This window comes from Nitrospirota bacterium (genome assembly GCA_040757595.1).
Lineage (GTDB): Bacteria > Nitrospirota > Nitrospiria > Nitrospirales > Nitrospiraceae > JBFLWP01.
The window spans coordinates 57,300-114,970 of record JBFLWP010000010.1 but is presented as its reverse complement, the minus strand read 5'-3'; the positions used below and the strand labels follow the sequence as shown (position 1 = coordinate 114,970).

At 63.2% G+C, this 57,671-nt stretch carries 55 protein-coding genes (2 of these 55 cut by a window edge); 14 read left to right on the top strand and 41 right to left on the bottom strand.

What is annotated here, in order from left to right; genetic code table 11:
• Nucleotides 1-297: the beginning of a DUF502 domain-containing protein gene (locus tag AB1411_10850; protein ID MEW6544096.1), read on the bottom strand. The gene continues 375 nt to the left of window position 1, outside the view; 297 of the gene's 672 nt are visible here — the first part of the coding sequence; the start codon lies at nucleotides 295-297; its stop codon lies beyond the left edge, outside the window.
• 128 nt (nucleotides 298-425) lie between these two features.
• Here AB1411_10850 and tmk point away from each other — a divergent pair, with 128 nt between their 5' ends.
• The 6 genes from tmk (at nucleotide 426) to AB1411_10820 (ending at nucleotide 7,921) form a co-directional block, all read left to right on the top strand.
• Nucleotides 426-1,109 carry a dTMP kinase gene (gene tmk, locus AB1411_10845; GenBank protein MEW6544095.1) on the top strand — a complete coding sequence of 228 codons (684 nt, stop codon included), beginning with the start codon at nucleotides 426-428 and terminating at the stop codon, nucleotides 1,107-1,109.
• A gap of 209 nt (nucleotides 1,110-1,318) precedes the next feature.
• Nucleotides 1,319-2,359, top strand: coding sequence for a DNA polymerase III subunit delta' (gene holB / locus AB1411_10840; protein ID MEW6544094.1), 1,041 nt, complete (start codon nucleotides 1,319-1,321; stop codon nucleotides 2,357-2,359).
• Nucleotides 2,360-2,410: 51 nt separating this feature from the next.
• Entirely contained in the window at nucleotides 2,411-4,369 is a 1,959-nt protein-coding gene (gene metG, locus AB1411_10835) for a methionine--tRNA ligase (protein MEW6544093.1), read from the top strand.
• A complete protein-coding gene (locus tag AB1411_10830; GenBank protein ID MEW6544092.1) occupies nucleotides 4,366-5,277 on the top strand; it encodes a hypothetical protein in 912 nt (303 codons plus the stop codon). Before metG ends, AB1411_10830 begins: the two co-directional genes overlap by 4 nt.
• A gap of 89 nt (nucleotides 5,278-5,366) precedes the next feature.
• Nucleotides 5,367-7,196, top strand: coding sequence for an ATP-dependent zinc metalloprotease FtsH (ftsH, locus tag AB1411_10825; protein MEW6544091.1), 1,830 nt, complete (start codon nucleotides 5,367-5,369; stop codon nucleotides 7,194-7,196).
• Nucleotides 7,193-7,921 carry a class I SAM-dependent methyltransferase gene (locus AB1411_10820; GenBank protein ID MEW6544090.1) on the top strand — a complete coding sequence of 243 codons (729 nt, stop codon included), beginning with the start codon at nucleotides 7,193-7,195 and terminating at the stop codon, nucleotides 7,919-7,921. Before ftsH ends, AB1411_10820 begins: the two co-directional genes overlap by 4 nt.
• Here the strand turns inward: AB1411_10820 and AB1411_10815 are convergent.
• From AB1411_10815 to AB1411_10795, 5 genes are all read right to left on the bottom strand, one after another.
• Nucleotides 7,913-8,482: a phosphatase PAP2 family protein gene (locus tag AB1411_10815; GenBank protein ID MEW6544089.1), complete on the bottom strand. Its 570-nt coding sequence runs from the start codon at nucleotides 8,480-8,482 to the stop codon at nucleotides 7,913-7,915. The two genes, AB1411_10820 and AB1411_10815, sit on opposite strands and share 9 nt — an antisense overlap.
• A 29-nt stretch (nucleotides 8,483-8,511) precedes the next feature.
• Nucleotides 8,512-8,955, bottom strand: coding sequence for an energy transducer TonB (locus tag AB1411_10810; GenBank protein MEW6544088.1), 444 nt, complete (start codon nucleotides 8,953-8,955; stop codon nucleotides 8,512-8,514).
• A gap of 13 nt (nucleotides 8,956-8,968) precedes the next feature.
• Nucleotides 8,969-11,332 carry a TonB-dependent receptor gene (locus AB1411_10805; GenBank protein MEW6544087.1) on the bottom strand — a complete coding sequence of 788 codons (2,364 nt, stop codon included), beginning with the start codon at nucleotides 11,330-11,332 and terminating at the stop codon, nucleotides 8,969-8,971.
• Nucleotides 11,333-11,484: 152 nt separating this feature from the next.
• On the bottom strand, nucleotides 11,485-11,814 hold the full coding sequence (locus AB1411_10800; protein ID MEW6544086.1) for a hypothetical protein: 330 nt from the start codon (nucleotides 11,812-11,814) through the stop codon (nucleotides 11,485-11,487).
• A gap of 11 nt (nucleotides 11,815-11,825) precedes the next feature.
• A complete protein-coding gene (locus tag AB1411_10795; GenBank protein MEW6544085.1) occupies nucleotides 11,826-12,239 on the bottom strand; it encodes a transcriptional repressor in 414 nt (137 codons plus the stop codon).
• A gap of 147 nt (nucleotides 12,240-12,386) precedes the next feature.
• Here AB1411_10795 and AB1411_10790 point away from each other — a divergent pair, with 147 nt between their 5' ends.
• Nucleotides 12,387-13,157: a TatD family hydrolase gene (locus AB1411_10790; protein MEW6544084.1), complete on the top strand. Its 771-nt coding sequence runs from the start codon at nucleotides 12,387-12,389 to the stop codon at nucleotides 13,155-13,157.
• On the opposite strand, the gene AB1411_10785 is transcribed toward AB1411_10790, so the two are convergent.
• Nucleotides 13,144-13,674, bottom strand: a complete 531-nt coding sequence (locus tag AB1411_10785; GenBank protein ID MEW6544083.1) for an NYN domain-containing protein — start codon at nucleotides 13,672-13,674, stop codon at nucleotides 13,144-13,146. The two genes, AB1411_10790 and AB1411_10785, sit on opposite strands and share 14 nt — an antisense overlap.
• Before the next feature lie 121 nt (nucleotides 13,675-13,795).
• Between AB1411_10785 and AB1411_10780 the strand changes: the two genes are divergently transcribed.
• The 6 genes from AB1411_10780 to AB1411_10755 all read left to right on the top strand — a co-directional run bounded on the left by AB1411_10780 (nucleotide 13,796) and on the right by AB1411_10755 (nucleotide 21,111).
• Nucleotides 13,796-15,100: an N-acetylmuramoyl-L-alanine amidase gene (locus AB1411_10780; GenBank protein MEW6544082.1), complete on the top strand. Its 1,305-nt coding sequence runs from the start codon at nucleotides 13,796-13,798 to the stop codon at nucleotides 15,098-15,100.
• 17 nt (nucleotides 15,101-15,117) lie between these two features.
• Complete coding sequence (gene truA / locus AB1411_10775) at nucleotides 15,118-15,852, top strand: tRNA pseudouridine(38-40) synthase TruA (GenBank protein ID MEW6544081.1); 735 nt, start codon at nucleotides 15,118-15,120, stop codon at nucleotides 15,850-15,852.
• A gap of 77 nt (nucleotides 15,853-15,929) precedes the next feature.
• The gene (locus AB1411_10770) at nucleotides 15,930-16,265 is read left to right on the top strand and encodes a DUF6883 domain-containing protein (protein MEW6544080.1); all 336 of its coding nucleotides are present in this window, start codon (nucleotides 15,930-15,932) and stop codon (nucleotides 16,263-16,265) included.
• A 16-nt stretch (nucleotides 16,266-16,281) separates the two neighbouring features.
• Nucleotides 16,282-16,518 carry a DUF4926 domain-containing protein gene (locus AB1411_10765; protein ID MEW6544079.1) on the top strand — a complete coding sequence of 79 codons (237 nt, stop codon included), beginning with the start codon at nucleotides 16,282-16,284 and terminating at the stop codon, nucleotides 16,516-16,518.
• 411 nt (nucleotides 16,519-16,929) lie between these two features.
• Nucleotides 16,930-17,820 (top strand): hypothetical protein, encoded by an 891-nt coding sequence (locus AB1411_10760; GenBank protein ID MEW6544078.1) that lies wholly within the window; start codon nucleotides 16,930-16,932, stop codon nucleotides 17,818-17,820.
• Between the two features lie 192 nt (nucleotides 17,821-18,012).
• Nucleotides 18,013-21,111 carry a CHAT domain-containing tetratricopeptide repeat protein gene (locus tag AB1411_10755; GenBank protein MEW6544077.1) on the top strand — a complete coding sequence of 1,033 codons (3,099 nt, stop codon included), beginning with the start codon at nucleotides 18,013-18,015 and terminating at the stop codon, nucleotides 21,109-21,111.
• Nucleotides 21,112-21,638: 527 nt separating this feature from the next.
• Here AB1411_10755 and cysE read toward each other — a convergent pair.
• From cysE to AB1411_10665, 18 genes are all read right to left on the bottom strand, one after another.
• Nucleotides 21,639-22,289 (bottom strand): serine O-acetyltransferase, encoded by a 651-nt coding sequence (gene cysE / locus AB1411_10750; GenBank protein MEW6544076.1) that lies wholly within the window; start codon nucleotides 22,287-22,289, stop codon nucleotides 21,639-21,641.
• Between the two features lie 78 nt (nucleotides 22,290-22,367).
• Nucleotides 22,368-22,847 carry a 2-C-methyl-D-erythritol 2,4-cyclodiphosphate synthase gene (gene ispF, locus AB1411_10745; GenBank protein MEW6544075.1) on the bottom strand — a complete coding sequence of 160 codons (480 nt, stop codon included), beginning with the start codon at nucleotides 22,845-22,847 and terminating at the stop codon, nucleotides 22,368-22,370.
• A 16-nt stretch (nucleotides 22,848-22,863) separates the two neighbouring features.
• Nucleotides 22,864-23,577: a 2-C-methyl-D-erythritol 4-phosphate cytidylyltransferase gene (ispD, locus tag AB1411_10740; protein ID MEW6544074.1), complete on the bottom strand. Its 714-nt coding sequence runs from the start codon at nucleotides 23,575-23,577 to the stop codon at nucleotides 22,864-22,866.
• Nucleotides 23,570-24,601 (bottom strand): PIN domain-containing protein, encoded by a 1,032-nt coding sequence (locus AB1411_10735; GenBank protein ID MEW6544073.1) that lies wholly within the window; start codon nucleotides 24,599-24,601, stop codon nucleotides 23,570-23,572. The genes ispD and AB1411_10735 overlap by 8 nt, the downstream gene beginning before the upstream one ends.
• Nucleotides 24,602-24,662: 61 nt before the next feature.
• Nucleotides 24,663-26,201, bottom strand: coding sequence for a DegQ family serine endoprotease (locus AB1411_10730; GenBank protein ID MEW6544072.1), 1,539 nt, complete (start codon nucleotides 26,199-26,201; stop codon nucleotides 24,663-24,665).
• A 53-nt stretch (nucleotides 26,202-26,254) separates the two neighbouring features.
• Nucleotides 26,255-27,178 (bottom strand): class I fructose-bisphosphate aldolase, encoded by a 924-nt coding sequence (locus AB1411_10725; protein ID MEW6544071.1) that lies wholly within the window; start codon nucleotides 27,176-27,178, stop codon nucleotides 26,255-26,257.
• 27 nt (nucleotides 27,179-27,205) lie between these two features.
• Entirely contained in the window at nucleotides 27,206-28,216 is a 1,011-nt protein-coding gene (gene fbp, locus AB1411_10720) for a class 1 fructose-bisphosphatase (GenBank protein ID MEW6544070.1), read from the bottom strand.
• A 92-nt stretch (nucleotides 28,217-28,308) separates the two neighbouring features.
• Nucleotides 28,309-29,103, bottom strand: coding sequence for a DUF3108 domain-containing protein (locus tag AB1411_10715; protein MEW6544069.1), 795 nt, complete (start codon nucleotides 29,101-29,103; stop codon nucleotides 28,309-28,311).
• Nucleotides 29,104-29,105: 2 nt separating this feature from the next.
• Nucleotides 29,106-30,506 (bottom strand): phosphomannomutase/phosphoglucomutase, encoded by a 1,401-nt coding sequence (locus AB1411_10710; protein ID MEW6544068.1) that lies wholly within the window; start codon nucleotides 30,504-30,506, stop codon nucleotides 29,106-29,108.
• An 82-nt stretch (nucleotides 30,507-30,588) separates the two neighbouring features.
• Entirely contained in the window at nucleotides 30,589-32,118 is a 1,530-nt protein-coding gene (locus AB1411_10705) for a mannose-1-phosphate guanylyltransferase/mannose-6-phosphate isomerase (protein MEW6544067.1), read from the bottom strand.
• Between the two features lie 19 nt (nucleotides 32,119-32,137).
• Complete coding sequence (locus AB1411_10700; protein MEW6544066.1) at nucleotides 32,138-32,617, bottom strand: HAD-IIIA family hydrolase; 480 nt, start codon at nucleotides 32,615-32,617, stop codon at nucleotides 32,138-32,140.
• A 160-nt stretch (nucleotides 32,618-32,777) separates the two neighbouring features.
• Nucleotides 32,778-33,764, bottom strand: a complete 987-nt coding sequence (locus tag AB1411_10695) for a GDP-mannose 4,6-dehydratase (GenBank protein ID MEW6544065.1) — start codon at nucleotides 33,762-33,764, stop codon at nucleotides 32,778-32,780.
• Entirely contained in the window at nucleotides 33,761-34,618 is an 858-nt protein-coding gene (gene rfbD, locus AB1411_10690) for a dTDP-4-dehydrorhamnose reductase (protein ID MEW6544064.1), read from the bottom strand. Before rfbD ends, AB1411_10695 begins: the two co-directional genes overlap by 4 nt.
• Nucleotides 34,606-35,631, bottom strand: a complete 1,026-nt coding sequence (gene rfbB / locus AB1411_10685; protein ID MEW6544063.1) for a dTDP-glucose 4,6-dehydratase — start codon at nucleotides 35,629-35,631, stop codon at nucleotides 34,606-34,608. The genes rfbD and rfbB overlap by 13 nt, the downstream gene beginning before the upstream one ends.
• Nucleotides 35,632-35,633: 2 nt before the next feature.
• Nucleotides 35,634-36,368: a sugar phosphate nucleotidyltransferase gene (locus AB1411_10680; GenBank protein ID MEW6544062.1), complete on the bottom strand. Its 735-nt coding sequence runs from the start codon at nucleotides 36,366-36,368 to the stop codon at nucleotides 35,634-35,636.
• Between the two features lie 44 nt (nucleotides 36,369-36,412).
• Entirely contained in the window at nucleotides 36,413-37,417 is a 1,005-nt protein-coding gene (locus tag AB1411_10675; protein ID MEW6544061.1) for a UDP-glucuronic acid decarboxylase family protein, read from the bottom strand.
• A 116-nt stretch (nucleotides 37,418-37,533) separates the two neighbouring features.
• The gene (locus AB1411_10670) at nucleotides 37,534-38,625 is read right to left on the bottom strand and encodes a glycosyltransferase family 1 protein (GenBank protein ID MEW6544060.1); all 1,092 of its coding nucleotides are present in this window, start codon (nucleotides 38,623-38,625) and stop codon (nucleotides 37,534-37,536) included.
• Nucleotides 38,626-38,684: 59 nt separating this feature from the next.
• On the bottom strand, nucleotides 38,685-39,437 hold the full coding sequence (locus AB1411_10665) for a class I SAM-dependent methyltransferase (protein ID MEW6544059.1): 753 nt from the start codon (nucleotides 39,435-39,437) through the stop codon (nucleotides 38,685-38,687).
• A gap of 218 nt (nucleotides 39,438-39,655) precedes the next feature.
• On the opposite strand from AB1411_10665, the gene AB1411_10660 reads away from it, so the two are divergent.
• Entirely contained in the window at nucleotides 39,656-40,537 is an 882-nt protein-coding gene (locus AB1411_10660) for a glycosyltransferase (protein MEW6544058.1), read from the top strand.
• On the opposite strand, the gene AB1411_10655 is transcribed toward AB1411_10660, so the two are convergent.
• The 16 genes from AB1411_10655 to AB1411_10580 all read right to left on the bottom strand — a co-directional run.
• Nucleotides 40,519-41,517, bottom strand: coding sequence for a class I SAM-dependent methyltransferase (locus AB1411_10655; protein ID MEW6544057.1), 999 nt, complete (start codon nucleotides 41,515-41,517; stop codon nucleotides 40,519-40,521). The genes AB1411_10660 and AB1411_10655 overlap by 19 nt on opposite strands.
• Nucleotides 41,518-41,570: 53 nt before the next feature.
• A complete protein-coding gene (locus AB1411_10650) occupies nucleotides 41,571-42,458 on the bottom strand; it encodes a glycosyltransferase family A protein (GenBank protein MEW6544056.1) in 888 nt (295 codons plus the stop codon).
• A gap of 3 nt (nucleotides 42,459-42,461) precedes the next feature.
• Nucleotides 42,462-43,361, bottom strand: a complete 900-nt coding sequence (locus AB1411_10645; GenBank protein ID MEW6544055.1) for a glycosyltransferase — start codon at nucleotides 43,359-43,361, stop codon at nucleotides 42,462-42,464.
• A gap of 20 nt (nucleotides 43,362-43,381) precedes the next feature.
• Nucleotides 43,382-45,151 carry a methyltransferase domain-containing protein gene (locus tag AB1411_10640; protein MEW6544054.1) on the bottom strand — a complete coding sequence of 590 codons (1,770 nt, stop codon included), beginning with the start codon at nucleotides 45,149-45,151 and terminating at the stop codon, nucleotides 43,382-43,384.
• Nucleotides 45,152-45,392: 241 nt separating this feature from the next.
• Nucleotides 45,393-47,255 (bottom strand): hypothetical protein, encoded by a 1,863-nt coding sequence (locus AB1411_10635; protein MEW6544053.1) that lies wholly within the window; start codon nucleotides 47,253-47,255, stop codon nucleotides 45,393-45,395.
• Nucleotides 47,256-47,283: 28 nt separating this feature from the next.
• Nucleotides 47,284-47,775, bottom strand: a complete 492-nt coding sequence (locus tag AB1411_10630; GenBank protein MEW6544052.1) for a class I SAM-dependent methyltransferase — start codon at nucleotides 47,773-47,775, stop codon at nucleotides 47,284-47,286.
• Nucleotides 47,775-48,677: a glycosyltransferase gene (locus AB1411_10625; GenBank protein MEW6544051.1), complete on the bottom strand. Its 903-nt coding sequence runs from the start codon at nucleotides 48,675-48,677 to the stop codon at nucleotides 47,775-47,777. The genes AB1411_10630 and AB1411_10625 overlap by 1 nt, the downstream gene beginning before the upstream one ends.
• Complete coding sequence (locus AB1411_10620) at nucleotides 48,674-49,213, bottom strand: nucleotidyltransferase (protein ID MEW6544050.1); 540 nt, start codon at nucleotides 49,211-49,213, stop codon at nucleotides 48,674-48,676. Before AB1411_10620 ends, AB1411_10625 begins: the two co-directional genes overlap by 4 nt.
• Entirely contained in the window at nucleotides 49,192-50,520 is a 1,329-nt protein-coding gene (rfaQ, locus tag AB1411_10615) for a putative lipopolysaccharide heptosyltransferase III (protein ID MEW6544049.1), read from the bottom strand. The genes AB1411_10620 and rfaQ overlap by 22 nt, the downstream gene beginning before the upstream one ends.
• A gap of 28 nt (nucleotides 50,521-50,548) precedes the next feature.
• Complete coding sequence (locus tag AB1411_10610) at nucleotides 50,549-51,664, bottom strand: glycosyltransferase family 1 protein (protein ID MEW6544048.1); 1,116 nt, start codon at nucleotides 51,662-51,664, stop codon at nucleotides 50,549-50,551.
• A 5-nt stretch (nucleotides 51,665-51,669) separates the two neighbouring features.
• Nucleotides 51,670-52,446, bottom strand: a complete 777-nt coding sequence (locus tag AB1411_10605) for a glycosyltransferase family 2 protein (GenBank protein MEW6544047.1) — start codon at nucleotides 52,444-52,446, stop codon at nucleotides 51,670-51,672.
• 101 nt (nucleotides 52,447-52,547) lie between these two features.
• Complete coding sequence (locus AB1411_10600; protein ID MEW6544046.1) at nucleotides 52,548-53,393, bottom strand: hypothetical protein; 846 nt, start codon at nucleotides 53,391-53,393, stop codon at nucleotides 52,548-52,550.
• A gap of 12 nt (nucleotides 53,394-53,405) precedes the next feature.
• Nucleotides 53,406-54,176, bottom strand: coding sequence for a glycosyltransferase family 2 protein (locus AB1411_10595; GenBank protein ID MEW6544045.1), 771 nt, complete (start codon nucleotides 54,174-54,176; stop codon nucleotides 53,406-53,408).
• A complete protein-coding gene (locus AB1411_10590) occupies nucleotides 54,169-55,188 on the bottom strand; it encodes a glycosyltransferase family 9 protein (protein ID MEW6544044.1) in 1,020 nt (339 codons plus the stop codon). Before AB1411_10590 ends, AB1411_10595 begins: the two co-directional genes overlap by 8 nt.
• Nucleotides 55,189-55,195: 7 nt before the next feature.
• Complete coding sequence (locus tag AB1411_10585) at nucleotides 55,196-56,236, bottom strand: glycosyltransferase family 9 protein (protein MEW6544043.1); 1,041 nt, start codon at nucleotides 56,234-56,236, stop codon at nucleotides 55,196-55,198.
• Nucleotides 56,220-57,671 carry the 3' portion of a Gfo/Idh/MocA family oxidoreductase gene (locus AB1411_10580; protein ID MEW6544042.1) on the bottom strand. The gene runs 186 nt beyond the window's last position, so 1,452 of the gene's 1,638 nt are visible here — the last part of the coding sequence; its start codon lies off the right edge, out of view; it ends in the stop codon at nucleotides 56,220-56,222. The genes AB1411_10585 and AB1411_10580 overlap by 17 nt, the downstream gene beginning before the upstream one ends.

Below are 57,671 nucleotides of genomic sequence, written 5' to 3'. Positions count from 1 at the left end.
ATAGATCCCCCGCACGACCGGCACCCGGTGGAGGAGCTCCTCCCAGCGCTTCACGATCTGCCCGCCGATGAAGTTGGTGGTCAGGAGCCCCGTGGCGAAGATCAGCAGGAGGAGGGTCAGGATACCCAGCCCGGGCACGTAGTAGTCCGGGATGACCAGCCGAGCCAGCGCGTCCCCCAGGATGTTGTCCACGCTGACGAACAGCGTCTTGAGGATCAGTACCGTCCCCCAAATGGGGGTGATGACGAGCAAGCCCGTCAGGAAATAGCGTTTCAGTGAGGCACGGAGTGTTTTCACCGGGCGGGCGCTCCTCGCGGGCTCATCATACAGGCTTCAACCGGGTGCCCGCAAGCCTTTTATTGAGAATTTCAATGACTTGGATTACTATGCCTCTCCTACTGCCGACCCGATTTTGAGAGAGGATGATGGGCATCAAGAGGAGACGGAAGCGAGGCATTCTGATCACCGTGGAGGGGATCGAGGGAAGCGGAAAGACCACCCAGCTCCATCGGCTGGCGAAGCTTCTCCGGGAACGGGGCTACCGGGTCGTCGAGACCCGTGAGCCGGGCGGCACGCCCCTCGCCGAGCGCATCAGAGAGATCCTGCTGAATCCGTCAGGCGAGGCACCGGCTGCAGAAACGATGACGCCGGAATGCGAAGCGCTCTTGATTCTCGCCTGCCGCCGGCAGCACGTGACCCACGTGATCGAGCCGGCTCTCAGACAGGGTGCCGTGGTCCTCTGCGACCGGTTCTCCGATTCCACCCTGGCCTATCAGGGGTACGGCCGCGGGCTGGATTTGCGGACTCTGCGCCGCATGAATCGGGTGGCGACCAAGGGACTGACGCCCGACCTGACCCTGCTCTTCGACATCGCCGTGCCCGCCGGGCTGGCCCGGCGCCGCCGGGAGGGCGAACTGAACCGGATGGATCGGGAGGCCAGGCGGTTCCATGAGCGGGTCCGCCGCGGCTTCCTGTCATTGGCGGCGAAGGAACCCCGCCGGATTACCGTGCTGGACGGCCGCCCGGCTCCCGACAAGATCGCGGACAAGGTCGGCGTGATCGTACGCTCGCTCCTGTCCAGGCGGCGCACAGCCGTCAAGTTCTCCTAGCAGGATGTTGAAAAAGTCCGCCAGCTTTGTTCTCGCAGCGCTCAGAGGCTCAACGTACCGGAAAGAGTACGCCTCGCCTCCTCGCTGGCTGCGGCCGCGCTGGACGGCCTTTTTGAACATCCTGTGGCGTCCCCTGACCGCATTCGCGGTCTCATAACGTGCCGTGTGCTGAGGTAGAAAAACGGTTTTTCAACAGCCTGCTAGGAATCATGCCGTTCCGCGACCTCATCGGCCACGAGCGACCCAAGGCCATCCTGCGCGCCGCCCTCCGGCACGACCGGGTGGCCCACGCCTACCTCTTCCACGGGGAGGACCGGATCGGCAAGCGGCTGGCCGCCGTCCGGTTCGCCCAGGCCGTCAACTGCGAGACCGAGTACGGCCCCGAGGGTCTGGACGCTTGCGGGACCTGCCGGTCCTGCCGACAGACCGAGAGCTTCACTCACCCGGACCTGTTGCTGATCGAGCCGGACCGGGAGCAGGCCAATCCCCAGATCAAGATCGAACGGATTCGCGAGCTGGAGCCGCAGATCGTCTACCGGCCTCTGGTCGGCCGGCTCAAGGTCTGCGTGATCGACGAGGCGGACCGGATGACGCAGGGCGCAGCCAACGCCCTGCTCAAGACGTTGGAGGAGCCGACCGCCCACAGCCTGTTCATCCTGGTCAGCAGCAGGCCCGCGGCGCTGCCGGCGACGGTCCGGTCCCGGTGCCAGCGCATCCGCTTCGTCCCTCCGGCCCACACCCAGGTCGAAGCCGCGCTGATCACCCATCGGGCCCTCCCGCCCGACGACGCCCGCTTTCTGGCTTTGGCCACGCAGGGCCGGATCGGACAGGCTCTGACAGCCGACCTGGCCGCGATCCGGGCTCAACGAGACGAGTTCTGCCGTCTCGCGGCTCCCGAATCCTTGCGATCGGCCGGTTCGCTGCTCACCGCGGCCGAGACCCTCTCCAAGGCCGATCGGGCCAAAGAGGCGCTGGAGTGGGTCGGCCGGTGGGCCCGCGACCTCCTGTTGGTCCACGTGGACGCCGATCCAGACCTGGTGCTGAACCTGGACCGGCTCCCCGAGCTGCGACAGACGGCCCGCTCCCTCCGGCTTGAGCCGCTCGTCAGCCTGTTGGAGGAACTGCAGGCGATCGAGCGCGACGCGAACCGCAACCTGAACCAGCAGATGGCGCTGGAGAACGTGCTCCTGCGCCTGCGGGAATCGGTCGTAACAACGGGCGCGGGGCACGAGGCCCGAGACTCGATGTAGATCCCGTTCCCCTGGTATTGTCAGCCTGTGACCTGCTATCTTTAGCGTGCTATGGGAACATACATCACGACGCCCATCTACTACGTCAACGACGTGCCGCACATCGGCCACGCCTACACGACCATCGCGGCCGACGTGCTCGCGCGCTACTATAGCCAGTTCTCGACCTCCGAGGTCTTTTTTCTGACAGGCGTGGACGAGCATGGGCAGAAGGTGCAACAGGCAGCGGCCAAGGCCGGCATTGACCCGCAATTGTACTGCGACGGCATGGTGCTGCGCTTCAAGGAACTCTGGAAACGGCTAGACATATCTTACGACGCGTTCATCCGCACGACCGACCGACAGCACAAGACCGTTGTTCAGAGTAAACTTCAAGAACTATTCGATAAGCGATTGATCTACAAGGCTGACTATACCGGGTGGTATTGCACGTTCGACGAGCGGTTCTGGACCGAAAAAGACGTGATCGAGGGGCTCTGCCCGGACTGCAAGCGGCCGGTTGAGCGACTCAGCGAGCGCAACTACTTTTTCCGGATGAGCGAGTTCCAGAATGACCTTCTCCGCCATATGAAGGATCACCCTGGATTGGCTGAGACTCCGACAGCCTTCATCCGGCCACCGTCGCGCTTCAACGAAGTATTTAGCTTTCTTGAGAAGCGGCGCTTGGAAGATCTGTCCATTTCGCGCCCTAAGTCTCGTCTGTCCTGGGGCATCGAACTGCCCTTTGATCCAAACTACGTGACCTACGTCTGGTTCGATGCCCTGGTGAATTACATTTCGGCGCTGGAGTACCTGGTCAAGGAGGGGAACGGCTCGCGTTTCTGGCCCGCCACGATCCATCTGGTCGGGAAGGACATCCTCACCACCCACGCGGTCTACTGGTCCACGATGCTGATGGCGCTCGGACTCCCGCTGCCCCAGACCATCTTCGCCCACGGCTGGTGGACCGTGAACGGCGAGAAGATGTCCAAGAGCCGTGGAAATGTCGTCGATCCGAACGTCATCATCGATGAGTTCGGCGCCGATGCCTTCCGATATTTTCTCATGCGCGAGATCCCGTTCGGACAGGACGGAGATTTTTCGCGTCGGGCCATGATCGGACGCATCAACAGCGAACTGGCCGACGGTCTCGGCAACCTCTTGAGCCGTACCCTCACCATGATTGAGCGGTTTGCCAACGGCAAGGTCCCGCCTTCGACGAACGCAATCCAAGGAGACTTGGACACCCAATTGGCTAAGAAAACTGGGGAATTAACCGCTTTGGCGATGAGCGACATACGAGACCTTCGCTTCAATCGGGCGCTTGAGGCGATCTGGGAGTTAATCCAGCGGTGCGACCAGTACATTGACAAGACGGCCCCCTGGGTGCTGGCCAAAAAGGCGGAGGACAGGGGCCGACTGCACAACGTGTTATATCGTGTGGCACAGGCGATCGAGTCTCTTGTTCCAGTCCTCTACCCATTCATGCCGCAAACAGCCGTAGAGGTGGCTCGACAACTGGGCCTGAACCCTCGTCTTAAAGGCAGGAAACTTGAGAAGGATGCGCTTGTCCCTGGCGTGGAGATACTCAAGGGTGCCCCGCTCTTCCCAAGGATTGACACGACCAAGTCACAAGGAGATGTACGCGTGAGTGAGAATCTAACCATCCAGCAACCGGGCACGGCCGCTCCGAGCAGTCAAGCTCCCGCCCAGATCACGATCGAGGAATTCCAGAAAATTCAGCTCAAGGCGGCCAAGGTGCTCAGCGCCGAGCGGGTGCCCAAATCCGAGAAGCTGCTCAAGCTCCAGGTGGACCTGGGAGGGGAGCAGCGTCAGATCGTGGCCGGCATCGGCAAGAGGTACGAGCCGGACACGCTCATCGGCAAGACGATCGTCATCGTGGCCAACCTCAAGCCCGCCAAATTGATGGGCGTGGAATCGCAGGGCATGGTCCTGGCGGCGGGCGACAAGGAGGTCGCCGGCCTGGTCACGATCCTGGAAGACGTGGATCCGGGCACGAAGGTGAAATGACCCGCGCTCGAGCGGCGAACATGATCGCTTGGGATGCTGCAGCGTTGCCGGTCTGGTCCGTTGCGTGGCTGCTCCTGCTGTGCTCCGCCATCCCCGCCTGGGCCGCCGAGCCGGTCCGCCCCCACCACCCGAACGTCCCGCCGGTTCCCGAGCCGACTGCCGGTCCCGTTGCCACGGACGTGATGGTGCGCGTGGTGGCGCACGGGGCGATGGTCCTGGGCGACGCGGTGGGCGGCGCCCGCGTGACGATCACCGACGTGGCCACCGGCCGTCTGCTGGCCTCCGGGCTCCAGCATGGGGAAACCGGCGACCAGAACCAGATCATGCGGACGCCGCGCCTCATGGAGGAGCCCCACTATTCCTCTCGACCTTCCGCCTCCTTCCGCGCGACCCTTGAACTGGAGCGGCCCACCCTCGTCGAGATCACCGCGCAAGGGCCCCTGGCCTTTCCCGGCGCGATCCAGCGGGCCAGCAAGACCGTGCTGCTGATCCCCGGGCAGGACCTGACGAACGACGGTGTCGTCCTGCACCTCTACGGCTTCATCGTCCAGATCGAGCACCCGGCGCCGGGCGAATCCCTGATTGCAAAGGAGGACGTGACCCTGCGGGCCTCGGTGCGCACGCTCTCCGGAGCCCCGCTCCGCCCCCACGGGGACTGGGACTCACGCAAAGTCCAGATCTACGCCGACGTCCTGATCGGCGAGCGCGTGGTCGAGCGGCTGCAGATGTTCTATTCGGGCGAGCGGAGCAGCTTCGAGGCCCCGTTCTTCGTGCCCACGCCGGCTGAGGCTCCCAACGGGGTCGAACTCCGGGTCATCGCAGCCGACGGAGCCGCCGGCAACTTCGGCATGGGCGAGGCGACCTATCCAGTGCTCTCGGAACGGCTGAGGCCGCGCAGTCAACCGTGACGGGTGACACGTGACAGGTGACGAGGCCAGGACCGCCCGGATCATTCTCCGCGCTTGTCACTCGTCACGCGTCACCGTTTCTTAAAACCATGGACCCCAAGCAGAAACAGTTCTCCATCTGGTACGTCTTCATCGCCCTCTGGGCCCTGATGCTCTTCCAGATCTTCGTGGCCCCCTATTTCAACCCGACCGAGATCCCCTACAGCGAGTTCAAGGCCGCGGTCGCGGCGGACAAGGTCGAGGAGGTCGCCGTCTCGAGCAGCGTCATCCACGGCCGTATGAAGCCGGCTGACTCCAAGGAGGGCCGGGTCTTCGACACGGTGCGCGTGGAGGATCCTGACCTGATCCGGGAGCTGGAGGCCCGCCACGTCAAAGTGACCGGCGTCGTCGAGAGCACCTTCCTCCGTGACATCCTGTCCTGGATCGTCCCGATCGCGCTGTTCTTCGCCGTCTGGCTCTTTCTCCTGCGCCGCATGGGCCAGGGCCAGGGCGGCTTCATGACGGTCGGCCGGAGCAAGGCCAAAATCTACATGGAGAAGGAGGTCAAGGTCAGCTTCGCGGACGTGGCCGGCGTGGACGAGGCGAAGGAGGAGCTCCAGGAAGTCATCGAGTTCCTGAAGACCCCCGAGAAGTTCGGCCGGCTGGGAGGAAAGATCCCGAAAGGCATTCTCCTCGTCGGCCCGCCCGGCACGGGCAAGACCCTGCTCGCCCGAGCCGTGGCCGGCGAGGCGGGCGTTCCGTTCTTCTCGATCAGCGGGTCCGAGTTCGTCGAGATGTTCGTCGGGGTGGGCGCGGCGCGCGTGCGCGACCTGTTCGTTCAGGCCAAGGAGAAGGCCCCCTGCATCATCTTCATTGACGAGCTGGACGCGCTCGGCAAGGCCCGCGGCATCGGGCCCATGGCCCACGAGGAGCGGGAACAGACCCTGAACCAACTGCTGGTCGAGATGGACGGGTTCGACCCGCGGGCCGGCGTGATCCTCATGGCCGCCACGAACCGGCCGGAGATCCTGGATCCGGCCCTGCTCCGCGCCGGCCGGTTCGACCGGCACGTGCTCGTGGACCGGCCGGACAAGGCCGGCCGGCTGGCGATCCTGAAGGTGCACGCACGCGGAGTCTCGCTGGCCTCCGAGGCCGATCTGGAGGTCATTGCCGCCATCACCCCGGGCTTCGTCGGCGCCGACCTGGCGAACGTGATCAACGAGGGGGCGCTGCTCGCGGTGCGGCGCGGCAAGGACCAAGTCGGCCTGGCGGAGCTGCAGGAGGCGGTCGAGCGGGTCATCGCCGGGCTGGAGAAGAAGAACCGGGTCCTGAACCCGAAGGAAAAGGAGCGGGTCGCCCACCACGAGATCGGCCACGCCATGGTCGCCCTCTCCATCCCGGGCGCCGACACGGTGCAGAAGATCTCGATCATCCCGCGCGGGATCGCCGCGCTCGGCTACACGATCCAGCTCCCGACCGAGGACCGGTTCCTGATGACTAAGTCGGAGCTGGAAAACAAGATCGCCGTGCTGCTGGGGGGGCGCGTGGCGGAGGAGATCGTCTACCGGGAGGTCTCGACCGGCGCGCAGGACGACCTGCTCAAGGCGACCGACATCGCCAAGAGCATGGTGAAGGCCTACGGCATGAGCGACAAGCTAGGGCAGATCAGCTTCGAGCGGGACCGCCAGCCTCTCTTCATCCAGACCGGCCAGCCGGAAGGTCCCGGCGACTACAGCGAGGAGACGGCACGCGAAATCGACTGCGAAGTGCGCCGGATCATCGACGAGCAGTACGCGCGCGTCAAGACGCTGCTGTCCCGGCAGGAGCGCGTCCTCAAGGAGGCGGCCACGGTGCTGCTCGGCAAGGAGACCATCTCGGGCGAGGAGCTGAAGGCGATCCTGGCCGCCTCCGCCGCCAGGGCAACGGGAGACCGATCGTGAGCCGACGCCTGCCAGGCCGGATCGCCGGCCCGCCGCTCATCCTGGCCATCGGGCTCCTGCTGACGGCCGCGGTCGGCGGACCCATCTCCGTCGCCACCGCGCAGCACGGCCAGGGGCACGAGGGTCAGGGGCGTCATCGCAACCCTTCAGACCTCAAGGCCTACCTGGAGCACCTCGACCGTGCGGAGCGGGACAAGGACCAGAAGCCGTCCCAGGTCATCAAGGCGCTGGCGCTCAGGCCGGGGATGGCCGTGGCCGACCTGGGGTCCGGCTCCGGCTACTTCACCCGCCGGTTCGTGGAGGCCGTGACCGAGACCGGCAAGGTCTATGCGATCGACGTCGAGCCGGAGATGCTCGCCTACGTCAAGGACAGTCTTGTCCACCTGCACGTCCCCTACTCGGCCGAGTTCGTCCTGGCCCGGCCGGACGACCCGAAGCTGCCGGCCGAGTCCGTGGACCTGGTCTTCCTCTGCAACGTCTATCACCACCTGGACCGCCGGCCGGCTTATTTCGCCAACGTCAAAGCTGCGCTCAGGAAGGGCGGGAGAGTCGCGATCCTCGACTTCTACCATGACGAACGGTCGGGCGACGTGGGCTTTCCCAAACAGCACTTGGTGCCGCGGGAGACCGTGGTTCGGGAGATGGGCCAGGCCGGCTACCGTCTGGTCCGCGAGCACGCCTTCCTGCCCCGCCAATATTTCCTGGAATTCGAGCTGTTACCGTAGAGACCGGCCCGATCCTGTTAGCCCGGACTGGAACGGTCGGAAGGCCGGCCAGCGGGTCAGCCAGAGCGCCGCCCCCGCTCCCAGCGCGGCCCCGATGAGCCAGCCGCCCAGCACGTCAGTCGCGTAGTGGGCTCCGACGTAGACCCGCGAGAACCCGGCCAGGACCACGACCGGCCAGGTCACCCACCCGGTTGCCGGATACAGGACTTGGAAGAACGCGGCGACGGTGGCGACGTTGAGCGCGTGGTTGGAAGGAAAACTGAAGGTCCCGCCACAGCCGGTCAGTTGATGGATGCCGGTCAGCACGTGGCAAGGCCGGACGCGACCGACCAGATGCTTGAGTTGGGCCCCGAGCAGGTCCCCGAGCACGACCAGCACGGTCAGCGTCACGCCCCCGATCAGCGCCTCCCGGCGATTCAGCCAGAGCCAATAGCTGAAGGCCAGAGCGCCCGGCACAGCCAGGCTTGTGGTCCAGCCGAGCGCCAGCATGATCCAGTCCGCTCCGGCCGATCGCTCAGCCAAGCCGTTGATCGTCAGGAAGAACGTCGTATCCCAGTCCAGTGTGAGCCCCCTGCCCTTGGCCCGCGCCGTTATCGAGTCCGAAAGTGGATGCGCACGGTCAGTTCCCCGTCAACCGGCTCGTCTCCCTTCAATTGCGGCTCGAACTGCCACTGGTTGAGCGCCTGGAGGCCGGCGATGGTCAGCTCCCGGTGCTTCGCCGGCTCCAGCACGACGACCGTCACCTGCGCATTCTTGGATACCAGCATCCTGGCCTTCATCCAGTCGTCCAGGGGCTGGCCGTCGAGCGAAGACGGAACGGCAGGCCAGGGCGTGTAGGTGGCCACCGGCCCCAACTGCCGGTCCCTGTTCAGCGGGACCCCGTGGACGTGGACGTCCGGGAGGATGACGTCCGGAGCGTCCGCCGCATGGTCCGACTGATGGGTGGCCTCGTCCCCCTGTGCGGCACCGCTGCAGGCCGGCCACAAGAGCACCATCACGCCGATGAGCGGTATGAATCCGAGCAGTCTTCGCATGCGCCTCCCCTCACTAGAAGAACCACTGGCCGCGGAAGAAGAACGACCGGGGCATCCCGGCATGGGCGACCCCCAGCCCGATACTGCCCTCTCCAGAATTGTAGAAGTACCCTTGATCGAACAGGTTGATGACGTCAAAGCCCAACAGGAACTTCTGGGTCTTGGCGACGGGAATCTCGTGGGTGAACGACGCGTTATAGATCGTGTACGTCGGCATGTGCGTCGAGTTCGTCTGTCCCCCCGGCACCGCCGTGCGAAGACCCGACCCATAAAGCATTTGGCCGGAGACCGTGTTCCGCTCCAGAAAACGATAGGTCAGGAGCGCCGAACTCGTGATCGTCTGCATGTGGTCCGTAAAGACCCCGCCGGGCCTGTTGACGTCGTTGATCTCCCCCTGTTCGAGGAGGAAATGACCGGACTGGAGTCCGTACCCCTTGGATTGCCCCCAGGCCAGGTTGGCCCGTCCCGTCAGGTTCTCCGTGAAGTTGACCTTCAGGATCCCGTCAACGCCCCGCTGCCATCCATAGTTGAACGCGAAGTAGTTCAGCAGCGGGGTGGTGCCGAACTGGCCGGCATCCGACATGTTTTCGTTCAGCTTGTAGTATCCCACGATCTGCAAGGTGGCCAACTGGCCGAACGCATGATACCACCCGGCCTCGAAATAATGCGCCCGTTCCGGCTTCGGCGCATTGTTGGTCAGGTTTTCCGGCTCCGCGGTCGTGCCAACCGTGCGTGGCACCAGAAACGCCACGGATTCCAGGTTCGGGGGGGTAAAGAGCCGGCCGTAGTAGGCGTGGAAGACGTTCTCCTGGTTCGCCTTGTAGGTGACCCCGACCCTGGGACTGATCTGCCAGGAGTCTGTCAACGCCTGGATGTAGTCATACCGTAGGCCGACGTTAAAGGTCAATTTCTCGGTAGGGGTGTATTGATCCTGAAGCCAGAGCTCCTCACGCCATCCGATCAACCGGCGGTCACCGTTGATCCCGATGACCGGTCCGGTGGGATTGCCCATCCCGTCTCGCGCGAAGGCGAAGAGGCGCGTCTTGTTGACCGCCTGGGTCCGGTCGATCTGGAACCCGTACTTGAGCAAGTGCTGGCTGTTCAGCCGGTTCGTATAGTCCAAGCGCACGCCGGCCGAGTAGGCCTCTCGATCCTGGCTGCCGGCGGAAAAGGGCTCCGCTTCATCTCGGACGTAACTCAGCACATTCAACGGGTCCGTGACGAAGGTCGCGCGGGTCTGGCGGAAATAGGCGGCCAGGCTGAAGAACTGGCTGGCGTTCACGTCGTGGCGCCAGACCATGTGCCCGTACTGATTGTTCTCCCGCTGGAACTCGCCGATGTACTGCGAGGACGCCGGCGTGAACCCCGGATATTGCGCCTGGATCAGCGCGAGCGTCGTGGCGTTGGCAGTCTGGCCAGGTATCGTGGGAATTTGGTACTTGGCGACCGAGTTCAAGAAGAGCCAGGAAAAGTTGTTCCGATTGTCGTGCTGATAGTCGCCGCGCAGATAGGTCTGGTTCCGTTCGCTCTGGTTGTTGAACCAGGACCTGCCGAGCGTCGGGGGGTCGATGCCGCGGTTCGTCGAGGTATAGCTGTTCAGGACGTAGTAGCGGAACTTCTCCCCGACGGTCCCGCCATACTCGAACGACGGATTGACAGTCTGGTTCGCCCCCCCGAACATCTGGAACGAACCAAAGCCCGGCTTCGTCCCGCTCTTACTCGTGATGTCAATGAGCGCGGCGGTCCGGTTCCCGTATTGCGCTTCCATGCCGCCCAAAATGATGTCTGCCCGTTCCCAGGCTCTGGGCGTGATCACGTCGGCGAACGTCGTCGAGACCGTGTCCGGAATCGGGACGCCGTCAATCCGAAATTGGAGATTGGCGTGGTCCTGACGAATGTGAACCTGCTTGAGAGCGCTCACCGCGGCCCCAGGGATCGTGGCCAGGACTTGGTCCACGTCGTTGTTGTTGCCCCTGGGCAACTGCTCGATCTCCTTCCGGCTCAGCGAATAGGTCTCGCTGGAAGCCTTGTACTGGATCGGCGGAAGGGGCGACACGATGTCGAGCGCGATCTCCTGGGTGAGCGAGAGGGTCAACGTGACGGGTGCCGGCTTCTCGGTCCCGATCCGCAGGATGATGTACTCGCTGCGGTAGGTTTCCTGGACGGCGCTGACCGAATAGGTGCCCTCGGCCGGCGCGGCGATCGAGAACTCGCCGGCATCGTTCGTGACCGTGTCGGCCACGACCGAGCCCTCCTGATCGCGCAATTCGACGATGACCTGCGGAATGCGCCGCAGATCCTGATTTTGAACCACGCCCGTGATCGTATGGGCAGGAGCGACGGGCACCTGGGCCAAGGTGACGTGGGGTCCACCCATGGACCATAGGCCGAGCCCCAAGGCCATCCTGACTATGAACAGTCGGACGGATAGCTGTGATCCTCTCATCCTCCCCTCCAAAATAGCGTGACGCGAATAGCCCATGGCTCCGAGCTGCTCGCTGTTGGCTGTTCGCTATTTACGACGGAGAATCAGAGGACGGGCGGGGCGCGGGACGGGGTCGCTAGCGAGAGAGCGGTTGATATGGGTTGCGAGAGCGGGAGCAATTCGTGCGGCTGGGGCACGACGAGCGCTTCGACGATCGGAACGTCGGTCTGGTGGGAGCCGGTCGTATGGTGCTGGACCCACTGGCAGAGGTCGGTGTCGGAATGTTCATGGCCGTCATGGTCCGCCGCAGCCAGCTCGTGGTGAACCGCGAGCGCGGCCGCGAACGGGGCGAGCGCCAGGAGGATCGAGGTCAGGCTCAGGGCTAAGACCCCGCCAGCCACGTTCCATCTTAGTCTGTGACGCCCGGCGCTCATCTCCGACAGTCTCATCGGCATTTGGGGCAGACCCCGAAGAACTCGAGGGAGTGCCCTTCGACCAGGAACTGGGTCTCCCGCTCCACGAGAGTCGTCAGTTTCTTGATCGGGCACAGCAGCAAGTCCACGATCCGTCCGCAACCTCGGCAGCGGATGTGATGATGGTGCTCCCGGCCTTGCAGGATTTCGTAGCGCGACTGTCCCTCCTGGAGCTCGACCTGAGAGACCAGCCCTGCATCCTTGAGCACCGCAAGGGTCCGGTAGACGGTTACCAGGTCGGCGGCAACGCCCTCTTTCTTGAGACGGCCGTGCAGCTCCGACGCGCTGAGCGGATATTTGGACCGTTCCAGGACGGCCAGAATGGCCCTGCGCGGGCGGGTCAACCGCTTTCCCTGGGTCCGCAGCCCGTCAACCAACCCTTTCACTTCACTCCCTCTCAGGAAACAAAATGCAAACGGATTGCATTAGTAACATGGGGCGCGCGCGCCTGTCAACCCTGTCCGTCGCCAGCTTCTCAAGCCGGCAAGCCCTGTGTTACGATGCGCTCGCTCCGGCCGCCGAGGAGCGCAGCCATGCTGATCGACACCCACGTGCATCTCGACGACAGCCGGTACGACGGCGACCGGGAGGCGGTGCTGGACCGCGCCCGGGAAGCCGGCGTCGAGGTTTTTGTCACGATCGGCTGCGACCTGGCGACCAGCCGGGCCGCCGTGGAGCTGGCGGAGCGGCACCCGTTCATCTATGCGACGATCGGGGTCCATCCGCACGAGGTCCGGCTGATCGGCGACGGATGGTACGACGAGCTGCGCCGGCTGGCGCAACACCCGAAGGTGGTCGCCTACGGCGAAATCGGCCTCGACTACCACTACAACTATTCGCCGCCCAAGCTTCAGCGGGAACGGTTCCGCGAGCAGATCTGCCTGGCGCGCGATTTGGGGCTCCCGCTCGTCATCCACACGCGCGAGGCGCAGGAGGACACGATCGCCATTCTTCGGGAGGAACGCGGCGACACGGCGGGCGGCGTCTTCCACTGCTTTTCGGGCGACGCGTGGCTGGCCAAGGGCGCCCTGGACCTTGGCTTCTGCCTCTCCTTTTCCGGCATCATCACGTTCCAGAACGCGACGACGTTGCGGGAGATCGCCAAGACCGTTCCGCTCGACCGGCTCCTGATCGAGACCGACGGCCCCTATCTGACGCCCGCCCCTCACCGGGGCAAGCGCAACGAGCCGGCTTACGTGAAGCTGGTGGCCGAGAAGATCGCGGAGGTGACGGGAGCAGGGAGCCAGGAGGACATCGGCCGGATCACCGCGCAGAATGCCCGACGCCTGTTCAAAATCCCCTGAGCCGGCGGTTTCGCCGGCGGAGGGCCTTGGGCAGCTTCCTGGGGTTCCCCTTCTTGTCGGGAGTACGCCGGGGCAACTCCTCGGCTTCGAGGTCCTTGGGGACCATGATCGCCCGCCGCGGAGCCGGCGCCGCCCACAGTTTCGCCGCAAATTCCTGCGCGCTCATCACAAAGGCTCCCCGGGCCCTGGCAAAGTCCGCCACTTCCCTGTCCGAGGAGACGACGGCACAGTCGTGCCCAAACTCCTCCGCCAGCCGCTGCACGACCTGATCGGCCCGCTCCCCCCGGCGGGAATAGATGACCTCGACGCCGACCCGATGCTCCCGGCGCTCCGTGCCCATCCCCTGCTGCCACCCGTCGAACACGAGGGTGATCGGATGGCCCCTGCGCTGGCGGTACAGAGACAGGTCCCGGAGGAGCTGCTCCCGGGCGAACTCCGAGTCCGAGCCGGAGAAGGCTCGAGCCAACCCGCGCGTGCCCAGGAGGTTGTAGCCGTCGATGATGAGATGCAGCGCCACGGTCCGGCAGCCTACTGGAGGGATTCCCCCCTGTCAATTCTCGCCCCTTAGTAGGAACCTATTGACAATCCGGGCCACATAGAGGAACATTTTCACTTGATTTCCCGCTCACATGGACACGATGCCGACGTCACAGCCTCAACCGAGGAGACTGGGCCTGCCGATCCTCCTGCTGGCCACCCTGGCTGCTTGGGCCCCCGTCTTCTACGACACGGCTGAGGCGACCCGGCCGGTTCTGGCCCGTGCCAAGGCGCCGGTCACGACTCAGGGACCCGCCCGCAAGGCTAAGAAACCGCGGAGAAAAGGATCGGCCCCGGTCACGGCCACGACCCTCGTCAAGGACGTGCGCGTCAAGGCCCATCCGGACTACACGCGCCTCGTGCTGGACCTGCAACGCAGCGTCCCGTTCACCCAGAACCGTCTGAAAAACCCGGATCGGGTCATCATCGAGCTGCAGCATTCGCAGCTCGGCGAGGCCGCCAGGGCAAAATTGGCCAAGAACGCTCTGCCGGAGGAGATCACCATCGCGCAGCCGAACCCCCGCTCCGTCACCGTCTCGCTCAACCTGGCGGCGATCAGCGATTACAAGCTGCTGCCCTTGACGAAGCCGGACCGGCTGGTCTTCGACGTCTATGGCAGGGCGGACGTCGCAGACACCAAGCCGGCGGAGCCTCACGCCCCTCAAGCCGCGCCGAGCCCGCCTCCTCCCGTCATCAAGTCCGCCCAGCGTCCGGCCAGGGACGAGATCAAGACCATCGTCATTGATCCGGGACACGGCGGCAAGGACCCGGGAGCCGTCGGGCGGAGCGGGCTCCAGGAAAAGGACATCACGCTGCAAGTGGGGCTCGTCTTGCGCGATCTGATCCGGGAACGGCTCGGCACACGGGTGTTGATGACGCGGGACCGGGACGTGTTCGTGGAGCTGGGAGACCGGGCCAAATTCGCCAACAGCCACGAGGCCGACCTGTTCGTCTCGATCCACGTGAACTCGCACCCCCACCGGTCCACCAAGGGACTGGAGGTGTACCATTTCGGCGAGGCCAGCGATCGCCGGGCACTCGAAGTGGCGGCGCGGGAAAACGGCACGCCGATCAATGAAACCGGCGTGGGCTGGCAGTATCTGGTCGCCGACCTGCTGACGACGAAAAAGATCGAGGAGTCGCAGGAGCTCGCCTGGACGACCAAGCAGGCGATGGTGGCGCACCTCGACGACCACTACGACGTGATGGACCACGGGGTGAAGACCGCGCCGTTCTACGTCATCCGGTTCACGACGATGCCCAGCATCCTGGCCGAGATCGCCTTCATCTCCAATCCCATCGAGGAGCGGCTGATGCGGAACCGGACGTTCCTGACCCGCATGGCCGAGGCGATCTTCCAGGGGGTCCAGGCCTACGTGCGCCCGCTTCAGACCGCTTCACGTTAGCCCGCATCATTGCGGTCATGCCCGTCTTCAAACTCACCATCGAGTACGACGGGACCGGGTATGCCGGATGGCAGAGGCAGCCGGATCTGCCCACCGTCCAGGCCGCGTTCGAAGCGGCCATTCAGCAGGTCACGCAGACGACCATTCCGGTCATCGGAGCGGGCCGGACCGATGCCGGGGCCCATGCGGTCGGCCAGGTGGCGAGCTTTCGAACCGACAAGCCCCTCTTGGCCGAGGAATGGCTCCACGCATTGAACGGCCTGCTGCCGGCGGACATCAGCGTCCGCTCGGTCGAGGCAGCCCCGGACGACTTCCATGCCCGCTACTCGGCCACGGGCAAGCTCTACGAATATCGCATCCTGAACCAGTCGGAGCGGTCCGCCCTCGATCGTCACCGGACCTGGCACGTTCGGAAACGGTTGGACCTTGACGCGATGCGGGAGGCGGCCAAGCCCCTGCTGGGGCGGCACGACTTCTCCTCCTTTCAGGGCCACCCGACCGACACGGAGAATCCGGTCTGCGACCTCCGCCGTCTGGAGCTGCTTCAGGCACTCCCGACGATCAGGATCGAGGCCGAGGCGGACCGCTTTCTCAAGCAGATGGTGCGGGCGATCGTGGGGACGCTGGTCGAGGTCGGGCTGGGCAAGCGGCCGCCTCAGGCAATGAAGGACGTCCTGGAGGCCAGGGACCGCCGGGCCGCCGGCTACACGGCCCCGGCGCACGGGCTCTATCTGGTGCGGGTGGATTATTAAGAGCCCAGTTTGACATCCCTCTAGTGAGAGGCTACCATCTCCATAGCCACGCGTGGTTCTTTTCGTAAGAGTTTGGCGTGAAGCTTCCCAATCGGGAAGAAGCCTACATTCCACCTGCTAAACTGGAAGAGTATTTGCTATCCGAAACCCATTCTGTTGGTAGATTAAAGGCGAGCTTCTTGCGTGCCGTTGGCTTCGACCTGAAAAATCCGACTATGCTCAAGCGACGCCTGATTGAGATCGCGCAGTCCGAAGACGTTACGGAAGCCATATCGGCCCCTCACGGCGTGAAATATGTCGTCGAAGGATCACTCCAAACACCGACAGGAAGACTCGTACAATTGCGAACCGTCTGGATTATCGAAACCGGTCAGACAAGCCCGCGATTCGTGACTGCATATCCCGCGGAATGAACCGGAGGAATGGCCTATGATCTCCGAATTGGAAACAGTGGTTCTCAGGCGTGATATTCGAGAGTCTGGTTTGAAGCAGGGCGACATCGGGACCGTGGTGCATTGCTACGCCGATGGGACAGCGTTCGAGGTCGAGTTCGTAACAGCCGCGGGCAAAACCGTTGCCCTCTTGACGCTCAAGCAGACCGATATTAGGCCCATGAGCAGTAAAGAGATTCTGCATGCCAGGGAATTCATGCCGGCATCGGCATAGGTTCTCCCCAAGCTCACATCCGTCTTCTTCCCAAACCAGCCACCGATTTCTCGAAGAGAACCCTCAATGCACAAGACCGCCGCTCCGCCGGCGTTACCGCCCCCGCACCTCTCGGAATGACCCTCCCGGGCACTGCCGAACGGAACACCTTTCGGAATTCCCGCGGCCACGGTTATAGGACGTGGTGCCTTGGTCAGTTCCGGCTTTCCTTTTCGACAGAGCCTCAGTGGGTTCCCCATGTCCTCCGGTGAAGTACGCTCCAGACCGTCCGCCACCCAATCATCTCCCATCGACTTTTTAAGACGGCCGGCGTATTCTTCTACGCAGTTCAAAAAGAAAATATTCTGACATCCGTGCTTAATACTCGTGAGCGCCCTTAAGCGTGGAGTCGACCTCAGGAACGAGTAAGCAGTGAAGTGGTTCAAACGATTCTTTGGGGGTGTGAGCTGGTTTAAAAGCTTAACCAGCCGCAGCACAGGGGACCTAAGTGGTCTCTGGATATACCTCAGGAAATCATCACAGAAGTGCTTCCAAAATGAAATTGATAAGTGGGTCAAGGTCGCCATCAAACGGGGCAAGGAACAAACCTACCAGAGACGATTGGAAATTCCTCTGAAAAAGCTAAATCTCTATCATGTGAAGTCCGTGCTAAATGAGTTGATGGTGGCTCATTTCTTTGAAAGTGAATGCGGATTTCACATCGATGAACTTGAGCCATTAGGTCATGCAACCAAAAGAGGGGACCTTCTGATCCGATCTCCCCAAGGCACGCAGATTTTCCTGGAAGTCAAAAGTCCGTGGGAACCGAAAAGGCAAGGAGGAGCATTTTCTAGCTACGCCCGGATCCGGCAAGCCATTGAAGAAGGGTACCTGAAATTGCCTAAGCGTCAAATCCCGACTCTGATCCTTCTTGCTGACGAATTGAATGTAAGCCTAACTTCATTTGATCGCGAGTTAATCCAGGTCCTGTACGGGAAAACAGCAATTGTATATTCTGTGGATTTGATGACGGGTCGAGGACATAACCCTAGGCATGCAATTGTTGACAGGAGAGGCGTGTTTCAGCGGACTCAAAGAACATCACTTGGCGCTGTGGCCGTGCTTAAACACATTGTCTATCCTGTCATAAGGAAACACAACAGGAACTTCATCCAGGAAGACATAAGCAAATATATATTCCGCATTTATCACAATCCCTTCGCACACCCGGACTCGCAAATTCCAAGTCACGACTTCCCAGCGGTTGCCCAGTTCACCCTGAACAAACAAAATAGTTACATGGAATGGATCTATCAAGACTGATGGCAGCAAGGGCACCACTTCACCGCGCGGTTCGAAGAACGCCCGGCGCGCTAGGCTTCCTCGTGATACACCACGTAACCAAGCCCATCTTATTATATTACTAAATTCGGTGCCACACCCGTAAACGGAAGCCTGCTTGAACGCTTCTCCGAAGGAGGCTAAAGTAAGTTTTGTCACCTTTGAGAATACCTCATGCAAGTTAGACTTACTCTGCTGATGCTCACCCTACAGCTCCTTTTAGTGGCTAGCCCGATTACTGGCCACGCGCAAGACCAACAAACTGTTGCTCTCCTCCAAAGAGCCCTTAGCCTCTCACAGCAGGCGCGGGAATCGTACAACAAGGGGGAATATCTACAGTCTATTCGAATAGGGAAAGAGGCCTTGGCTTTAATCGAACAAGTGGTCGGGCCGAAACATCCTGCTGCAGCAACAGCCTTGAACAACCTAGCTGAGGCATTTCGAAAGGTAGGGAATTATGCCGAGGCGCAGCGTTTACATGAGCGGGCATTGAAGATCCGAGTCCAGGCGTTTGGGCCTACGCATCCTGATGTAGCTCAAAGCGCGAGTAATATAGCAGTGGTGCTCAGTGACATGGGAGACTATGGGGAAGCTCGGCTCTTCCACCAAGAGGCGTTACGGATCAGAGAACGGGCACTGGGAGCTACACACCCAGACGTGGCCAATAGTCTAAATAACCTGGCCGTAGTGATGCAGAAGTTGGGTGATTATTCTGAGGCGCAGTTGATGCTGGAGCGGGCGCTGCAGATTAGGGAGCAAGTGTTAGGCCCAGTTCACCCAAGCGTGGCAAAGAGCCTGAACAACCTGGCGGCTGTGCTCGTGAGCATGGGCGATTACAGCCGGGCTCGGCCACTATTGGAACGCGCTCTGCTGATTGACGAGAAGGCTTCAGGTCCGAATCATCCCGACGTGGCGACTGACCTCAGTAATCTAGCGGCGCTGCTCAATGATATAGGCGATTATGCTAGTGCCAAGGTGTTGCACGAGCGGGCGCTGCGGATCAGGGAGCAGGCTCTGGGGCCCGCGCATCCTGATGTGGCGTCAAGTCTGAATAATCTGGCGGAGACATTGATTAAGACGGGTGACTTATCGTTGGTGCGGCCTCTACATGAGCGCGCACTACGGATCAAAGAGCAGGCACTTGGCCCCAATCATCCAGATGTGGCCGTGAGTCTGAGTAATTTGGCGTTTGTGGTGGGCGCCATGGGTAACCGTTCCGGGGCCCTTCAGTTATATGAACGAGCCCTGCGGGTCAGGGAGCAAGCATTGGGGTTAAATCACCCTGAGGTAGCGACTGACTTGAACCAGCTAGCGGGGTTGCTCCAAGACACGGGAGACTATGCTAACGCTCGACTCTCGTATGAGCGAGCACTACGAATCAAGGAAGAAGTACTGGGGCCCACTCACCCGGAAGTGGCCAGCGTCCTGAACAACCTCGGGTTGTTACTTTGGGACACAGGGGAACCGGGCAAGGCTTCGGAGGTTTTGGAGCGTGCCATGCATGCCGTTGAAATCCATACGGCCCGTAGTCTAGTCGGGCTTTCCGAGAGACAGAAGTTGGCATTCCTGCGGACTTCTCAGGATACGTTCTACAATTACGCATCCATGCCGCCGCAAGTTGTACCCAATGACACCATGTATGCCGCGGTGCTGCGACGCAAGAACCTGGTCTTTCGGGTCCTGTCAGAAGAACGGGCGGCACTCACCCGCGCCCCGGATCCAAAAGTTCGTCCGCTCCTGGAACGGAGAGAGTCGCTCGTACGGGAGATGACTAGCCTCACGTTCCGCAGCGAGCAGGGACAGCGTGAGCGGGTAGTTGCGCTGGAAAAGGAGCTTGAACAGGTTGAGGCTGAACTCAGCCGCACGAGTGCGGCCTTCCGGGCCGCACAAGCAGAAGCACGTGCCATTGCAACCGATGTATGTCAAGCTCTCCCCCGCGACGCGGTGTTGCTGGACTATGTTCGGTATAGCCGGTACACCCCCGCGCAAGGAAATAAGCCGGGCCGCTGGGAAGCAAGCTACACTGTCTTCATACTCCGCGGTGGGCGATGTCCCAACGTCCAGCGTGTCGAATTGGGGCCAGCGGTGCCGATTGATGCGGCAGCTGAAACCTTCAGACAGAGTCTCACACAAGTGAGGAAAATCGGAGATAAGGAAGAACTGCTCTCGGAAAGCGAAATCCTGGCGAAGGCCCGCGCACTGGGGGCACTCGTATTGCCGCCTTCGGTTCGCCAAGCGCTGCCTGGAGCCGCGATGCTGAACATTGCGCCAGACGGTCCGTTGGCCGTCGTCCCGTTCCAGTTGTTGCCGGGTGAGAACGGGCAGACGTATCTCGTGGAGGCCTACCCCTTAGTCACGATTCCATCAGGCCGCGATCTACTGCACCTGATGAGAGAGGAAAGTTCAGAACGGCGTGAGGCAGCGGGTGCCCTTCTCCTGGTGGGGAATCCCGATTATGGCGCGGCTGTAGCAGGCCCCTCAGACAAAAAAGACGGTCACCGAGCCTTGCCCCGCGCCGGCTGCGGGCTGGAGGTGACGGCGGAGTTTCTTCCGCTGCCAGGAACGGCTCAAGAAGTGCAAAACATTGTCGGCGAGGCCAGCAACCGACTGAGGGGTGCGGCGATCAGCCGGGCCGAAGGTAAGGACGCAAGCGAACCGTGGCTCGCGCAGAAGATCACCGGCCAGCGGTATGTGCATCTGGCGACACATGGGTACTTTGCAGGGGATACGTGTACACCTCCGGCTTCAACTCGGGATCAGCGCGGCGTGGTAGTGCAAGCAGCGCGTTTGGATGAGGACCTACGGGGTCCGGTTGGCACGAACCCTCTCTTGCTCTCTGGGATTGCGCTGGCCGGAGCCAACCAGCGCGCCCGCGCGACGAGCGGCGCGGAGGACGGCATCCTCACCGCGCTGGAGGTAACAGGCCTGGACCTCCGTGGTACCGAGCTAATCGTGCTCTCTGCCTGCGAGACGGGCCTGGGGGTACAGCACACAGGCCAAGAATTGCTAGGGCTTCGTTGGGCATTTGGCATGGCGGGAACACGGAGCCTTCTGACGAGCCTGTGGAAGGTGCCGGATGAGCCTACGGTGCGGCTGATGACAAAGTTCTACGGCTACCTCTGGAGGGATGCAAAGGACGGCAGACCGTTGGGCAAGGCGGCGGTGCTGCGCCAAGCGCAACTGGACCTCATGCGCGAGAACCGCGCGCGTTTCAACGGCGACAGCCGTCCCATCGAATGGGCCGCCTGGGTGCTCTCCGGCGACTGGCAATGAGCGGAACGACGGCACAAGCGCGTAGGTCTACTGCGCCCATTTTGTGCTCAACATCACCTCACTCCTGCCTACTCTAGCTCACTCCGTCACAGTGCAAGCAGGTGAGGCGGAGCTCAGAGCGGACTTCGCTGGAGGAGCGGTGGCTTCGCCGCGACAAGAACGGGGATCGGCCCACGAGCGACCGATCCCCGTTCCACTGTTTATGTTCTCGGCTGGAAGGGAGTGCGCGACGCGACGAATAAGGAGCGTCACGCTTGCGCACGCCGGCGAGATGGTGAGCCGGCAGGGCACGGAGGCGGACGGCATGGTAGAAACGAGAGATCGGAGAGCCGAGAGGGTACCGGGCGCCGTTCTGCTGTTCCGATGAGGCGACCGGCCAACAGTACGGTGGGGAGTCGCCGTGGCTGCTCAACGCATCATGTCCGCATCACCCATTGCAATCGAAGAGCAACGGGTACCCGGCTGCCCGCCCCCTCGTCAGCCGAGTCTTGATCAATCCGGGAGGTACGGTGGGGCGAGGGAGCCGATCAGGAACCTTTCGGCTGGCTCTGGTTCTCGAGCTTCTTTCGGAGCTCGATCAGCTCGCGCTCGAGGGCTTCGAAGCGGTCGGCGATGGGGTCGGGGATGTTGATGTGGTCCATCGTGGCCTCGGGGACCCGCTCCCCTTCCGTCTTGATGATCCGCGCGGGCACGCCGATCACGGTCGAGTTGGCGGGCACGGACTTCAGCACGACCGAGTTAGCCCCGACCTTCACGTTGTCGCCGATCCTGATGCCGCCCAGGATCTTGGCCCCGGCCCCCACGACGACGTGGTTGCCGAGCGTCGGGTGACGCTTGCCGTGCTCTTTTCCGGTCCCTCCCAACGTCACGCCCTGAAAGAGCGTGACGAAGTCGCCGATTTCAGCCGTCTCGCCGATGACCACGCCCATGCCGTGGTCAATAAAGAACCCGGTGCCGATCGTCGCGGCGGGGTGGATTTCGATGCCCGTCAGCCACCGTGCGACGTGCGAGATCACGCGCGGCAGGACCGGCACCCCCATCTTCCAGAGGCGATGCGAGATACGGTAGGCCAGCAGGGCGTGGAAGCCGGCATAGGTCAGCACCACCTCCAGCTTGCTGGTCGCGGCCGGGTCCCGGTCGAAGACGGCTTGCAGGTCCTGTTTGATCGCCTTGAACATGGATCAAGCTGCTTCGAAAATAGCCGGCAGCGAATAGCGAACCAGCTACTAGCTACTGGCTGTTCGCTACCTGCCAAGTCAGGCGCGCTCGATCAAGCACACCGCCTGCGTGGCAATCGCCTCTTCGCGCCCCAGCGGGTCATCCAGCCCCTCGCCGCTCTTCACCTTGACGTTGACCAGGTCCCGTTCGACCTTGAGCACCTCGGCGAGCCGGGCCTGCATGACGGGCAGATAGGGGCTGAGGCGCGGCGCCTGGGCCACAATGACCGTATCCAGGTTGACCAGCCGATAACCCTTCTGCCCCAGCAACTGGGTCACCTCCTCCAGCAGGAGCAGACTGGAGATGTCCTTGTACCGGGGATCGGAGCTGGGATACCGCTTGCCCAGGTCTCCCTCCCCCATGGCCCCGAGCAGTGCGTCGCAGACCGCGTGCACCAGCGCGTCCGCGTCCGAATGGCCGACGAGGCCCTGGGTATGGGGGATCTCGACCCCGCCGAGGATCAGCTTGCGTCCGTCGCCCAGCGGGTGGATGTCATAACCGAGTCCGACTCGCATCATGTCCCTTCCGTGCGCTTCACGCTTCACGCTTCACGTTCTTCCTGGCCGCAAGGATCGCCTCGCCGATCGCCAGATCCTCGGGTCTCGTGATCTTGATATTCTCCCCGCTCCCTTCCACGATCGCAACCGGGTGCCCCAGCCGCTCGACCAACTGGGTGTCGTCCGTGCCGCGAATCCCCTCGGCGAGGGCCTTCCTGTGGGCCTCCCGGAAGAGCTCCAGCCGGAACGCCTGCGGGGTCTGCGCCAGCCACAGGTGCCCCCGCTCCACGGTCCCTTGAACCAGCCCGTCCGGTCCGACCCGCTTGACCGTGTCCCGCATCGGGATCGCCACCACCGCCGCCCCGTGCTTGGCGGCCGCCTCGATGACCAGCCGGATCTGCTCCACGGTCACGAAGGGCCGCACCGCGTCGTGCACCAGCACGAATTCCGCGTCGCCTTCCACCGCCTCGAGCCCGTGGCGCACCGAATCCTGGCGCTCCGCCCCGCCCGCCACGACTTGCCTGATTTTGGTGAAGCGATGGGGGGTGACGATCTCCCGGAGGCAGAACTCCCGCTCCGCCTCCGGGACCGCAAGGATGATGCCGACGACGTCCTCCGCCGCTTCGAGCGCCCGGAGGGAATGGACGAGAACCGGCAGACCTCCCAACCTGAGAAACTGCTTGGGGGTGGCGCCCCCCATGCGAAGCCCGCGTCCGGCGGCCGGCACGAGGGCGACAGTCCGATTAGCCACGCGCGACCTGCAGCTCCTCCTTCTCCCGCTCGTTCTCTTCCTTGAGACGCGTAAAGATCATCCGTCCCGCCGTCGTCTGCAAGACGCTGGTCACCACCACGTCCACGTTCCGGCCGATACAGCGCTTGGCGTTGTCCACGACGATCATGGTCCCGTCGTCCAGATAGGCCACGCCCTGCCCGGCTTCCTTGCCTTCCTTCAGGACGAACACCCGGATCGTCTCACCCGGCAGGACCACCGGCCGCAGCGCGTTGCAGAGCTCGTTGATGTTCAGAACCCGGACGCCCTGGAGCTCCGCCACCTTGTTCAGGTTAAGGTCGTTCGTGATGACCTTGGCGCCCACCTTCTTGGCCAAGAGCACGATCTTGGAATCCACGTCCTTCACGTTCGGGAAGTCGTCGTCCACGATGCGCACGTCCACGTCCACCATCTTCTGGACCTTGTTCAGGATGTCCAACCCCCGCCGGCCCCGCGCCCGCTTGAGAGAATCCGACGAATCGGCGATGTGCTGCAACTCGTGCAGGATGAACTGCGGGACCAGGAACGTGCCTTCCAGGAATCCGGTCTCGCACAGATCGGCCACGCGCCCGTCGATGATCACGCTGGTATCAAGGATCTTATTATTGCTGGCCAACACCGCGTGCTCCGGATGCTTGACCGACCCCGGGATCTTTTCCAGCCCGAACTTGGCCCCCAGCACGAGCCCGAGATAGGGCAGGCCGAGGAGAAACAAGAGGCCTCCGATGTGGAACAGGAAGGTCTCCACGTCGAAGACGATGCTCCCGACCCACTCGACCAGGCCGGTCAACACCAAGCCGATCGCCAACCCGCCGGTCCCGCCCACCACGATCCCGAACGAGGCCTTCTGGAGCAGATACTCCGCCGCCAGGACGAACCCGCCGGTCAGCGCGCCGATCCCAAACCCGAGGGCCAGGACGGCGCTCGTCGCCTCCTGCTCCCCGCGCACGAAGAGGGCCGATCCGGCGAGGGCGCTCAGGAACACGAACGCAAATCTTCGCACCATATATCGTCACCCCCTTTCGGCTGCCGGCCATTATAGCACCGGCTTGTCCAAAAGACAGAGTTTATGGCTTCAGCGTGATGTAACTGGTCCGTCCCTGTCGCTTGATCAGGAGCAGCGCGGCCTCGTCCTTGCCGATCTTGGACGCCACCCGCTCGTAAGCCTGCAGGGTCGAGACCGTTTGTCGGTTGATCTCCAGGATCACGTCGCCTTCCCTCAAGCCGGCCTCCTCGGCCGCGCTCCCCGGCCGGACCCGCGCGATGACCACGCCCCGCTCGCCGCCCCTCAGTCCCAACCGGCTGGCCAGGTCCCCCGTCAGTTCCCTCACTTCCAGGTCGGAGAGCAGACCGGCCGGGGCGACGGTGGGTCCCCCCTCCTCGCTTCCGGCCTGGGCGACCGCCCTGGGCTGCTCCGCGATCGTCACTTCGAGCGAGCGGGTGCTCTTGTCGCGGACGTACCGGAGCAGGACCTTCTTGCCGACCGGCGTCTGGGCCACCGCGTTTCTGAGCTGGGTGGGGTTCTCCACCGGCTTCCCGTCGTATTCGACGATCACGTCGCCGCGCGCAAGACCGGCCCGCCTGGCCGGGCTGCTGTCCAGCACGTCGCTCACGAGCACGCCCTTCGACTCGGCCAGCCCGAACTGTGCCGCCAGTTCGGGCGAGAGCTCCTGGATCGACACGCCGAGCCATCCCCGCACGACCTTGCCGCTCTTGACGAGCTGTTCCATGATCGAGCGGGCCATGTTGCTGGGGACCGCGAACCCGATCCCCATGTTGCCGCCGCTCTGGCTGAAGATGGCCGTGTTGATCCCGACCAGCTCGCCCCTCGTGTTCACGAGGGCGCCGCCTGAATTGCCGGGATTGATCGCCGCGTCGGTCTGGATGAAATCCTCGTACTCCGCAATCCCCATGCTGGCCCGGCCCACCGCGCTCACGATGCCCATCGTCACGGTCTGCGTGAGCCCGAACGGATTGCCCACGGCAAGGACGAACTCCCCCACCTCCAGTCTGTCCGAGTCGGACCAGGGGATCGTGTGCAGCCCCTCGGCTTCGATCTTGAGCACGGCCAGGTCGGTCTTGGAGTCCGTGCCGACCAGCTTGGCCTTGAACTCCCGCTTGTCCGACAGGTACACCTTGATCTCGTCCGCCTTGCTGACGACGTGGTTGTTCGTGATGATCACGCCGTTCGGGTCCACGATCACCCCGGATCCCAGGCTGCGCTCCTTTCGCTCCCGCGGGGCCTCGAACCGCCGGAAAAACTCCTCCCCGAAGAAGCGGCGGAAGAAGGGATCATCGAACGGCATGCCGTGCGGTCCCTCCGGGGCCTTGCCGATGCGGGACGTGAAGATGTTCACCACGGCCGGCGTGACCGTCTTGGCGATCTGGACGAAGTTGCGGTCGGCGAGCGGAGATGCAGGGCCAGACGGGACGACCGGCGCGGCTGGCTGGGCCGTTGGCTCCGGTACGGCGTGGCCGAAGGGCAGCCAGCCGAGGTCCGACGCCACCACGAGACCGACCAGGATCCCGACGCCGATCAGCAGAGCGCCGGCAAGGAGACGCGGAACACGGCGGGCTTCCAACCTGGGCGGCTCACGATCGGTCACGAAAGTTACTCTCGAAGCTGATGGCGAATGGCTGGTAGCGCGATAACTCGCGGTTAGGGAATCTCTCCCGCGTAAATGCCCATGACCGTCTGGAGGAACTTGATCGCTTCCGCCTTGGGCCGCTGGAACGAATTGCGCCCGATGATCGAGCCGAATCCGCCCCCGTCCCGGATGGCCCGGGCCTCCTCGAAGACGTTCTTGTCCTCGCTCTTCGCGCCGCCGGAGAAGATCACGATCCGGCGGCCGGCGAAGGCGCTCTGCACCACGTGCCGCACCCGCTCGGGCAGGGTCTTGATCGGGATCTGTTCCGCCTCGTAGACCTTCTTGGCCGCCGCCTGCTCCAGGTGCGCGGCGGGCAGCTTCACCTTGATGAGGTGGGCCCCGAGCTGCGCGGCGATCTGCGCGGCGTACGCGACGACGTCGATCGCCGTCTCCCCCTCCTTGCTCAGCGCGGACCCGCGCGGGTAGGACCAGACCACCACCGCCAGCCCGTTCGCCTTGGCCTCCTCCGCGATCTCGCGGAGCTGCTGATACATCGCGGTACAGTGGGCCGACCCGGGGTAGATCGTGAACCCGACGGCCGAGCAGCCCAGCCGCAGCGCGTCGCGCACGCTGCCGGTCACGGACGGGAGTGGGTCCTTGTCCTCGTGCAGCACGTCGTGGTTGTTGAGCTTGAGGATCAGCGGAATCGAGCCGGCGAACTGCGCCGCGCCGGCCTCCAGAAACCCCAGCGGCGCCGCATAGGCGTTGCAGCCCGCTTCGATGGCCAGCTCGAAGTGGTAGAGGGGGCTGTACCCCGGCGGATTCGGCGCGAAGCTCCGTGCCGGCCCGTGCTCGAAGCCCTGATCGACCGGGAGGATCACCAGACGCCCGGTTCCGCCCAGCTTGCCGTGCAGCAGGATGCGGGCGAGATTGGTGCGCGTGCCCGCATTGTCGCTCTGATACCAGCTCAGGATCTCTCGGATACGCTCGTTCATCATCAACCTCCCGTCCGTCACGACCCCTTACGATGTCCGCCGTTCCTGTATGAAGTCCTCCGCCACCTGGACGTCTTCCGAGCTGCCGATCACGAGCGGGACCCGCTGGTGCAGCGCAGTCGGCTTGACCTGCAGGACCGGCTGCATCCCCGTGCTGGCCCTCCCGCCGGCCTGCTCGACCACCAGGGCGAGCGGGCTCGCTTCATACAAAAGCCGCAGCTTCCCTTCCGGCTTGTCCGTCTCGCCGGGATAGAGATAGATCCCTCCCCCGAGCAGCATGCGGTGAACGTCCGCAACCAGGCAGCCGGAATAGCGCCCGCTGTACGGCCGCCCCGTTCCCTTGTCCTGGGCCTTGAGATAGTCGAAATACCGGCGGGTCCCGACCGGCCACTTGTGATAGTTGCCCTCGTTGGCCGCGTAAACCTTCCCCTTTCTGGGGATCTTGACGTCCTCGTGGGAGAGCAGGTACTCCCCCACCCCCGGATCCAGCGTAAAGCCGTGCACCCCGTGCCCCGCCGTATAGACCAGCATCGTGCTCGAGCCGAACATGAGGTAGCCGGCGGCCACCTGCTCGGTCCCCTGCCTGACCAGCTCCGAGTCCGCCGGCAGCTCGGGTCCCCCGTCATACCGCAGGACGGAGAAGATGCTGCCCAAAGGCATGTTGACGTCGGTGTTGGACGAGCCGTCGAGCGGATCGAACAGGAGCATGTACTTGCCGTGCGGCCAGTTCTCCGGCAGCCGGACGGGCTTTTCCATTTCCTCCGACGCCAGGGCGCAGACCAGCCCGCTGTATTGGAAGACCTTGACGAACGTCTCGTTGGCGATTTCGTCCAGCTTCTTGACGACCTCTCCCTGGACGTTCGTCTGGCCGGTCGTACCCAGGATGTGAATGAGGCCGGCCCGGCGCAGATCGGACGCGATCATCTTCCCGACCAGGCCGACTTGAGCCATGAGCGCAGAAAACTCCCCGGTGGCCCCGGGATGGGCCGCCTGGTGCTGCAGGATATGTCGCGTCAGCGTAGTGGGAAACGGCCTCACTGGACTCCTCCCGCCTGGTGAAGCCCCGTGCCGGGGCAGCGAAATTATATCGGTTTCGCGAGGGGCGGGCAACGACTCTCTGCTTCGGGGGATCAGGGCGCAGGCGGGACCCGGAACCCCTCGGCCAGCTTGGCCACGACGGACCCGATGATCACCTTGGCCTTCATCATGACCGGCACCCGCCGCGTGTCGTTGGTCAGCCAGACCCGGATGTTCCCCTCGTTCAGGAAGATGCCCTGAAACGGCATGATGGCCAGCACCCGGACCGTCTCCACGGTCCCCCACGGCCCTGTCACCGTCTCGATTCCCTCGACCTGCACTTCCAGCTTGTAGTTTTTCTTGTCGTGGTGGACGTGGAGCAGGATGGAGGACCCCGGTACCAGCGAGGGCTGGCTGCGGACGTAATAGAGGCAGGAGATCGCATCGTGGATGCCCAGCGGGACCGGCAGCGTGTCGGCCGCTCCGTCCTTGATCGAGGTCACGGTCCCCTCGGCCCGGTGGAAGGTCACGTCAAAGTCGTTCTTGCGCCTGCCCTCTCTCCTCCGGAAGACCATCCGCTCGGGGAGCAGCGTGTCCATGTCCACGAGGGACTCCACGCGATTGTCCACCGGGTAGAACTTCGAGATCAGAGGGCTCGACGTGGCTGCCGTCAGGATGCGGAAGACCGGGCGACCGTTGAGGGGCGGCGACTCCGCCAGCTCCAGCACGGCGTTCCCGGCCCGAATGGCGAACCAGTCGATCGTATAGACGAACCGCTCGCCGGGCGCGAAGGGCCGGTCGGTCGAGATGGAGGGAGCCGATGAGGACTGGGCGTGGGCAAATGGTCCGAGCAGGCAAGCGAGGAGGCTGCCGACGCAAAAGCCGAAGAAGGCAAGACGGCCCGGCACGCTCAGGCGCCCAATTGGCGCCGGGCCCGGTCCAATTCCGACTCGATCAAGCCCCGGATCGCGACCAAACGCTCGGGCGACGTGGCTTCGAACCGCAGCACGAGGGCCGGCTGGGTGTTGGAAGCCCGGATCAAGCCCCAGCCGTCCTGGAAGATCGCCCGGATGCCGTCGATCGTGACCACGTCGCGAATGGCCAACTCCGGCCCAGGAGGCGCGCCTCCGGACTTCGCATATTCCAGCAGACGAGCCTGGACCAGCTTGACCAGGTCGAACTTGAGGTGGTCGGGACAGTCCACGCGAATCTCGGGAGTGACGGACGTGGCGGGCAGGTCGGCCACGAGCGAAGAGAGCGGCCTGTTGGCCTTTGCCAGAATCTCAACCAGACGGCAAGAGGCATAGATGGCGTCGTCGTAGCCGAAGTACCGATCCGCAAAAAACATGTGCCCGGACATCTCACCGGCCAGCACCGCGGTCTCGGCCTTGAGCTTGGCCTTGATGAGGGAATGCCCCGTCTTCCACATGATCGGCCGGCCCCCGTGCCGTTGGATGTCATCGTACAGGCTTTGCGAGGCCTTCACCTCCGAGATGATCGTGCTTCCCGGTCGGGACGCCAGAATATCCCGGGAGTAGATCACCATCAGACGGTCCCCCCAGAGGATGTTGCCCTTCTCATCCACCGCGCCGATGCGGTCTCCGTCCCCGTCGTAGCCGATGCCGACGTCCGCCCCGGTTCGCTTCACGGTGGCAATGAGGTCTAGCAGGTTGTTGACGACCGTGGGGTCCGGGTGATGGTTCGGAAACCGGCCATCGAGGGTGCAGTAGAGCCCGGTCACGCGGCAGCCCAGCTGCTCCATCGCCTCCTTGGCGACCAGAGCGGCCGCTCCGTTTCCGCAGTCGATCACGACGTGCAGTCGGTCGGCCTTGACTGAAGCGAAGCTCTTCTTCAAATAGGCCAGGTAGTCCGGAATGAGCGGGCGGATCGAGACCGTGCCGGCCCCGCTGGAGAACCGCCCGGCTTCCACGACCCGCCGCAACTGCTGGATCTCTTCTCCGTGCAGGGCCTCCTTGCCGATGCAGAGCTTGAAGCCGTTGTACTCGGACGCATTGTGGCTGCCCGTGATCATGACCCCGCCGTCCACCGGCAGTTGGAACAGGGAAAAATACAACACGGGCGTCGGACAGACCCCGATATCCAGCACGTGCAGGCCCCCGGCGGTCAGCCCTTTGACGAGTCTGTCCCGAAGGGCCGGCGAGCTGGCCCGACCGTCCCGTCCCAGGCTGACGGTCTTGACGCCCTGTTCGCCCGCCATGGTTGCGAAGGCCAGCCCGATCCGTTCGGCGATGTCCTCGGTCAACTCCTGGCCGACGATGCCGCGTATGTCATATTCGCGAAAAAGCGCCATTTCACTCACCAATCTCTGGCGAGAGGCACGGGGCAAGGGGCGAGGGGTGAACTCCTCGTACGACCGATTCTTTCATATTTCCTTACCTCTTGCCTCGCGCCTCGGACCTCGCGCCTGGCGAAGCTGCGCTTCGCCCGTAGTCATCCTGAAACCGCACGATGTCGTCCTCCCCGAGATAGGGACCGTTCTGGACCTCGATGATATGGAGAGGCTCGGTGCCGGGGTTTTCCAGACGGTGCGGGGTTTCCTTGGGAATCCCGGTGCTCTGGCCGATCCGGAGATCGAAGACCCGCCTCCCGCACGTCACCCGTGCCGTCCCGGCGATGACCACCCAATGTTCGCTCCGCCGGTGATGGAGTTGCAAGGAGAGTCGTCCGCCGGGATTCACTGTCACTCGCTTTACCTTGTACCCAGGTCCTTCTTCCAACACGGTGTAGGTCCCCCAGGGCCTGAACACGGTTCGGTGCTCCAGATGCTCCGGCGCACCGCGCTTCTTGAGAATCTCGACGATCTTCTTCACATCCTGCGCGCGGACCTTCGGGCAGACGAGCGTGGCGTCCGGCGTGTCCACCACGACCATGTCTGAAAGGCCGATCGTGGCCACCAGGCGGCGGTCGGCATAGAGGATCGATCTCCGGCTTTCTAGGTCCACCACGTTGCCGCTGACCACATTACCCACTTCATCGTGCGGCGCAACCTCCTCCAGGCTGCTCCAGTTGCCGACATCGGACCAGAGGAAGTCAACCGGGATCACGGCTGCACGGGAGGACTGCTCCATGACCCCATGATCGATCGACACCGCATCCAGCCCATGATACACGCGGGACAGGGAGGAAGAACCGTTCCCAGTCTTCAAGAGCGCCCCGACCTTCCGCATCGTCCGAGCCAGGGCCGGTTGGTGACGCTTCACTTCTTCCAGAATGGTGGCAGCCCGCCAGACGAAGATGCCGCTGTTCCAGTAATAGCTCCCTGACTTGAAATATCGTTCGGCCTGGGACGAGTCCGGCTTCTCGACAAACCGGGCGACCGCATAGCCGCTCAAGCCCCGCCGGCGCCCGAGACAAAGACGCCGGTTCGGCTGGATGTAGCCGTACCCGGTCTCCGGCCTGATCGGCCTGACACCAAATGTGACCAGCCGCTCCTGCCCTGCAAGCTTCAACGCAAGCGCCACGGCTGCTTGAAACTTCCTATCCCCGTGAATGATGTGGTCGGCCGGGAGCACCAGCATGACCGCGTCCGGATCTCGCTGGAGCAGCTCCGTCGCCGCCAGAGCGATTGCCGGAGCGGTGTTTCTGGCCTCCGGCTCGATGACCAAGTTCTGCTGCAGCTCCTCCTTCCACTCGCTCAGCTGGAACCGGATCGAGTCGGCCTGGGTGGGGGTGGTGGAGATCAACACCCGATCGGCTGGAACGCAGCGAAGCACCCGGCGCACGGTTTGCTGGATGAGGGTCTCCTCCCCCATGATCCGCAGCAATTGCTTGGGGTAGAGCTGGCGACTCAGCGGCCAGAAGCGCGTCCCGCTCCCACCGGCGAGAATGACCGCGTAGAGATGCGGCGAGAGGCCCGAGGCGCGGGGCGCGTGGTGACCAACCGGTTCCTTTCTTCGTCTCACCAGATTCAACCGAGGTCTCCTACCTCTTGCCCCGAGCCCCCTGCCCCGAGGCCTGGGCTTCGAGGATCAAATCGGCCACTTCACGGACCGCCCCCTCGCCACTTCTGCTCTTGCACACGTACCTGACCACTTTGCGGATCGGCGGCACCGCATCGGCAGGCGCGGCCGAAAATCCCGCGGCTTGGAGCGCTTCCAAATCGTTCACGTCGTCGCCGATGTACGCGACCTCCTGGAGATCCATCCCATACCGGGCCGCCAACGCCCTTAGCTCCGCCAGCTTGTCGGTTACCCCCTGACGCACTTCCGGAATGGCCAGTTTCTCCGCACGCCTGGCGACGAGCTTCGTTTGTTCCTGGGTGATCAGCGCGGTGAGCAGGCCGGCTCGTTGCAGGAGCTTGATCCCCATACCGTCCCGGGTGTTGAATTTCTTCCACTCGTCCCCCGACTCCGAATAGTACATCCCGGCATCGGTCAGCACACCGTCCACATCCATAGCCACTAGGCGCACTTGCCTCAGGGTCCGAAGATCGGCGTGGGCCCGTCGGGCGGGTTGTGAACGCGGCATTATTGACTCTCTCTCGCTACGGTGTGATTAAGGAAACATTGCACAACACCAAAAAATGGGAGTGCAAGTTGAAAGTGAGCGCCAAGCCCATCCCCTACCGTCCAAACCGGGCATCGGTGAGCGTTTTCAAGTCGGATTCGACCATCTCCCGCACCAAGTCCTTGAAGGACACCGCATGAGACCAACCGAGTCCGCGCTTAGCTTTGGTTGCATCGCCCAAGAGGGACTCCACTTCAGCGGGTCGGAAGAGCTGCGGATCCACAGCCACATACCGGCGGTAGTCGAGGCCTACATGCGAAAAAGCCGCGTCGGCGAACTCGCGAACGGAGTGTTCTTCGCCCGTCGCAATGACATAATCCTCCGGCTCATCCTGTTGCAGCATCAGCCACATCGCCCGGACATACTCACGCGCATGTCCCCAGTCTCGGCGAGCCTCCAGGTTCCCCAGCCGCACTTCCTTGGCCAGCCCCAGCTTGATCTTCGCTGCCTGAGAGGAGATTTTCCTGGTTACGAACTCGAAGCCCCGGCGTGGTGACTCGTGGTTGTAAAGAATGCCGCAGGCGGCTTTGATACCATAGGCCTCGCGGTAGTTTCTGGTCAGGTGGAAGCCAGCCACTTTCGAAATGCCGTAGGCGGAACGTGGATGAAATGGAGTCTGCTCGTTCTGAGGGACTTGCGCAACCTTGCCGAACATCTCACTCGATGCCGCGAAGTAGAACCGACAACCGGGCGTACAGTCGCGCAGAGCAGCCAGCACGTAGTGCGTGCCGTTGACGTTGGCATTGAGCGTGGAAAACTCATCCTCAAACGAATAGGTCACAAAACTCTGGGCTGCTAGGTGGTAGCACTCGTCCGGCTTCACCGTCTGGAATACCCTATAGATGCTCGGAAGGCTTTCGAGCGAAGCGGCGTGCAGATGGATGCGATCTTTCAGGTGCAGAATGCGCCAGAGGCGGTGCTCCGGGTCCTCGATCGCCACCCGCCGGACGATTCCATGGACCTCGTATCCTTTGTCCAGCAAGAGCTCGGCCAGATAGGAGCCGTCCTGCCCGGTAATGCCGGTGATGAGCGCCCGCTTCACCCTCGTTCTCCTTTCGCCGCGCCTGCCCGAAATTCAGCCATGAACCTCGTCAAGGCGTCCCGCCAGTGAGGGAGCGTAATTCCGGCCTTTGCCAAGACCCGGTTGGCCAATACGGTATAGGGCGGCCGAACTGCCTCGCGCTTCGCCTCCGCTGTTGTGATGGGCTTCACAGGCACTGAAGAACCCATCAAGGAAATGATTGCGGTGGCGAACTCGTGCCACGTACAGTCACCGGAGCCGGTCGCATGGGTGACCCCGCGGATGTCCGTTGCCAATAGACAGGCGACGGCTTGGGCCAGGTCGCCTGCGTGCGTGGGGGAGCCCCGCTGATCCGCTACGACGCGCAGCTCCGGTTCATGTTCGGCCAACTGCATGATGGTTTTGACAAAATTCTTGCCGGTGGTCCCATACAGCCAGGCAGTCCGTACCACGACGACGTTGGAACAATGGGCGAGCGCCTGCCGCTCACCCTCGAGCTTGGAACGTCCGTAGGCATTGATGGGATTGGGCTGGTCCGTCTCAACGTACGGTTCTCGCTTGCGGCCGTCGAAGACATAGTCAGTCGAAACGTAGACCAGCCTCCCTCCGACTTTGCCCACCGCTCTGGCCACCCGTCCGGTCCCTTCACCATTGACGGCCATGGCGAGACCAGGCTCGCGCTCCGCCCGCTCGACGTCGGTGTAGGCCGCGGCATGGATGACGACGTCCGGCTTCGCGTCGAGGATACATCGCTCCACTCCATCCTCAAGCAGATCGAACTCCGGCCAGATGCCGAGCGCCAACTGGTGTCCCGCCAGCACCCGCTGCAGTTCGCATCCGAGCTGCCCGTCGGCTCCGGTAATCAGGATGCGCATTCCGCCGCCTTGAGCCGTTGGCCATACAGCCGCTCGTAATACCGCCGGAACTCTCCCGATTTGATTTTCCTCCACCACTCCTGGTTCTTCCTGTACCAGTCCACCGTCGCCCGCAGCCCGTCCTCGAATGGAACCCTCGGAGTCCATCCCAGTGCACGCAGCTTGGCGCAATCTACCGCATAGCGCCGATCGTGCCCGGGACGATCCTGGACGTGACGGATCAGCGACCGCGGCTTGCCCAGGCACGTCAGAATCGCTTCGGCCACGGCGATGTTTTCGCGCTCGTTCCCGCCCCCGATGTTATAGATACAGCCGGGCTCGCCGTGCCGCAAGACGTGGAGAATCCCGTCGCAATGGTCGAAGACCGACAGCCAGTCCCGCCGGTATCGCCCGTCTCCGTAGAGCGGAAGAGGCTGCTCATCAATGGCGTTCGTGATGAACAGAGGGATGAATTTCTCCGGGTACTGGTTCGGGCCGTAGGTATTGCTCCCGCGGGTGATCAGAACGGGGAAGCGATACGTCGTCCAATAGCTTCGGACCAGCAGATCTCCGCCGGCCTTGCTGGCCGAATAGGGGCTTCGCGGATCGAGCCGATCATCCTCTCCCGAGGAGCCGGATTCCACGCTCCCATAGACTTCATCCGTGCTGACTTGAACAAATCGCGTCACCTCAGCTTTTCGCGCTTCCTCCAGCAGCACTCCCGTGCCGACGACGTCGGTCCTGGCGAAACTGCCCGGCTCCAAGATGGACCGGTCCACGTGGGTTTCCGCGGCGCAATTGATGACCGCTTCGAACCGGTGTTCCTTGAAGATCTTTTCGATCGCCTTGGCGTCGCAGATGTCCGCGCGGACGAAGAGGTACCGCGGATCGCTCTGGACATTGGCCAGGTTCTCCAAGTTACCGGAGTACCGGAGCGCATCAACGTTGACCACGTGGGTTTCCCGCTCGGCCAGGAGCCTCCGGACCAGATGAGAGCCGATGAACCCCGCGCCGCCTGTCACCAGGACTTTCACGATCATGGCTCCATCTTGTTGGCACCGGTCTGCGAAACGAGCTGATTCGCCAGCAGTAACGACTCGATCGTGCCGGCGTCCGTCCACCACCCGTCCAGCACGTCCCAGGTGAGCTGTCCGGTCTCGATGTAAGCGTTGTTCACGTCCGTGATCTCCAGTTCCCCGCGGGCAGACGGCTTCAACGTCTTGATGATCTCGAACACGCGGGCGTCGTAGAAGTAGATTCCCGTCACCGCATAGGGGGATTGAGGCGTGGCCGGCTTCTCCTCGATCTTGACCACGCGGTTTCCCTCCAACACCGGCACGCCGAAGCGCTGGGGATCTTTCACTTCCTTGAGCAGGATCTTGGCGCCAGCCTTTTGATTCCTGAACGCTTCGGCCGCACGCACGATATTGCGCTCGATAATGTTATCCCCAAGGACGACGCAGATGGGCCCCCGATCTGCAAAATGCTCCGCCAAGCGGAGGGCATCGGCGATCCCGCCCTCGCCTTCCTGATACGTATAGTCCACGTGCTGAAGACCGAACTCTCTCCCGTTGCCCAGCAGCCTGAGGAAATCGCCGGCCCCGTTCCCACCGGTGACCAGCAGGATCTCGCGGATTCCGGCGTTCACCAGGGTCTGAATCGGATAATAGATCATGGGCCGGTCGTAGACCGGGAGCAAGTGCTTGTTCGTCACCTTCGTCAGCGGATACAAGCGGGTTCCGAGGCCGCCCGCCAGCACGATGCCTTTCATACAGTAGCCCTCAGCTATGAGCTTTCAGCTATCAGCCCTTAAGGTCAGAGAGACTTGCGGAAGTATTCGATCGTCTTCAGCAAGCCATCTTCCAGTTCGACGGTTGGCTCCCAGCCAAGCAGAGCTTTCGCCCTCGCAATATCGGGACGCCGCACCTTCGGGTCATCGACGGGAAGGGGCTTGTGCTCTACCGCACTCCGTGAGCCGGTCAGCTTGAGAACGAGCCGGGCGATTTCCAGCACGGTCAGCTCGCGGGGATTTCCGAAGTTCACCGGATCATGCACGCTCGCCTGGCCGGACTCGGTCGGTCTGGAAAGAAACCAGGCCCGATCGGTCCGCTCCGCCACGCTTTTGTCCGACTCGGCCAGCAGGAGAGCGGCGATCCCGCGGATCAAGTCGTCCACATAGCAAAAACTTCGGGTCTGTGCCCCCCCTCCGAAGACCGTGAGCGGCCTGCCTTGCAGGGCTTGGACGATGAAGTTCGAGACCACCCGGCCGTCATTGGGTCTCATCCGAGGCCCGAAGGTATTGAAGATGCGGACGATGCGCGTGTCCAGCCCGTGATAGCGGTGGTACGCCATCGTCATCGCCTCGGCAAACCGCTTGGCCTCGTCATAGACCCCCCGAGGGCTGATCGGATTGACGTTGCCCCAATAGGTCTCCGGTTGGGGGTTCACCAGCGGATCTCCGTAGACTTCCGACGTGCTGGCGAGCAGGAAGCGCGCCCCTTTCGCCTTGGCCAGCCCAAGAGCCTTGTGCGTCCCCAATGCGCCGACCTTGAGCGTGGCAATCGGCATCTCCAGATAGTCCTGCGGACTGGCCGGGGACGCAAAATGCATCACGCCGTCCAGCGGCCCGTCCACGTGGAGATAGTCGCAGACGTTGTACTTCACGAAGCTGAACCGTTCGTGCCCGACCAGGTGGGCGATGTTCTCGGGACGACCGGTGCTGAAATTGTCCATGCAGACAACCTGGTGTCCCAAGCCGATCAGGAGATCGCACAGGTGGCTCCCTAGAAATCCCGCCCCGCCGGTGATCAGGATGCGCATGGCTGCTAGCCAGTTAAGGTTGAGGTCGAGGTTGAGGATTTATAGCACTCGGACGGGCCAAATCACAAATAGCAATTCCGTTCATCTGCGGCCCTGCCCCAACCTCAACCTTAGCCTTAACCTTGCACTACTTTCCTGTACACCGCCACCGTCTCGCGCGCCGTCCGGTCCCACGTGAACTGTGCCGCCTGCCGCAGCCCCCGCTCACGCAGGCTCCGACGAAGGGGCTGGTCCTCCAAGACCCGCTGCATGTGCCGCGCAAACCCCTCCACATCGGACGGGTCAACGAGAATCGCCGCCTCTCCGGTTACTTCGGGAAGCGACGCGGCATTGGAGCTCACGACCGGGCAGCCGCAAGCCATGGCTTCCAGGACCGGCAATCCGAACCCTTCATAACGGGACGGGAAGACAAACAGGGTGGCCCGCTGATACAGATCGATCAACCGGTCGTCGTTCACAACCCCCGTAAACACCGCCTGTTTCTCGATCCCGGTCCGGACGACCAACTCGCGCAGCGCCGGCCGCCTCCGGAAGTCCCCCACCAGGATCAGGTCGTAGGCATCCCGAAGGGATCTGGGGAAACGGATGAAGGCCTCAATCAGGGTCTCTACATTTTTGGTCGGATCAGCTCCGGCCACGCAGAGCACGAACGGCCGGCCAGCCTCTCCGGACCGATCGGGTGGAAGCGGTCGGAAGCGCTCCAAGTTGACACCCGGATAGATCACGGTGATCCGATCTCCCGGCACCCCCAGCTTCTCGCTGATATCCCGTTTCGAACAGTCCGAATCAGTCAGGACGTGGTCAATTCGCTTCCACCGGTCCCCCACCAGCAGGTCCTCGATCAGCCCGCCCGGATTGCGCCGCTTCTGCAGGCTTCCGAACAACAGCGGCTTGACGTCATGAATGGTCACCACCAGCTTCCCACGCTTCCAGGCGATACAGGAATCGTAGGGCAGGTGCAGCAAGTCGTAGGGTCCGGCCAACAGTGGTGCCATCTGCTCCCAGAATCGCCGCTTGAACAGGGGAAAGCGGATCACGCGGTAGGCCATGTTGGCTCGGGCCGGAAACTGGCAGGAGCCGTCCGGCATGAGAATCTCGTACCGGTTCTCATGATCGGCCCGCCCCAGGGCCTCGATCAGCCCGCGGCTGTATCGGCCCAGGCCAACGTTGAAATCACGCAGATGCCATGCGGAAATGACAATTTTCATCTCCCCTCGCCGGATTTGCCAACCCAAGTCATTGAGGCTAGCCCCCCGTTCTCCCTTCCTCACTCACCTCCTAGGACCTTCGTAGCCCCGACAATCAGCCCTTCGCCAAACAACACCTCATCCGACAGGAGCGTCCGCCTGACTTCAGCTATCTTCACATGCGAAGCGGCCGAACGTTTTCCCCTTGTCAGAAGCAACAAACGCAACAGCCTGTAAAGTGGCGATTCTCGCTTGTTATATTGGTTCGTTTTCACCAGGTCAACTCGAAATCCCCAACGGTTGAGTGTATAGCGCAGCTCCAGGAACCCGATCGGATTGATGTGGGCAATCGGCTGCTCCTTTCCTGTTGCAGGATCGACTTCGATCATGTAATGGAACTGCTCCGGATATCCACGCAGCAGATAGCTGAGCCGAGACCGGATCGAGAGCACGTTCGGAGTTGTGACGTACAGACGACCGCCGGGACGCAACACACGGTTCGCCTCGCGGGCCAGGAGATGGGGATTCTCGATATGCTCGATGCCTTCGATACAGGCCATCGCGTCGAACTGGGCCGATTCGAACGGCAGCGAAGCGTTGAGATCGGCCCTGACGCAGGAGCGACCGGTAATCATAAACCCATCGGGATTCAGGTCTGCCGGGGTCACGTCGATCCCTCTGTCGAGAAGGAGTTGCGTCAAGGCTCCGGTGCCGCATGGCAGGTCCAGAACATGGCGGTGGCCTGCCTGTTTGATCAACTCCGCGACTTGGACGCGTGTCAGGTAGACCGTGTTGGGCCCCTTATGGCTAGGATGCACTCGATCAAATTCCACAACGTCCTCCCACCCGTTCAACCGCGCTACAATCTCCCTCTGCCCATTCCCATCGGTTTTTGATAAGATGCTGGTCGGAATTTTCGAGTAAAGAACCCTGCCCTTCCGGGCAGGGCTTTTTAAACCAGGAGGACTCTCTCTCCTCCGCTACGCCACGGGCTGCCATTCATCCCCGCTCTTCCGAGCGGGGCATTCTTGGCAGGTTTCGTAAATCGACCGTGCCACTCGTCAGCGTCATCATTCCAGCTTACAACGGCGTCTCGCGCTTCCTAGATCAGGCGATCGGCAGTGTCCTGGCGCAGACGTTTCGGGACCGCGAGCTTGTCGTCGTGGACGACGCCTCGACGGACGAGACGGGGCGTCTCGTCCTGAAGTTCCCGCAGGTCCGCTACATCCGGCGGGCCGAGAACGGCGGACAGGCGGCCGCCCGCAACGAGGGCGCCCGCGCCGCAAAGGGCGAGTTCCTCGCGTTCCTGGACCAGGACGATCTCTGGGAGCCCTCCCTGCTCGAGGAAACGTTCCGGGTGCTGCAGGCGGAACCCGACGCGGCCCTCGTGCACTGCGACGGCTACCAGGTCAGCGAGCGCAACGAGATCCTCGAGTACGACGCCGCCATGAAACACACCTTCAGCATCACCCAATTGTTGCGGGGCGGCCATGACGTGGCCACCGCCGGCTCGCTCTTTCGCAGGACCTGCTTCGACGCGGTGGGCGGCTATGACGAAACCCTCTTCATCTGGGAGGACATCGACCTGGCCATCCGCCTGAGCCGGCAATTTCGCATTCTGCACCTGCCCAAACCCCTGTACCGCCATCGTCTGTATACCCGTAACGTCTCGCGGGACATCCCCTCCGAGCGGGCGCTCCTGGCCCGCCGACGGTTTCTGGAGAAGTACGCGGACGCCTGTCCGCCCGGCACGGAGCTGGCCCGGGCGCTCCGCTCCGATTGGTCTCATTACTACGGAGACCTGGGCAAATATCACGTGGCCGGAGGCAGAACCCAAGAAGCTCGCCGGGCCTTCCGGCAGGCATTGCGCTACCGCCCGCTCAACCGGAAAGCGCTGCTCCGGTTGCTGCGCACCTACCTGGCGGTCGGCTGACCGGTTGCCCTCGCCTTCGCCGCGTGCACGATCAACTCCGTCCCGTAGCCCGCGTTCCCGATCGCCAGACAGAGCGGCCGCACGAGGAACCGTTCGATCAGGCGTTTCCCCGGGAGTCCGCGGCGAAACCCGTGAGTCCAGGCCCGCTCCAGGCTGGACATGAAGTGCGCCGGGGTGACGCCGGTTCTGATCCGTGTCACCGAGAACCCAGCATGCTCCAGCAGCCGCGTCAACGTCCGCTTCGTAAAGTGGTAGAGGTGCCTGGGCGGATCCCAATTGACCCACCATCGGCCGAACAGCCTGGCCTCCAGACTGTCCGCGTTCGGCACCGCAATGACCAACAACCCTCGATCGTCCAAAATCCGCTTCGCCTCAGCGAGGACCCGATCCAGGTGGTACATGTGCTCCAGCGAATGGCTCATCAACACCAGGTCGAACGACCGGTCCGGATACCTCACGGTCAGCAGATCGCCCACTTGGACCCGATCCCCGAGCAACGTCCGGGCCTGTTCGACGATCTCCGGCCCCAGATCGAGCCCGGAGACCTGCCAGCCCTGCTGCGCGAGCATGGCCGCGTTGACGCCGTGTCCGCAACCGACGTCGAGCAGGCGGCCCTGACCGACCCAGGGCAAGAGACCGCGACCGGTGATGGTCCGCCTGGCCATTTCCGGCCAGAGCATCAGCTTGCGGAGCCAGTGCGGTCCTCCAGGGTCGATCGAAGGGTAGCCGTAGAAATCCTCCATGATCCATCGCTTCACACGGCTGAACGGCCTCGGAGGCGACGGCTGCCCGAAATACTGGGAGGGATAATAGCGACTGATCTCCGACTCGGTGGGGCGAGGATTAAGGTAGAGAAATCCACATTGCCCGCAACGGACGACCGTGAACTCCTCGTCGGAAACCCGGTGAAGAAGGTCCTTCTGGCGGAAGGCGACCGACGCCTGATCGGCTCCGCACAACTCACAGACGACGCCTTCCACCGCCGCTCCACTCAGTCACGAACCGTTTGTCATCCGCCCGCATCAAGGTCCGCTCACAGGTAGGAGCGGACGAGCCGGCTGAGCGCACGCCAGGCCATCTTCACGTTCCACGCCTCCCCGACCGAGAGTCCCAGCGCCTCTTTCAGATAGCCCCGCCCGCCAGCCAGATCCCCCTGGCTCAGCCGCCACTTGCCCAGATCCGCCAGGGACGCCGCCCGCTCCTCCAGCAGATACCGGCGCTTGGCCGGATCTCGGCCGAAGCGCTCCATCAACGCCTCGTTCAGCAGAAGACGATGGTTCAGCTCAATCTGGGGCGGCTTGATCTCCCGATGGCGATGATAGGTCAACGGCTCATCGATCAGCACGATCTCGCAGTGCTGGGCGATCCTCGGCCAGAACTCGTGGTCGTCCAGCCCGGCCGAGCCAAAGCGCTCATCGAACCCGCCGGCCAGGTCGATGAGCGATCGTCGGAGCATGGCCGCCGAAGGCGTCGGGCCGAAGCCCTTGACGAACAATTGGTAGAAACGGCTGGACGGCCCCGTTGGGAACTTGCTCCTCGGCCGTCCGTCTCGTTCGAGGTGCACGATACCCGTATAGACGAGCCCGACCTCTGGCCGAGCCTCCAACACCTTGACCTGCTTCTCGAGCTTCGTCGGGTCCCAGAGGTCGTCATGGTCCAGCAGCGCAATGTACTTCCCGCGAGACAGGGCAATCCCCCGGTTGCGCGACTTGGCGACCCCGGCATTCTCGAAGCGATAATAACGGACTTGGTCGCCGAACGTCCGGACCACGTCAGCCGAGCCATCGGTGGACCCGTCGTCAATCACCAGGATTTCTCGGTCGGTCCAGGTCTGGGCCAGCACGCTATGGATGGTCTCGGCGACGACCTCCGCCGCGTTGTAGAGAGGAATGACCACGCTGACCGAAACCGGATGCTCCACCCCCTAGCCCCTCACCGATCCAGTTGGCAGGAGGGATCGGATCAACCGGGAATAGGTGCGGAACTTGATCGGATTCTCACTGATCGAACGCAGCAGCAGCCGGCGGCCTTCGGCTCGGTTCCCGGCCCCGACCTCGCGCAGCCCCCAGTCCGAATAGCATTCGGCCAGCATCGTCCGGATGAGCCGCTGCCGCTCACGATCCCCGGCGTAGAGGGTCCGCATCTTGAGGAGGAACCGCTCGCGGCTGCGCACCACGGCCCCCCCCGCAGCATGGCTCAGGCTCGCCGCATGCACCCGGTAGCACATGCCCGGCTGTTCCAGGAACTCGAAGCGCCCCTGCTGTCGGAGCCTCGCGCTGAGGTCGAAGTCCTCGAACCCGCGCAGCTCCGGGTCGTACAGTCCGGCTCGCACCAGAGCCTCCCGGCGCACAAGCATGGCGGAAGAGAGCAACTGATCCTCGTCGATCAACCGCCCCAACGGCGAGCGCCTTCTGGTTACCCGCTCGGCCAACGCCGCCCCGACCTGGATCCGCCGTCCGTGTTCGTCCATCCGGTCCGAGTTGCACAGCACCAACACCACGTCCGGCTCGGTCTCGAGTACCGCGACCTGCTGCTCCAGCTTGTGCGGATACCAGCGATCGTCCTGATCCAGAAACGCCACGTAGGGTGCGGAAGTCGCCTGGACTCCCGCATTGCGAGCCGCACAGGCGCCCTGATTCACCTGTCGCAGGACCGTCACCTTGGTGCCGTAACTCTGTAGGATATCCAGCGAGCCGTCCTTGGACCCATCGTCCACGCACACGACCTCATAGTCGCGAAAGGTCTGGGCGAAGACACTGTCGAGCGCTTCCCGGAGGTACCGTTCGCCGTTATAGACGGGGACCACCACGCTGACTTTCGGCATGGGCTCCGGCATCTCCCCTGTCACACCTTGAACGGGCTGGTCCGGTCCTGCTCGTACCTGATCGCGTGATCGCCGGCCTGGCGCTGCTCTCCCCGGAAGAGCCGGTTGGGGAAGTTCAGCGACAGTCCACGCTCTTGGCCGAGATTCCGGAACGCGTGCACGACCCCTGCCGGCACCAGAACCGAGATCGGCTGGTCTCCGCCCACGACACGCCGAAGGCTATGCCGGTAGGTGGGAGAGGCCTCGCGATTGTCCCACAGGGTCACCTGGAAGAGCTGCGGCCCTAAAAACACGAGAAAGTTGCTCTGATCCAGGTGCTCGTGGGGACCTCTGACTGTCTGTGGCTCGGTCCAGGAGACGGTCGCCATTTGAGGGCGGAATTCAGCCGACAGCTCGTCGGACCTGAACAGTTCCGCCAGCCCACCCCGCGCATCCTGGTGAACCGTCAACGGCTTGAAGACCACGCCCTGGATCTCGCCCTCGTTGAACTGAACCATGCCCTTTTGGTCCATGGCCCAGAGTTGCCCGCCGCCCTCCGGTTGCACTGGGACAATGAACCGCCCGTCCACGAGCGAATCAGCCGAGACGACGAGAGGCTCCGGAATGGGAACGATAAATTTACCGCCGGCTTGGATATATTCCTGTTCCCGCCCGATGATTTCCTTGGCATAGTTCCAGGCCAACAGGAGAAAGTAATCGGGCGGGTGCTGCCTCGCATGGGCCGGGGGCTTGACTGGAATGTGGGTCCCCGGCAGGACCAAGCCCTGCTTGAACTCAGTGGTGTCGCTGACATATTCGATTTCCCGGTTGTCCAAGCCGCAGGCATTCAGCAGGGTGTTCCCCTTGGCCGGCGCGCCGTACCCGGCGACACGCTTGCCTTCTCTCGAAAGACGCCGCACGAGCTGCGTCAGCATCTGTCGCGTCCGCTCGACCCGCTCGGCAAACCGCCGGTAGTAGCCCTCCTCGGTCAGCCCGCTCCGACCCTCCAGATCGAGCAGAGCAGCGACCGACGGACTGGTCCGCCTGCCGGAATCTGCCAACGCGCCGAACACCACGATGGAGCCCCCATGGACCGGGAACCGCTCCACGTCCACCACGCGCAGCCCGTGCCGATCCAAGAGCCGCACGAGCGTCCCGACCGAAAAGTAGGACAGGTGCTCGTGGTAGATCGTGTCGAATTGGTTGGACTCGACCAGGTCGAGCAGGTACGGCACCTCGACGGCGAAGACGCCGGTCCGATCCAGCGATGCCTTCACCCCATTGAGCACGTCCTGCAGGTCGTCGATATGGGCGAACACGTGCCGCCCCAAGATCACCTTGGGATGGCCGTATCGCTGGGCCGTGCGGGCAGCCAGTCCGGCGTCGAAGAACTCCGGCAGCGTCTCAATACCCTTGCGATTGGCGATCTCAGCCAGGTTCCTGGCCGGGTCAATCCCCAGCACCCGCATGCCTGCGTCTCTAAACACCTCCAACTGGGTCCCGATGTTGCTGCCCAACTCCACCACCAGGCTCCCGGCCGACAGCTCGAACCGCTGAATCGTCAGGGCCGCGAGCTGGTGCATGTGCCGGACGATCATCTTGGAATCGGACGAGATGTACACGTAGTGGCGATAGAGCACCTCGGGATTCACGACGTGGCGGAGGCTGACGAGCCAGCAGCACCGGCACGCAATGACCTCGAGCGGGAAGCGGGGCTCGTGTTCGTAGGAAGGGGCCGGCTCGAGATAGTTGTTGGCCAACGGCATAAGCCCGAGCGAGAGGACCTCAAGCCAGTCATTCTGGCCGCACACCCGGCATGCCGCGACGCGACGCACCTGTTCGTTCATCGGTGGATTACCGCCCTCTCACCAACCGGCTGGACCAAGATCGGCAGGGCTCGGAACACAGAGGCAAGAAACCGCCAGCAAGGCGAGGATGAAGGATGGCCGACCCGTTCAAACTGTCCGATTGCCATGACGGGAACGAAGCCAAGATAACACATCCAAAATCCAAAATCTAAGCTTGCGCGTACCGCCCCCTACCCGGCTTCTTCTACGTCCGCTCCTCGGCCGGCGAGTCACGCGCCCCATCACGATGCACCCAAACTGAGAACGGGCATCCATCGCCCAGCCGTTGGCTGCTCAACCGTCGCCCGCTATCGGTATATTTCTCTGCAATAAACCGTGCGAGCTGCGGATTGATTGGCCAGCCTGTAACCGCCTGGCCACGGTCTCCACAGGCTATCAGGAACTCAACGCGCAGCCGATCGGCAGCCTCAACGACCTCCTGCGCCGGTCCATCCGCCATTGCATGGTAGATCTCCGGAAAGCGGTTCGGTGGATTTACGTCCGCTAGAAAATAATACAGGCCTGAGCCAGTCGCCAAGACGATGACATCCCTGCCATTTTGGGACGCCGACTTCAGATAGTCCAGAACCTCATCACGGACATAGGGAGGAGAATCCCTCGTCAATCGTCCCCCACTCGCAGCTATCCATCCTACCAATTGGCCAATTTGTTTCACCAGCTTCGGCTTTTGGATTTGGGCGGTTAACACCTGTGGCTTCGCGTCGTTGTAGAACCACGTGGCTACGATAACCGATGCAAGTGCGCTCGAAACGAGAATGCGATCCTGCCATATGCGGGACCGAAACCGGCCGGCCCTTACTGATCCGGCACCGGCAAGTATCGCGACAGACGCCAAAGGAAAGACAAATCGAGGAGCAATCTGCTTGGGATTCCAATCTCTGACCAGCGCATGAAGGAGCACTAACGCGGCAAGAAGACCGGTGCAGACCAGCACCACGGCATCAAGGCGAGAAAGCCTCTCACGTACGGACAAGGCAGGAGAACTTCGACGTTTATCCTGGATGACGTACAGCAGATAGACAAGGAGCACGACCACTGGGAAAGACACTACGGCTAGCTTGCCATAGGAGGGACAACATCCGCGCAGGACATATGAAAACGAGAAGGCTCCAAAGAGGAGTGTAGGAACCACAGGAGCCCAATGGCAATCCCCAAATCTAAACACGCGGACCAAGATCATGAAGATCGCCAAGCCGTAGAAGGTTGGCACCGCGTACCAGGTGATATTCATCAGTGTCGGTTCCGGAAACGGATCGTGTTTGACCACAGCGTCTGTCAAGACTCTGGTCGCATAATCGTTCAGGAACGCGAGTCCTGTTCCTGTCCACACAAGATACCCCAGGAACGGGACCAGGCCCAGCCACATCCCGATGACCAATGGACAGATTTGGTGGACTAAAGACATGATAGAGACTGGTTGCGGGGAACCGTTGGAAAACGGCATACGGCTGAGAATGAACTGCTCTACGATCCAGTAGACTGTGAACGCCAGAGTGGTCGCGAACAGGAACGCGACCTGGTCCAGCGTGCTTCCGACAGTGGACAAACCAACCATCGTACCCGCCAACACAAGATCACGTGGTCTGCGTGCATAGGTCCAAGCAGCCAGAAATCCCAAGGTCAGAAACACCAGAATGTGGCGAGGAATAAGTTGGACCGGATACAGGGCAACCGCCAGGAGGGCGGCGATGCGCCAGCCTCGAGATGGGAACAGCTTCCACACGTAGAAGGCACATGCGACATAGGCCAAGGGAGCTAGGAACACCCCTACCAGGCGATCAGCGGCGAGGGACTCACCGAATAGCCAGAATGCAACCAGCGGACGAATCACCTCCGGCAAGAGACCGTGGGGAAGATACACGTCGCGAAACGGGAGTCCGCCATGTAGAAGGATCTCCGCAGTCCCGAGCCGCTCGCCCTCGTGCAGCCAGTCGACATTGCCGAAGAGCGGAACGCTGGCCGAGCTGGTCAACCCGAGATAGAGAAAGTACGTGCCGACCAACAGACTGCGCGGACAGCGTGGGGGCACTTCGACTTCTGCCTGCAAAGCGCGAGTCCTTCTCACCCCGCAGCGCTCACGGCTTGACCGCCTCGAGCACCACGGTCATCTCTTCGCAGACGTTCCAAAGATATCGGCGGCATCGTTTCTGAAGGTAGGCGGGCAGAAACTTGAACGGCTTGCGCATGTTGTAGGAAATGGACACCGTACGAAAATTGGTCTTGAGACCGTAATAATTGGGAGATTTGAAGTACTCGAAGCTCTCTTCGGTCATGAACCGGACGTGAGTGGGATCAACGAACGCCTTGCGGGAGGCGTAATACGGGGTCCTGATGTAGACTTTCGCTCCCGGTGTGCACACCCGATACAGCTCTTCCATAAACGTGGTCAGGTCCCGCATGTGCTCGATCGAATGGATCGAATAGGCGGCCTCGACGCTCCCGTCGCGGAACGGCAGCCCACGCTCGAAATCGCAGACGACGTTCACGCCTGGCAACCGCCGTCGGTCGACACCGATCGTTCCCGGCTGCTTGTACGCGCCGCAGCCGATGTCCAGGACCGCCCCCATCAGGCGAATGTCCGCAGCCAGCGGGTATAGCTGCGCAGGCGGAACGGCGCCTTGCGGACGGCTTCCCGGTAGAAGCGGCGCGCGGCGGCCCGGTGTCCCAACCGCTCGGCAAAGTTGCCGCGGACCAGGTAATAGTTGGCCCATTCACGGTTCAGCGCGGCACGCCGCTCATCTGTCATGGGTTGCATCCGCTCCAGCCCCTCCAGAAACCGCTCCCGGCTGGCCAGCACCCTTTCCCGATGCGTCGCCTCGTCGAACGCCATGTCCCGATAGCCGTGCCCCCGCTGGAGCTTCCTGACGAGCACCCGGTCTACGCACTCGAAGCCCGTGGCGGCGTAGAGCCGGATGGTCAAGTCCGAATCCTCCGACCCATAGAGGTCTGGATTCAACGAGCCGACCTTTTCCAGAACGCCCCGGCGAATCAACAGGGTCGAGGGCAGCGCCGTATGGCCGCCGACGAAGGCCCGGACGAGCGGTTCGGGGCTGTGCCTGGCCCTGACCCGCTCCTCCACCCTCCCGTCCTGCCCCACGACTTCGTAGTCCGTATGCACCACGCCCACGTTGGCCCGCTCCCGCATGATCGCGAGTTGGGCTTCCAGCTTGTCCGGAAGCCAGACATCGTCACAGTCCAACAAGGCGACCAACTCCCCGCAAGCTGCGGCGATTCCCCTGTTCCTGGACCGGGCCGGGCCTCCGTGATCCTGTTGAAACCAAGTGATCCCTGACGCCCGCGCCAGCTCTTCCAAGACGTCCTGCGTGCCGTCGGTCGATCCGTCGTCCACCACGATGATCTCTACGTCCTTGACGCTTTGCGCCCGCACGCTGGCCACCGCCTTGGCCACGAACGGCGCCCCGTTAAAGACGGGGATCACGACGCTGACGAGTGGCGAGGATCTGGTCATGGACGAATCGCCGGTAGGCCCAGCTTATCACGCCAGACCTCCACATAGGACCAGTCAACCTGCAAATCCGGCCGCTGGCAAATGCGCTCGATATCGGCCAGATCTTGAAGGCGGCCGGCCATGGCCTTGAGAAGAATCAGGTCCTCAAGTGTCACGATCGGCAGTGCCAGTCCCTCGAAATCCACGGTCCGTTTTCTTGCCAGTGCCTGCCGGTGGAACGCTGAATGCGCAAGGAGCAGATCCACGATTACTTCTCTCTCATCCTTGATTCCGATGACCCGCCAGATCGAGCCCCCCTTGAACAGCATCGGAGCCTGATGGGGGACCACGGAATCGAACACGCCGGAGAACAACCGGGCGATCTGATCCGAGTTCGTGGCTTCCAGTAAGATCAGCACATCCACATCGGTGGTCGCGCGGGGTTCAACCAGGGCGCTGTAGGCCAGTCCCCCAGCCAGGGCATAATCCGTCCTCCATTCGTTCAGCGCCCGGACCACCTCCTTGAGGGTCGTGATCAGGAAGGGTTCCGGCGCCACGCTTGTTCCTTGGAGAGTCGGATCTCCGCCATCAGCGTTTTCTCGACATCCTGCTCCGCATGGGTCCGCCTCAGGACGGCCCTCCGCAGCTCCAGGCACAGAGCCGTCAATTCACCGCACAGAAGAAGGTTGCGGGTGAGGTTCGACATTCGAGGTTCAGCTCCCCGTCGAGCCTCACGCGACTCAGGCGCCTCATCTCGAACCTCGAACGTCGAGCTCTGACCCAGCAGTTTGGTCGCGGCGGCGAACACTTCATCTACCGAGATCAGCTTCATGCAGCTTTCTTCTCCCCGGAAACAGGTCGGATGGAAGCAGCGGCGGCAATCCAGCCCCTTATGCAGGACCCGGACTGTCCTGCTGCGCGGGCCCCACTCGTCCGGGTTGGACGGGCCGAACAGCGCCACCACCGGCACCCCGAGGGCCGCCGCCATGTGCATGGGGCCGTTGTCGTTCCCCACGAAGAGCGCGCACCGTTTCAGGACGGACGCGAGTTGGAGGAGCGTCGTGCGGCCGGCCAGCACGACGGGACCCGAGCGGGCCTGCTTCCTGATCGAATCGGCGACGGCCTGCTCCCGCTGATCCCCGCCGATCAGGACCGTGCAGCCGAACGAATCGGCCAGCCGGTCCGCCAATTCGGCGAATCGTTCGACCGGCCAGGCCTTGAACCAGTAGCGAGCACCGGGCTGGAACATGACCAATCGCCGGCCCGCCGCCAGGTTCGCTCCAGCCTCCCTGAGCAGCCGCTCTGCCTGCTCGTCGTCCTGCGGCGATGTCCGCAGCACGGGCCAGCCGGTTCCCGGCTCGATGCCCAGCGGACGGAGGGCCTCGAGGTCATGCTCGATCCGGTGGGCCACCCCTCCGCCGACTCTGACGATCGTCGTGTAGAGCAGCCCGCGCCACCGGCGCTCCTCGTTGAATCCGATCCTGACCGGAGCCCCGCTCAGACGTGCCAGGATCGCGGACCGATCTCCATCGGAGAGATCCACCACGCAATCGAAGCGGCGCGCACGGAGTTCCCGCAGGAACCGCCATTGGCTGGCCAGAGGCCCGCGCTCCACCACCAGCACCTCGTTCACGTCCTGGTTCCGCATCAGCACGGCATCGGTCCCGGGATTGACCGCCACCGTGAGAGACACGCCCGGGAATCGCTCCCGCAGAACCCGCAGCACCGGCGTCGCCAGCAGCACGTCGCCGACGTAGCGGAGCTTGACGACCAGGATGTTCTTAAATGGGTGATGGGTGATGGGTGGTGGGTGGTGGGTGAAAAGGGATTGATACAGCGTCCCTATTCCGACATTCCGACCCATCACTCGTCGCCCTTCGCTCATCACTGTTCTAAGAGCAGAGTTCCTGATAGAGCGCCAGCGTCCGCCGCGCGGTCCGCTCCCAGGTAAACTGTTTGACCCGGTCGAATCCCTTGGCTTTCAAAGAAGCCCGCAGGGCCGGGTCTTCCACGACCTGCACGATCGCCTCACCCAACTGACCGGCGTCCTCCGGATCCACCAGGATTGCTGCATCGCCCGCCACCTCCGGCAGCGAGGTGCGGTTGGCCGTGATAACGGGCGCGCCGCAGGCCATGGCCTCCAAGACCGGCATCCCGAACCCCTCGTAGATCGAGGGAAACACGAAGGCTTCGGCGCAGGAATACAGCAGTCGCAGGTCCTGGAGCGGCAGTCGGCCGGTGCAGACCGTTCGGCGCTCAACCCCTAACGTCCTGGCAGTCTCCCGGAGATCGCCGAACCGGTGCGTCACGTCCCCGACCAGGACCAGACAGTGCCCGGAAAGGCGATCGGCTCGAAGCGCATACGCCTTGAGGAGAGCACGGTGGTTCTTCCGCGGATCCGCCCCCCCGACGAAGAGAAGGAACCGTTCGGTCGGAATCGAGAAGCGCGAGCGGAGACCGGCCAGATCGGTGGCTCCAGCCGATGGCCGGAAATCGTCGGAGACGCCGTTCGGGATCACGACGATCCGGTCGCGCGAAAGCCCATAGAGCGACTCAATGTCCCTGGCCGAATAGTCGGAAACCGTGATCACGCGGCGGGCTCGGTGCGCCGTCCGCCTCGTCCGGTAGAACGAAGCCCGCTGGCCAAAGAACTTAGTGGAATATTGGGGATACCGATCCAACCACAGATCATGAACGGTGACGACCCCGCCGTACCGCCCGGTCGTCCGCATCTTGAAGTTGGGCCCGTGGTAGAGGTCGAGTCGGTCCAGGCGCCCCCTCCAGCGCATCGTCGGCCTTCCCGCTTCGACCCATCGCAGACGAGACTCTCCTCCCGCACCGAGTTCGGCGAGTGCCCCGTCGTCCCGGTTGTGCGCCCCAGGTGGCAGGTAACAGACCCATTCCACGTCTTCCTTGAGATCCAGCAGGGCCTTCAACAGATGATAGGTGTGCCACCCGACCCCCCCCCGATCTCCCAGAATGGGCCCCGCATCAATCCCGATCCGCACAGACGTTAGCCCCTTGCCTCGCGCCTCGTGCCCCGCGCCTGTAACATCTCATACGCCTTGGCGTATTTGACGAAGGTGTGCATGCCCGCAAACAGGGCAACGATGATTCCATGCAGACCGTCGCGGTACCCGCCGCGGATCACGTAGGTCTTCACGATCGTTCCCAGGTGATGGCCGGCCAGCTCCAGAGCCGTCACGCGGGACCGTCCCTTCAGCTTTTCCTCCGCCCCCAGGGTGGTGTACCGCCTCATCTTCCTCACGTGGTCCCGGATGCTGGGCATGCTGTGGTGATCCATCGGATGGACCAAACGATCGGTGCGTCCGTTGAGCTGCAACCGTTCGTGCAGGAGCACATCGTCGTACCGGCCCGCCGATCGCCGAATCAGGCGGAGCTGGTAGTCCGGATAAATCCCTCCGTGCTCGATCCATCGTCCGTAAAAAAAGTTTCGCCGTGGAATCTCGAACCCGGCGAGATCCGGCGGCGGCCCGTTCCGAAGCACCGTTTGAATCTCCTCGCGGAGCGGGTCCGTGATCCGCTCGTCCGCGTCCACGATCAGAATCCAGTCCGCCTGCGTCTGATCCATGCCGAAATTCTTCTGCGGCCCGTAGCCGGGCCAGGGCCTCACGAAGACCCTGTCCGTGTAGGCCTTGGCGATCTCGACCGTCCGGTCGAGGCTTTCGGCGTCCACCACGACGATTTCGTCGGCCCACCGGAGGGACTCCAGGCAGCCGGCGATGTTCCGCTCCTCGTCCTTGGTGATCACAACCGCCGCGATCGTCATGAGAAACAGTGGTCTGTGGTCAGGGGGCAGTGGTCGGTGAGAACAGGCCCGCAGTTCCACTTCTCCCATCTTTCACCAGCCACCGGCCACCGACCATATCCTTATCCTCGAAATCCCCTCCGGAGGACGGCCCGGTAGAAAGCCGGCTCCAGCCACCGGTTCCGCCCGGGCTTGAGGACCGGATGTCGGCCGACGCGCTCCGCCATGACGGCTGGGTGGGACCCGGTGAAGGTCTTCATGATGTCGTACTCCTCGAACTCGTAGGCCTCCTGGGCGAGCATCCGAGCCTGCTCCGGCCCGGGGTTCTCCCCATGGTGCCGGGCAATCTGGTAGCGGAATTTCTCCAGCAGGACTCGCGGGGGCTTGACCCAGCCGTAGTGATAGATCGTGGCCCCCGATGGCCGGACCCGATCCTTGTGCACGGTCTGCAGGTACCCCTGGTCCGCCTTCAGACAGAACCCCACCGCATCCCCGTAGGATTCCACCTGTCCGTCGTTGCGGATGATCCGGACGGCCCGATGATAGAACCAGGGGTTGCAGGACCGGTAGTCCCCATAGAAATGGAGGTAGCGGAACGTCAAGCCGAGAATGGTCGGATTCGAAAGGTGGTCCCGCAGCGACCGGCGGATCGTCTCGTAATCGGCCTCGTGGAGCACCTCGTCGGCCTGGAGATAGAGGGCCCAGTCGCCGGTGCAACGGCACAGGGCCTTGTTCGTTTCGTGCGAGAACAGGAGCCCGTCCTTCTTCATCGAATCGTCCCAGAACGATTCGACGATCCGGACCTTGTCGGATCCGATCGAGCGGATCAACTCCAGCGTCCCGTCGTCGGACTGGCCGATGTTGACGACGAACTCGTCCACGATCGGCAGCGCGGACCGGATCACCTCGACGATCGGAAAGTCGAACCTGACCGCGTTCCGGCAAATGGAGAATCCGCTGACTTTCACAGAACCTTCTTCCTATCGTGCCAATTCCCGCACGCCCTCTCGGCCGCGCTCCCAGAACTTAGCATATTTGATGAACGTGTAATAGGCGTAGAGACCGGCCAGGATCAACCCTGGCATCCCATCCAGGAATCCCGCCCGAGCGACGTACATTTTCAGAAACGCGAAGCAGGGATGCGTCACGAGCTGATGCGGGTGGAACGTCCGTCCCTGCTCCGTCATGCGCTTGGCCATGAGGTCCGAGTAGCGGTCCATTTTGGCCAGGTAATGGTCGATGTCCCGGAAGGGATACTGGAGCACATGCTCCTTGAGATGACCGATGCGCCCGTCCAACTCGAACCCCTCGTGGACTAGGTCTTCTCGGTACCGCAACCGGCCCCTCCTGAAGAGCTGAGGCTGGCGGTAATCGGGATACCAGCCGGAGTGGCGGATCCAGCGCCCGAGAAAGTAATTCTTCCTGGGCACGAAATAGGCGTCCGCGTCCGGTTGCCCTCCGATCACGTGACAAATCTCCTCCCGAATCTCCGGCGTCGCCCGCTCGTCCGTATCCAGGCTAAAAATCCACTCGTGCGTACAGCGCGCAACCGCCTCGTTGCGCAGCCGGCCGAACCCGTGGAACTCGTGCTGATAGACCTTGTCGGTGAACTCCCGGCTGATTTTCTCGGTCGCATCGGTGCTGAAGGAATCCACGACGACGAGCTCGTCCGCCCAGGAGACGGACTCCAGGCAGGCCCGGATGTTGGGCTCGTCGTTGTAGGCGATCACGTAGACGGACAACTTAGACATGGATCACCGTGACCGGATCAGCCGAGGTCAGGGCCCGGGAGACTCGCGCCGTCACCTGCTCGACCGTAATCCGGTCCAGGCAATCCCAATAGGGACAGGCTTCGTAGACGCACCGGGGGCAGGTCGGGACATCCGGCCGCAGGATAGTGCCGGTGCCCAGCGGCTTCCAACGAGTCGGCAGCTGATTCCGCCGTGGATCGAACAGGCTGACCGTCGCCGCCCCCAGCGCCGCGGCGAGGTGGGCCGGGCCGGTGGACCCCGACACGACGACCTGGCAGGCTCCAATGACGGCCATGAGCTGTCGCACCGTGAGTTCTCCCATGAGGTTCAGCAAGCCCTCGCCATCCGACGGCTCCGGAGCCTGCCGATCGAGGAACACCTCTCGCTCAGCGGCGCTGCCGGTCAGGACCACGCCCAGTCCCTCGTCGAGCAAGCGTCTCGTCAAGGCCCGGTAACGCTCGACCTTCCATCGGCGCGTCGAGAGCCCGCCCGGGTGGACCACGATCCGCCGCTGCGGCAATCCGCCGAGCCGTTGCGCCCCCCACCGCCGCTCCTCTTCCGTGAGCACGAGCGCGGGCGGCGGCTCGGAGCCGGGCTCAAGGCCCAGGCCGCGCAGAAGCCCCAGATTGTACTCGCTCTCATGCTTGGAAAAATCGCTGCGATGCTCGTAGACCCGTCGGTTGGCCAGGACACTGTACCACCGGTACCCGGTTGCCACCCGCGCCGGCACCCGCGCGAGCCAGGCCGCCAGCATCAAGCGACGGAACGGCTTCAGAAACAAGGCGGCGTCGATCCCGCGGCGGAAGAACGCGGTCAACTCGGAAAGGGTCTCGCGTCCCGTGACGGTCCAGACCTCGTCGAGGTCCGGATGGTGCGCCAGGACCGGGGCCGCATAGTCGCTGGAGAGGAACGTGATGCGCGCCTCCGGCTTCAGCCGCCGCAACGCCGAGGCGACGGGAAGACACAGGATTTCGTCGCCGATCCCGTCCGGCCTGACCAGCAGAATGTTCATGGCCCGTTCAACGCTCCGGCTTGAGCGCCAACTGGGCGCGTACCGCCTCCAACGCCAGCTCGGAGGACACACCAGCCAGACATTCGAGCCGGACCGGATTGCGACAGGTCCGGCTGAGGCAGGGGCTGCAGGGAACCTGATGGGTCAACACGCGGTGGCCCGTCCCGTACGGGCCGGTCAGGACCGGGCTCGTGGCCCCGAACAGGGCGACGACCGGCGTCCTCACCGCCGCCGCCACGTGCATGGGGCCGGAATCGTTGGTGACGAGCAGCGCAGCCGATTCGAGCAGCGCAGGCAGGAGGCGCAGGGCCGTCTTGCCCGTGAGATCCATGGCGGGCGTCCGCATCAACGTCCGCACCGCCTGCGAGGCAGGCCGCTCATCCGACCCGCCGATCAGCACGGCGGAGCCGAGCCCTTCCCTTTGCAGACCGTCGGCGAGGGCCGCGAACCGCTCGGGGGGCCAGACCTTCGTCGGCCACCGGGCCGACACGTTCACCGCGATCCACCTGGTCCCTTCCTTCAGCCCGTGCACCGTCAGCAGTCGGGTCACGTCTTCCCGATCGGCCGTGGAGGGTCGCAGACGGAACTCCGGTCGCCCCCGGACAGTCGCGCCCAGGGCGGTCGCGGCCAGCAGATACCGATCCACTGCATGAATTTGAGGAGACGGAACGGACACCTTGTGGGTGTAGAACATCGGGCTGGCCTCGCGGGCCGTGGCGAAGCCGAGCCGGACCGGACAGCCGCTCAGCCAGGCGAGGGCGCCGCTTCGGAGCAGCCCCTGGAGATCCACCACGAGGTCGAAGCGCGCCGAGCGGAGGCGAGGCAGTTGAGCCAGCCACCCGCCCACGGTCGGCTCCACCGGCCACACCTCGTCAAGCCCGTCGGCCCGCTCCAGGAGGTCCGCCCACTGCCGCTTGACGAGCCAGGCGATGTGGGCCTTCGGAAATCGGTCCCGCAGCGCAGCCAGGGTGGGCAGGGCATGGACCACGTCGCCCAGCGAGCTAGGCTTGATGATCAGGACACGCCGGAAATCAGCGTGAACGAGCACGGCGACGCCCCGCCTCCGATTCCGCATCCGCAACCGGTTGACACCCGGCTTTGCGGCTCACGACGTACTGGGCTCCGCAGACCCGGCACGCCGCCTGTCCACGCCGCACCGCGAGCTTGATTCCGCACGCGCAGATCCAGCCGAGCCGGCGAGCGGGATTGCCCACCACCAGCGAGTAGTCCGGCACGTCTTCCGTCACCACCGCCCCGGCCCCGACGAAGGCGCACCGTCCCACGGTCACCCCGCAGAGCACCGTGCAGTTGGCGCCCAGCGTCGCGCCCCGCTTGACCAGGGTCGGCTTGATCTCGGCTTTCCGTGGAATGGCGCTGCGGGGATTGAGCACGTTTGTGAACACCATGGAAGGCCCGCAAAACACGAAGTCCTCGAGCGTGACCCCTTCGTAGACCGACACGTTGTTTTGGATCTTGACCCGGTTGCCGATCGTCACGTTCGGACCGATGACGACGTTTTGGCCGATTACGCAATCGGCTCCGATCCGGGAGCCGGCCAGCACGTGGGAAAAGTGCCAGACCTTGGTGCCGGACAGAATCTGAGCCGGCTGGTCCACGACGGCGGTCGGATGCACCCAGACACCCGGAGGAATCACAGCCGGCTTTTCGGCGCGCGCGCCCCGCTCCCCCTGGCCCGCGGCCCGCACACGGACCGAGGCTCCGCCCTGATCCAGCGAGGCCTGGCCCGCCTCCAGGACCTCCAACACACGGAGCGCCTCCTCCCCGTCGGTCCGGGGCTTGAGGCGCCGTTCGACACAGCGAAGGAAATGCCGGCACTCAGCAGCCAGCGGCTCCTCCGTGGGAACGGGAACGACCTCCGCGTCGGCACGTAAAGCGACCGGCGCATGGTCAATCCAGTCCACGCGATGAGGATACAGGAGCAACTTTTCTTTGGACAGGTCGTCGAAGACCGCCATCTTCCGGCTCCCGACCACGACCAGCTTTTGCTCTTTGAAAGGATGCAGCCAGCTCACGAAGACGTGGGCCTTGACGCCGTTGGGAAACGAGAGCGCCGTCATCGTCACGTCCGGCACTCCATGCTGCAGATATGTTCCGCCGCTCGCCTGGACCGTGGCGGGCATCTGGCCGACCAGCATCAGGATCACGGAGAGGTCGTGGGGGGCGAAGCTCCAGAGGATGTTCTCCTCCCTCCGAAATTTTCCGATGTTCAGCCTGGTGGAGTAAAGATAGTGGACCTTCCCGAGGTCGCCCTTGAGGACAAGGTCGCGGAGAGCCCGCACGGCCGGATGGTATTGCAGGAGGTGCCCGACCATCAGGATCCGCGAGGTCCGCTCAGCCGCCCGCACCACGTGGCGTCCATCCGAGAGGGTCAGTGCAAGGGGCTTCTCGACAAAGACATCCTTGCCCGCCTCCAGCGCCTCCACGGCCATCGCCGCGTGGGATCCGGCCGGGGACGCGATGGC

Excerpts from the sequence above, each read along its gene's own strand:
- tmk (MEW6544095.1), top strand. The coding sequence starts at position 426 with ATGGGCATCAAGAGGAGACGGAAGCGAGGCATTCTGATCACCGTGGAG.
- holB (MEW6544094.1), top strand. The coding sequence starts at position 1,319 with ATGCCGTTCCGCGACCTCATCGGCCACGAGCGACCCAAGGCCATCCTG.
- metG (MEW6544093.1), top strand. The coding sequence starts at position 2,411 with ATGGGAACATACATCACGACGCCCATCTACTACGTCAACGACGTGCCG.
- AB1411_10830 (MEW6544092.1), top strand. The coding sequence starts at position 4,366 with ATGACCCGCGCTCGAGCGGCGAACATGATCGCTTGGGATGCTGCAGCG.
- ftsH (MEW6544091.1), top strand. The coding sequence starts at position 5,367 with ATGGACCCCAAGCAGAAACAGTTCTCCATCTGGTACGTCTTCATCGCC.
- AB1411_10810 (MEW6544088.1), bottom strand. The coding sequence starts at position 8,955 with ATGCGAAGACTGCTCGGATTCATACCGCTCATCGGCGTGATGGTGCTC.
- AB1411_10805 (MEW6544087.1), bottom strand. The coding sequence starts at position 11,332 with ATGGGTGGACCCCACGTCACCTTGGCCCAGGTGCCCGTCGCTCCTGCC.
- AB1411_10800 (MEW6544086.1), bottom strand. The coding sequence starts at position 11,814 with ATGAGCGCCGGGCGTCACAGACTAAGATGGAACGTGGCTGGCGGGGTC.
- AB1411_10790 (MEW6544084.1), top strand. The coding sequence starts at position 12,387 with ATGCTGATCGACACCCACGTGCATCTCGACGACAGCCGGTACGACGGC.
- AB1411_10780 (MEW6544082.1), top strand. The coding sequence starts at position 13,796 with ATGCCGACGTCACAGCCTCAACCGAGGAGACTGGGCCTGCCGATCCTC.
- truA (MEW6544081.1), top strand. The coding sequence starts at position 15,118 with ATGCCCGTCTTCAAACTCACCATCGAGTACGACGGGACCGGGTATGCC.
- AB1411_10765 (MEW6544079.1), top strand. The coding sequence starts at position 16,282 with ATGATCTCCGAATTGGAAACAGTGGTTCTCAGGCGTGATATTCGAGAG.
- AB1411_10755 (MEW6544077.1), top strand. The coding sequence starts at position 18,013 with ATGCAAGTTAGACTTACTCTGCTGATGCTCACCCTACAGCTCCTTTTA.
- cysE (MEW6544076.1), bottom strand. The coding sequence starts at position 22,289 with ATGTTCAAGGCGATCAAACAGGACCTGCAAGCCGTCTTCGACCGGGAC.
- ispF (MEW6544075.1), bottom strand. The coding sequence starts at position 22,847 with ATGATGCGAGTCGGACTCGGTTATGACATCCACCCGCTGGGCGACGGA.
- AB1411_10735 (MEW6544073.1), bottom strand. The coding sequence starts at position 24,601 with ATGGTGCGAAGATTTGCGTTCGTGTTCCTGAGCGCCCTCGCCGGATCG.
- AB1411_10725 (MEW6544071.1), bottom strand. The coding sequence starts at position 27,178 with ATGAACGAGCGTATCCGAGAGATCCTGAGCTGGTATCAGAGCGACAAT.
- AB1411_10710 (MEW6544068.1), bottom strand. The coding sequence starts at position 30,506 with ATGGCGCTTTTTCGCGAATATGACATACGCGGCATCGTCGGCCAGGAG.
- rfbD (MEW6544064.1), bottom strand. The coding sequence starts at position 34,618 with ATGCGCATCCTGATTACCGGAGCCGACGGGCAGCTCGGATGCGAACTG.
- AB1411_10680 (MEW6544062.1), bottom strand. The coding sequence starts at position 36,368 with ATGAAAGGCATCGTGCTGGCGGGCGGCCTCGGAACCCGCTTGTATCCG.
- AB1411_10675 (MEW6544061.1), bottom strand. The coding sequence starts at position 37,417 with ATGCGCATCCTGATCACCGGCGGGGCGGGATTTCTAGGGAGCCACCTG.
- AB1411_10670 (MEW6544060.1), bottom strand. The coding sequence starts at position 38,625 with ATGAAAATTGTCATTTCCGCATGGCATCTGCGTGATTTCAACGTTGGC.
- AB1411_10645 (MEW6544055.1), bottom strand. The coding sequence starts at position 43,361 with ATGCCGAAAGTCAGCGTGGTGGTCCCCGTCTATAACGGCGAACGGTAC.
- AB1411_10630 (MEW6544052.1), bottom strand. The coding sequence starts at position 47,775 with ATGGGGGCGGTCCTGGACATCGGCTGCGGCGCGTACAAGCAGCCGGGA.
- AB1411_10625 (MEW6544051.1), bottom strand. The coding sequence starts at position 48,677 with ATGACCAGATCCTCGCCACTCGTCAGCGTCGTGATCCCCGTCTTTAAC.
- rfaQ (MEW6544049.1), bottom strand. The coding sequence starts at position 50,520 with ATGGGTCGGAATGTCGGAATAGGGACGCTGTATCAATCCCTTTTCACC.
- AB1411_10605 (MEW6544047.1), bottom strand. The coding sequence starts at position 52,446 with ATGACGATCGCGGCGGTTGTGATCACCAAGGACGAGGAGCGGAACATC.
- AB1411_10595 (MEW6544045.1), bottom strand. The coding sequence starts at position 54,176 with ATGTCTAAGTTGTCCGTCTACGTGATCGCCTACAACGACGAGCCCAAC.
- AB1411_10590 (MEW6544044.1), bottom strand. The coding sequence starts at position 55,188 with ATGAACATTCTGCTGGTCAGGCCGGACGGGATCGGCGACGAAATCCTG.